The sequence below is a fragment of the Seonamhaeicola sediminis genome (assembly GCF_004358095.2).
GTDB lineage: Bacteria > Bacteroidota > Bacteroidia > Flavobacteriales > Flavobacteriaceae > Seonamhaeicola > Seonamhaeicola sediminis.
Map to the genome: position 1 here is coordinate 1 of NZ_SMZJ02000011.1, position 57,671 is coordinate 57,671.

General features: G+C 32.9%; 47 protein-coding genes, 1 tRNA gene and 1 pseudogene (1 of these 49 running past the window's edge). 26 read left to right on the top strand and 23 right to left on the bottom strand.

Annotated features, from left to right (window positions below):
* Nucleotides 1–128, top strand: a pseudogene (locus E1J38_RS13290) (IS982 family transposase); the annotation flags it as partial.
* A gap of 127 nt (nucleotides 129–255) precedes the next feature.
* Here E1J38_RS13290 and E1J38_RS13295 read toward each other — a convergent pair.
* Nucleotides 256–3,192: an FAD-binding and (Fe-S)-binding domain-containing protein gene (locus tag E1J38_RS13295; RefSeq protein ID WP_133357332.1), complete on the bottom strand. Its 2,937-nt coding sequence runs from the start codon at nucleotides 3,190–3,192 to the stop codon at nucleotides 256–258.
* 171 nt (nucleotides 3,193–3,363) lie between these two features.
* Nucleotides 3,364–3,738: a JAB domain-containing protein gene (locus E1J38_RS15280; RefSeq protein WP_133357333.1), complete on the bottom strand. Its 375-nt coding sequence runs from the start codon at nucleotides 3,736–3,738 to the stop codon at nucleotides 3,364–3,366.
* Nucleotides 3,739–3,821: 83 nt separating this feature from the next.
* Here E1J38_RS15280 and E1J38_RS13305 point away from each other — a divergent pair, with 83 nt between their 5' ends.
* The 6 genes from E1J38_RS13305 to E1J38_RS13330 are packed head-to-tail and all read left to right on the top strand — an operon-like array spanning nucleotide 3,822 to nucleotide 11,957.
* Nucleotides 3,822–6,038 (top strand): DEAD/DEAH box helicase family protein, encoded by a 2,217-nt coding sequence (locus tag E1J38_RS13305; protein ID WP_133357334.1) that lies wholly within the window; start codon nucleotides 3,822–3,824, stop codon nucleotides 6,036–6,038.
* Between the two features lie 11 nt (nucleotides 6,039–6,049).
* A complete protein-coding gene (locus E1J38_RS13310) occupies nucleotides 6,050–6,265 on the top strand; it encodes a hypothetical protein (RefSeq protein ID WP_133357335.1) in 216 nt (71 codons plus the stop codon).
* Nucleotide 6,266: 1 nt separating this feature from the next.
* Nucleotides 6,267–8,456, top strand: coding sequence for an AAA family ATPase (locus E1J38_RS13315; RefSeq protein WP_133357336.1), 2,190 nt, complete (start codon nucleotides 6,267–6,269; stop codon nucleotides 8,454–8,456).
* Nucleotides 8,456–8,941: a DNA phosphorothioation-associated 4-like protein gene (locus tag E1J38_RS13320; RefSeq protein WP_133357337.1), complete on the top strand. Its 486-nt coding sequence runs from the start codon at nucleotides 8,456–8,458 to the stop codon at nucleotides 8,939–8,941. Before E1J38_RS13315 ends, E1J38_RS13320 begins: the two co-directional genes overlap by 1 nt.
* A 6-nt stretch (nucleotides 8,942–8,947) precedes the next feature.
* The gene (locus E1J38_RS13325; RefSeq protein ID WP_133357338.1) at nucleotides 8,948–11,179 is read left to right on the top strand and encodes a DNA sulfur modification protein DndB; all 2,232 of its coding nucleotides are present in this window, start codon (nucleotides 8,948–8,950) and stop codon (nucleotides 11,177–11,179) included.
* Nucleotides 11,166–11,957 carry a DUF2971 domain-containing protein gene (locus E1J38_RS13330; RefSeq protein WP_133357339.1) on the top strand — a complete coding sequence of 264 codons (792 nt, stop codon included), beginning with the start codon at nucleotides 11,166–11,168 and terminating at the stop codon, nucleotides 11,955–11,957. Before E1J38_RS13325 ends, E1J38_RS13330 begins: the two co-directional genes overlap by 14 nt.
* Nucleotides 11,958–11,991: 34 nt before the next feature.
* On the opposite strand, the gene E1J38_RS13335 is transcribed toward E1J38_RS13330, so the two are convergent.
* The 3 genes from E1J38_RS13335 to dndC are packed head-to-tail and all read right to left on the bottom strand — an operon-like array spanning nucleotide 11,992 to nucleotide 15,816.
* Nucleotides 11,992–12,384, bottom strand: coding sequence for a DndE family protein (locus E1J38_RS13335; RefSeq protein WP_133357340.1), 393 nt, complete (start codon nucleotides 12,382–12,384; stop codon nucleotides 11,992–11,994).
* On the bottom strand, nucleotides 12,368–14,455 hold the full coding sequence (gene dndD, locus E1J38_RS13340) for a DNA sulfur modification protein DndD (protein ID WP_133357341.1): 2,088 nt from the start codon (nucleotides 14,453–14,455) through the stop codon (nucleotides 12,368–12,370). Before dndD ends, E1J38_RS13335 begins: the two co-directional genes overlap by 17 nt.
* On the bottom strand, nucleotides 14,452–15,816 hold the full coding sequence (gene dndC / locus E1J38_RS13345) for a DNA phosphorothioation system sulfurtransferase DndC (RefSeq protein ID WP_186525871.1): 1,365 nt from the start codon (nucleotides 15,814–15,816) through the stop codon (nucleotides 14,452–14,454). The genes dndD and dndC overlap by 4 nt, the downstream gene beginning before the upstream one ends.
* Before the next feature lie 157 nt (nucleotides 15,817–15,973).
* Between dndC and E1J38_RS15120 the strand changes: the two genes are divergently transcribed.
* A complete protein-coding gene (locus E1J38_RS15120) occupies nucleotides 15,974–16,144 on the top strand; it encodes a hypothetical protein (RefSeq protein ID WP_186525872.1) in 171 nt (56 codons plus the stop codon).
* Nucleotides 16,145–16,176: 32 nt separating this feature from the next.
* Here E1J38_RS15120 and E1J38_RS13350 read toward each other — a convergent pair whose 3' ends face one another.
* The 9 genes from E1J38_RS13350 to E1J38_RS13390 form a co-directional block, all read right to left on the bottom strand.
* On the bottom strand, nucleotides 16,177–16,824 hold the full coding sequence (locus E1J38_RS13350) for an NUMOD1 domain-containing DNA-binding protein (RefSeq protein WP_133357342.1): 648 nt from the start codon (nucleotides 16,822–16,824) through the stop codon (nucleotides 16,177–16,179).
* 105 nt (nucleotides 16,825–16,929) lie between these two features.
* A complete protein-coding gene (locus E1J38_RS13355; RefSeq protein WP_133357343.1) occupies nucleotides 16,930–18,201 on the bottom strand; it encodes a YonV family putative phage-derived protein in 1,272 nt (423 codons plus the stop codon).
* A 775-nt stretch (nucleotides 18,202–18,976) separates the two neighbouring features.
* Nucleotides 18,977–19,228 carry a hypothetical protein gene (locus E1J38_RS13360; RefSeq protein WP_186525873.1) on the bottom strand — a complete coding sequence of 84 codons (252 nt, stop codon included), beginning with the start codon at nucleotides 19,226–19,228 and terminating at the stop codon, nucleotides 18,977–18,979.
* 26 nt (nucleotides 19,229–19,254) lie between these two features.
* Nucleotides 19,255–20,235, bottom strand: coding sequence for a DUF3871 family protein (locus E1J38_RS13365; protein ID WP_133357344.1), 981 nt, complete (start codon nucleotides 20,233–20,235; stop codon nucleotides 19,255–19,257).
* The gene (locus E1J38_RS13370; RefSeq protein WP_133357345.1) at nucleotides 20,216–21,109 is read right to left on the bottom strand and encodes an AAA family ATPase; all 894 of its coding nucleotides are present in this window, start codon (nucleotides 21,107–21,109) and stop codon (nucleotides 20,216–20,218) included. The genes E1J38_RS13365 and E1J38_RS13370 overlap by 20 nt, the downstream gene beginning before the upstream one ends.
* A gap of 98 nt (nucleotides 21,110–21,207) precedes the next feature.
* The gene (locus E1J38_RS13375) at nucleotides 21,208–21,627 is read right to left on the bottom strand and encodes a hypothetical protein (protein WP_133357346.1); all 420 of its coding nucleotides are present in this window, start codon (nucleotides 21,625–21,627) and stop codon (nucleotides 21,208–21,210) included.
* Nucleotides 21,628–21,787: 160 nt separating this feature from the next.
* Complete coding sequence (locus tag E1J38_RS13380) at nucleotides 21,788–21,997, bottom strand: hypothetical protein (protein ID WP_145774443.1); 210 nt, start codon at nucleotides 21,995–21,997, stop codon at nucleotides 21,788–21,790.
* Nucleotides 21,998–22,024: 27 nt separating this feature from the next.
* On the bottom strand, nucleotides 22,025–22,387 hold the full coding sequence (locus E1J38_RS13385) for a hypothetical protein (protein WP_133357348.1): 363 nt from the start codon (nucleotides 22,385–22,387) through the stop codon (nucleotides 22,025–22,027).
* Nucleotides 22,388–22,453: 66 nt separating this feature from the next.
* On the bottom strand, nucleotides 22,454–22,900 hold the full coding sequence (locus E1J38_RS13390; protein ID WP_133357349.1) for a hypothetical protein: 447 nt from the start codon (nucleotides 22,898–22,900) through the stop codon (nucleotides 22,454–22,456).
* Nucleotides 22,901–23,242: 342 nt separating this feature from the next.
* Between E1J38_RS13390 and E1J38_RS13395 the strand changes: the two genes are divergently transcribed.
* Nucleotides 23,243–23,536 carry a hypothetical protein gene (locus E1J38_RS13395; protein ID WP_133357350.1) on the top strand — a complete coding sequence of 98 codons (294 nt, stop codon included), beginning with the start codon at nucleotides 23,243–23,245 and terminating at the stop codon, nucleotides 23,534–23,536.
* A gap of 17 nt (nucleotides 23,537–23,553) precedes the next feature.
* Nucleotides 23,554–23,913 (top strand): hypothetical protein, encoded by a 360-nt coding sequence (locus E1J38_RS13400; RefSeq protein ID WP_133357351.1) that lies wholly within the window; start codon nucleotides 23,554–23,556, stop codon nucleotides 23,911–23,913.
* Nucleotides 23,914–23,937: 24 nt separating this feature from the next.
* Here the strand turns inward: E1J38_RS13400 and E1J38_RS13405 are convergent, their stop codons facing one another.
* From E1J38_RS13405 to mce, 5 genes are all read right to left on the bottom strand, one after another.
* Nucleotides 23,938–24,834, bottom strand: a complete 897-nt coding sequence (locus E1J38_RS13405) for a hypothetical protein (protein ID WP_133357352.1) — start codon at nucleotides 24,832–24,834, stop codon at nucleotides 23,938–23,940.
* Nucleotides 24,835–24,924: 90 nt separating this feature from the next.
* Nucleotides 24,925–26,127: a site-specific integrase gene (locus E1J38_RS13410; RefSeq protein ID WP_133357353.1), complete on the bottom strand. Its 1,203-nt coding sequence runs from the start codon at nucleotides 26,125–26,127 to the stop codon at nucleotides 24,925–24,927.
* A 94-nt stretch (nucleotides 26,128–26,221) separates the two neighbouring features.
* Nucleotides 26,222–27,004: a Swt1 family HEPN domain-containing protein gene (locus E1J38_RS13415; RefSeq protein ID WP_133357354.1), complete on the bottom strand. Its 783-nt coding sequence runs from the start codon at nucleotides 27,002–27,004 to the stop codon at nucleotides 26,222–26,224.
* A 204-nt stretch (nucleotides 27,005–27,208) separates the two neighbouring features.
* Nucleotides 27,209–27,285, bottom strand: a tRNA-Ile gene (locus E1J38_RS13420).
* A 76-nt stretch (nucleotides 27,286–27,361) separates the two neighbouring features.
* Nucleotides 27,362–27,766: a methylmalonyl-CoA epimerase gene (gene mce / locus E1J38_RS13425; RefSeq protein ID WP_133357355.1), complete on the bottom strand. Its 405-nt coding sequence runs from the start codon at nucleotides 27,764–27,766 to the stop codon at nucleotides 27,362–27,364.
* Nucleotides 27,767–27,875: 109 nt separating this feature from the next.
* Between mce and rbfA the strand changes: the two genes are divergently transcribed.
* Complete coding sequence (gene rbfA / locus E1J38_RS13430; RefSeq protein WP_133357356.1) at nucleotides 27,876–28,271, top strand: 30S ribosome-binding factor RbfA; 396 nt, start codon at nucleotides 27,876–27,878, stop codon at nucleotides 28,269–28,271.
* Nucleotides 28,272–29,486: an ABC transporter permease gene (locus tag E1J38_RS13435; RefSeq protein WP_133357357.1), complete on the top strand. Its 1,215-nt coding sequence runs from the start codon at nucleotides 28,272–28,274 to the stop codon at nucleotides 29,484–29,486. It abuts the gene before it with no gap.
* A gap of 188 nt (nucleotides 29,487–29,674) precedes the next feature.
* Here the strand turns inward: E1J38_RS13435 and dusB are convergent, their stop codons facing one another.
* From dusB to E1J38_RS13450, 3 genes are all read right to left on the bottom strand, one after another.
* The gene (gene dusB / locus E1J38_RS13440) at nucleotides 29,675–30,670 is read right to left on the bottom strand and encodes a tRNA dihydrouridine synthase DusB (RefSeq protein WP_133357358.1); all 996 of its coding nucleotides are present in this window, start codon (nucleotides 30,668–30,670) and stop codon (nucleotides 29,675–29,677) included.
* Nucleotides 30,671–30,731: 61 nt separating this feature from the next.
* A complete protein-coding gene (locus E1J38_RS13445) occupies nucleotides 30,732–31,493 on the bottom strand; it encodes a LytR/AlgR family response regulator transcription factor (protein ID WP_133357359.1) in 762 nt (253 codons plus the stop codon).
* Between the two features lies 1 nt (nucleotide 31,494).
* Complete coding sequence (locus E1J38_RS13450) at nucleotides 31,495–33,381, bottom strand: sensor histidine kinase (RefSeq protein WP_133357360.1); 1,887 nt, start codon at nucleotides 33,379–33,381, stop codon at nucleotides 31,495–31,497.
* 179 nt (nucleotides 33,382–33,560) lie between these two features.
* On the opposite strand from E1J38_RS13450, the gene lepA reads away from it, so the two are divergent.
* From lepA to E1J38_RS13485, 7 genes are all read left to right on the top strand, one after another.
* Nucleotides 33,561–35,357 carry a translation elongation factor 4 gene (lepA, locus tag E1J38_RS13455; RefSeq protein WP_133357361.1) on the top strand — a complete coding sequence of 599 codons (1,797 nt, stop codon included), beginning with the start codon at nucleotides 33,561–33,563 and terminating at the stop codon, nucleotides 35,355–35,357.
* A 506-nt stretch (nucleotides 35,358–35,863) separates the two neighbouring features.
* On the top strand, nucleotides 35,864–37,066 hold the full coding sequence (gene glgA, locus E1J38_RS13460) for a glycogen synthase (protein WP_133357362.1): 1,203 nt from the start codon (nucleotides 35,864–35,866) through the stop codon (nucleotides 37,064–37,066).
* Between the two features lie 37 nt (nucleotides 37,067–37,103).
* A complete protein-coding gene (locus E1J38_RS13465; RefSeq protein WP_133357363.1) occupies nucleotides 37,104–38,372 on the top strand; it encodes a glucose-1-phosphate adenylyltransferase in 1,269 nt (422 codons plus the stop codon).
* 107 nt (nucleotides 38,373–38,479) lie between these two features.
* Nucleotides 38,480–40,417 carry an alpha-1,4-glucan--maltose-1-phosphate maltosyltransferase gene (locus tag E1J38_RS13470; protein ID WP_133357364.1) on the top strand — a complete coding sequence of 646 codons (1,938 nt, stop codon included), beginning with the start codon at nucleotides 38,480–38,482 and terminating at the stop codon, nucleotides 40,415–40,417.
* A 3-nt stretch (nucleotides 40,418–40,420) separates the two neighbouring features.
* The gene (locus E1J38_RS13475) at nucleotides 40,421–42,049 is read left to right on the top strand and encodes a trehalose synthase (RefSeq protein ID WP_133357365.1); all 1,629 of its coding nucleotides are present in this window, start codon (nucleotides 40,421–40,423) and stop codon (nucleotides 42,047–42,049) included.
* Between the two features lie 13 nt (nucleotides 42,050–42,062).
* Entirely contained in the window at nucleotides 42,063–43,970 is a 1,908-nt protein-coding gene (glgB, locus tag E1J38_RS13480; protein ID WP_133357366.1) for a 1,4-alpha-glucan branching protein GlgB, read from the top strand.
* A gap of 143 nt (nucleotides 43,971–44,113) precedes the next feature.
* Nucleotides 44,114–46,513: a glycoside hydrolase family 31 protein gene (locus E1J38_RS13485; protein WP_133357367.1), complete on the top strand. Its 2,400-nt coding sequence runs from the start codon at nucleotides 44,114–44,116 to the stop codon at nucleotides 46,511–46,513.
* A gap of 15 nt (nucleotides 46,514–46,528) precedes the next feature.
* Here E1J38_RS13485 and E1J38_RS13490 read toward each other — a convergent pair whose 3' ends face one another.
* The gene (locus E1J38_RS13490) at nucleotides 46,529–48,352 is read right to left on the bottom strand and encodes a cation:proton antiporter (protein ID WP_133357368.1); all 1,824 of its coding nucleotides are present in this window, start codon (nucleotides 48,350–48,352) and stop codon (nucleotides 46,529–46,531) included.
* 107 nt (nucleotides 48,353–48,459) lie between these two features.
* On the opposite strand from E1J38_RS13490, the gene E1J38_RS13495 reads away from it, so the two are divergent.
* From E1J38_RS13495 to E1J38_RS13525, 7 genes are all read left to right on the top strand, one after another.
* The gene (locus E1J38_RS13495; protein ID WP_133357369.1) at nucleotides 48,460–49,308 is read left to right on the top strand and encodes a universal stress protein; all 849 of its coding nucleotides are present in this window, start codon (nucleotides 48,460–48,462) and stop codon (nucleotides 49,306–49,308) included.
* On the top strand, nucleotides 49,305–51,509 hold the full coding sequence (locus tag E1J38_RS13500) for a SulP family inorganic anion transporter (protein WP_133357370.1): 2,205 nt from the start codon (nucleotides 49,305–49,307) through the stop codon (nucleotides 51,507–51,509). The genes E1J38_RS13495 and E1J38_RS13500 overlap by 4 nt, the downstream gene beginning before the upstream one ends.
* 223 nt (nucleotides 51,510–51,732) lie before the next feature.
* Nucleotides 51,733–52,596, top strand: a complete 864-nt coding sequence (locus E1J38_RS13505; RefSeq protein WP_133357371.1) for an MBL fold metallo-hydrolase — start codon at nucleotides 51,733–51,735, stop codon at nucleotides 52,594–52,596.
* Between the two features lie 12 nt (nucleotides 52,597–52,608).
* Entirely contained in the window at nucleotides 52,609–54,219 is a 1,611-nt protein-coding gene (locus E1J38_RS13510; protein ID WP_133357372.1) for a S8 family peptidase, read from the top strand.
* A gap of 120 nt (nucleotides 54,220–54,339) precedes the next feature.
* Nucleotides 54,340–56,196, top strand: a complete 1,857-nt coding sequence (locus tag E1J38_RS13515) for a M1 family metallopeptidase (protein ID WP_133357373.1) — start codon at nucleotides 54,340–54,342, stop codon at nucleotides 56,194–56,196.
* Between the two features lie 65 nt (nucleotides 56,197–56,261).
* Nucleotides 56,262–57,437: a tyrosine-type recombinase/integrase gene (locus E1J38_RS13520; RefSeq protein ID WP_133357374.1), complete on the top strand. Its 1,176-nt coding sequence runs from the start codon at nucleotides 56,262–56,264 to the stop codon at nucleotides 57,435–57,437.
* Between the two features lie 134 nt (nucleotides 57,438–57,571).
* Nucleotides 57,572–57,671: the 5' portion of a hypothetical protein gene (locus E1J38_RS13525; RefSeq protein WP_186525874.1), read on the top strand. It continues 602 nt past the right edge of the window; 100 of the gene's 702 nt are visible here — the first part of the coding sequence; its start codon is at nucleotides 57,572–57,574; its stop codon lies off the right edge, out of view.

Below are 57,671 nucleotides of genomic sequence, written 5' to 3' on the forward strand. Positions count from 1 at the left end.
ACGCAAAGTCATTTGAAGGGTTTAAGACTAGGATTCTGTCTAAGATAACGGCATTGACTGTTATTCAATATATCAATAAATTTATCTTTGACCGAAATATTAATAATATTAAAATTAGCATTATTTAAAATGCACAACGGGTTGATTAAAGTAATATGGTACATGTGTTATTAGTAAAGAAAAAAGTTTGTTAAGTAAACCATTTTCTACAGAAAAGAAGCGTGTACTTCCAACAAATTAGATAGTGACTATTTACTACAAATCATTATCTGTATTTAATGCAGCTTTTAGAATACTTATAGGGTGCATTGAGTTTCTGTTAACAGCATCTTTTATTTGATGACGACAACTGGTTCCAGGTGCCGCAATGATCACATCATCTTTATAATTCCTGATTTTTGGAAACAAACTGTCTTCTCCTACTTGCATACTAACCTTGTAATGTTCTTTTTCATAACCAAAAGACCCAGCCATCCCACAACAACCAGAATTAATAATACTTACAGAATAACGCTTTGGAAGATTTAGCATTGAAAACGTAGATTCAATACTACTTAATGCCTTTTGATGACAATGCCCATGAATTTTCACAACACGTTCCTGATCTGTAAATTGATTTTCAGAAATATTTCCTTTTAATCGCTCATTATTAATAAACTCCTCTATGGTGAATGTGTTTTTTGAAATCTTTATAGCAGCTTCTTTGTTTTCAGCCAATCTGAAGTATTCATCTCTAAACGATAAAATTGCCGAGGGCTCCAAACCTACCAAAGGAATCTTTTCAGAAACCAAACCCAAAAATATGGATACGTTTTTATCAACTATTTTTTTAGCTTCATCTAAAAACCCTTTTGAAATAAAACTTCTCCCACTTTCTTCGTGCTCAATTACACGTACTTTATAACCTAGTTTTGAGAGTAATTCTAAAGCATCTTTACCTACCTCAATATCGTAAAAATTAGTAAACTCATCAATAAACAAATAGAGTTCTCCCTTATCAAACATGACATTATCATATTTGAATTTATTCTTAATGTACCACTTTTTAAATGTCGTTGGTGCCAATTTAGGAATACTTCTTTTAGTAGCAATTCCAAGAGCCATTTTCAACAACGTTGTATTTAAAATAGCATTCGTCAGATGAGGAAAAACACTACCCATCTTGCTATACTTAACATTATGCGCAATTATTCGTGTTCTAAATGTGGGCGGGTTTTCCTTATGATATTGGTATAAAAACTCTGTCTTAAAACTAGCAACATCCACATTACTAGGACATTCACTAGCACAAGCTTTACAACTTAAACACAAGTCAAAAACCTGCTTTAATTCTTCATGGTTAAATCTATTCTTCTTATTTGAATTGGTCAAAAACTCTCTTAAAGCATTTGCCCTTGCCCTAGTGGTATCCTTTTCGTTTTTTGTTGCCCTATAACTAGGACACATGGTGCCTCCTGCTGAAACGGGTTTTCTACAGTCTCCAGAACCGTTACATTTTTCCGTAGCTTTTAGTAGTCCTTCAGAATCTGAAAAATCAAATAAAGTTTCAATTACTGGTTCTTTTCTATCAACTTCATAGCGCAACGACTCATCCATGGGAAAAGCATCTACAATTTTACCATTATTAAAAATATTATTAGGGTCAAAAATCTTTTTAATCTCCTTTAATAGTTGATAATTTTTATCACCAATCATGAGCGATAAAAACTCAGCGCGAACAATCCCATCTCCATGTTCCCCACTAAAAGAACCTTTATATTTTTTTACCAGTTTGGCTGTATTAGCGGTTATTTCTCTAAAGAGTTTCACATCCTCAGAGTCTTTTAAATTCAAAATTGGTCGTAAATGAATTTCACCAGCACCTGCATGAGCGTAATACACTGCTTTTTGATTATAGCCATCCATCATTTTAGTAAATTCAGCAATATAATTTGGCAAGTCCTTTAAATCTACAGCCGTGTCTTCTATACATGCTACTGCTTTAGCATCTCCAATAATATTACCAAGTAACCCTAAACCAGCCTTTCTTAAATCTAACGCCTTTTTTATATCCTCTCCATAAAGTTCAGCAACCGCATATCCAAAATTTGAGTCTTTTAAATCTTGAATTAATTTCTGGGCTTTTTCCTTTAAAACTTGCTTTGAATCAGCCCTTAATTCTAACATTAACACAGCTTTTGGATCTCCTTCAATAAAAAATCTATTCTTCAACTGTTCTCGGTTATTCTTTGTACAATCAAGAATAGTTTTATCTAATAACTCACAGGCATATAAACTATGTTTCATGGCAACCACAGTGGCTTCTAAACTTTCTTGAACACTTGCAAAATGTGGGACAATCAGCACTTCTTTTTTAGGAGGCAAACTGTCTAATTGTAAAGTAATTGAAGTAGTAAATGCCAAGGTTCCTTCACTTCCACAAAGCAATTTTGAAATATTTATATCTTCAAATAATCCGTCTTCTGAATTACTATCTAAAAAAGCATCAACTGCATAACCTGTATTTCTTCTGTGAATGGTTTTACTAGGAAATTCCTTATGAATTTCAGCCTGAATTTTAGAATTTGAAAGTTTTTCAAAAAGAGATTTGTAGATTTTACTTTCTAAACTTTTGCCTTCTGCTTTCTTAGCAATAGTTTCTTTTTTTATAGTTTTGAAAACAGCTTCAGAACCATCAGATAATATAGTTTCAAGTTCTAAAACTTTATCTCTTGTAACACCATATTTTATAGAAGTTGAACCAGAGGAATTGTTCCCAACCATACCTCCAATCATACAACGGTTACTTGTGGATGTATTTGGTGAAAAAAACAATCCGTAAGGTTTAAGAAACAAATTAAGATCATCCCTTATAATTCCGGGTTCAACGGTAATAGTTTTGTCCTTCTCGTTAAGTTCTAAAATTTTCGTAAAATGCTTAGAGACATCAACTACAATACCATCACCTACGCATTGACCAGCTAAAGAGGTCCCTGCTGTTCTTGGAATTAAAGTCGTGTGATTTTCATGAGCAAACGCAATAAGTTTTTTTATGTCGTCTTTGTCCTTTGGAAATGCTACGGCTAAAGGTAGTTTACGATACACTGAAGCATCAGTAGCGTAAATGCTTTTATACAAATCATCAAAAAAGAACTCTCCTTTCAACTCTTCTGAAAGTGTTTTTAACCTTTTATTGCTATTTGATTCCTGCACTTAATGTTTTAAGCGAATATAATTATTTAAACAAAAAAAGCCCAAACTACATTTGTAATTTAGGCTTTTACGTGGTCCCACCTGGGCTCGAACCAGGGCATATATTGTACTAATATTCAATAAGTTAATTATTTAAATACTTTTAAGCACCCTTAAATTAAGCCTAATAACCTAGATTTCGTTCGTGGTTTTGTCATGAAACACCAGCATATAATCACATACTTTAATATTAAACAAATCGGTCATTTGAATTAGTTTTTTAAAAAATTTCAGCTTCCCCTTAAAGGAATAATAATCATTAAAACTTATCCTTTCTATAAGGTATATTGACCGTCCACTGGCTTTTATAATCAAGGAAGTCATATATTTAAAATTAAAATAATTTTCATTAAAACTTCTTGGAGACAAATTGTTCAATTCAATAACATTATTATTTGTATCCAATATCAACATCAAAAACTTATTATCTGACTTGTCGTTTTTCAAACAGTATTTAAATGCTTCAATTGAGGACAAAACCTGTGTATTGCTTTTTATTTTATTCATTGTTTATCTATTTTATTTTAAAATTGATGGCGTAGAACATCCTGTTTTTACTTATATTTGGTAGGAAAACTTCCCAACTATTAATGAGTCCTTCTAAATTCAAAGAAATCAACTTCCCCCCGACCTATAAGTACAGTTCGGATTCTGAACATATACCTCTAGAGTTTTACGAAGAAGCATTTCCGATAGCCAATAGGATTGATTTATTATTAGGCTATTTTAGCTCTAATGCAATTAAAGTACTCTCAAGAGCTTTTGCGGAGTTTATTTATAATGGAGGTGAAATGAGGTTAGTGACAAATCATATTTTCACTTTCAATGATTATGAAAACCTTATTAATAACACTGCTCTGAACAATGAAGATAAAATCATTGATATTTTTTCTGATATTTCATCTATTCAAGAAAACCTGAGTATGGAAGGGGAGCATTTTTTTGACTGTTTAAAATACCTTCTTAAGCAAGGAAAACTTAACATTATCCCAGTAAAATTCAATAATGTAGATTTAGCCCATTGTAAAAAAATGATTCTATTCGATGGAGTCGATTATATTTTAACTGATGGCAGTATTAATTTTACTTTACCTGCCTTAATTAAAAACTCCGAAAGCTTTCAAGTAGACGCCCCCTGGAATGGAGAAGTTAGCGTTAAAAGAATTGAAGATGAAAGAAATAATTTTGAAAAAATTTACAATAAGGAACATCCTAGTTATAGATATATTGATGAGAAAGAAATTGAGGTAGTAATAGATGCAATAGGGAGAGACAAAAACATTGAAGATTTATTAGATGACTCTTTAAAGTTTAATAACAAAAGTTACGGCGAAAGGATAAAAAAACTCTTAGAAAAAAAGAAGTTAAAGTTCAAGGAGTTAATAGAAAAAATTCACAATACTCCTCATTTTCCAAAATTCAATGGAAAAATTTCCGAACCAAGAGAATACCAAAAAGAAGCTTATAACGAATGGGTAAGTAATAATTTCTCTGGCGTATTTGCTATGGCCACAGGAACAGGCAAAACAATTACATCATTGAACTGTTTGCTTAACAGATATAAAGAAGATGGATTTTACAGAGCTATAATTTTAGTCCCTTCAATAGCCTTACTCAACCAATGGGAAGAAGAAGTTGAATCCTTTAATTTTAAAATTATTTTAAAAGTAGGTGGTGGCAATAAATGGGAAAAAGATTTTGCTAACTATGTAAGCAATTACTCATGGGGTATTAAAAAAGATTTAATAATTATTACAACGTACGGTAGTTTTGTACTTGACAGATTCCAAAGCCTATTTAAAAGAGTCCAAGAAGACTTTCTACTTATAGCAGATGAGGCTCATAATATGGGGGCTAGTGGCATTAAATCTATTATGCCAAACATCAATTCAAAAATGAGAATTGGTTTATCTGCAACACCCAAAAGAATATATGACCCAGAGGGAACTTTAGCAATTGATAGTTTCTTTAATGATTCACCACCTTACACATATAACTTCAGTATGGAAAGAGCTTTAAATGAAGGCTTTTTGACTGAATATAAGTATTATCCAATTATTGTCGAGCTTACAGAATTTGAATTTGAAGAATATACAGAAATATCTAAAAGACTGTTAAGGTATTTTGATTTTGAAAATGGCAAATTCAAAGATGACCCAATTGTAGAAATGCTTTTATTAAAGAGAAAGAACATCATACATAAAGCCTCTAATAAGCTATTCACATTCAACTCAATTCTTGAAGATTTAAAAAAGCATGATAAACACAAATATATATTTGCTTATATCCCAGAAGGTTACTCTGAAAATAACGAAGGAGAAAGTGAAAAGATTTTAAATCAATTTTTAAAGAGTTCTCATAAAAAATATCCAGAATTAAAAATGAACTCTTACACATCAGAAGACCAAAATTTAAAAGAAATATTAAGGGGTTTTTCAGAAGGTAAGATAGATTTACTTTTTGCTATGAAAATGTTAGATGAAGGAGTTGATGTACCAAGAGCTGAAATTGGGGTTTTTGCCAGTAGTACAGGTAATCCAAGGCAATTTATACAAAGGAGAGGTAGGCTTTTGAGGAAACACAAAGACAAAACCTATTCTACAATATATGACATGATAGTCATCCCCAGGTTAGATGGTTTATCAGATGAATTTTTTAATATAGAAAGAAACCTAGTCAATAACGAACTAAATAGAGTTGCCTATTTTGCCAGTTTATCAATGAACTATTATGATTCAAAAGACATGTTAGATGCTGTTTGTAAAAAATATGAACTCGACTTGGACACTATAATCAATGAACTATAAAATCTAAATTTATGGAAAGAAACGAAATTTTAAGAGAGATACTTTCAGACCCTGCTATTATTGAAAAATATGGGTTGAAAGAATCTCATATTAAAGAGTTAAAGGCAAACCCACCATATCATCAAAAAATAACTGAAGTTCTTTCTGTCATTATAAATGAAAATGACAATCACTTAAACAGTTCTATGATATATAAAAAAATTAAAAAAGTACATAATATAGGATAATATGGCTTCAATTATAAACAGTATCTCGTTCAAAAATTTTTTCAATTATTATGGGGATTATGATGACACTAGATATGAATTTGAGGAAGGTGTAAACATTATTGTTGCCGATAATGGTGCTGGAAAATCAAAATTCTTCAATGCTTTTTTGTGGCTGTTTTATGACCAAGTATTAGACTCGGATGATAAGCAAAAGAAAAATGTAAAAGATTTTGCAGTTAAAATAATATCTGACAAAGCGAAACAAGAAACTTCTATTGGTGACCAAGTAGAAACAGGTATAAAGATAGAGTATTCTACAGGCAGATATAAATATCAAATTATTAAATCTTTTACAGCTACAAGAATAAGTGAAAAAATTACAGATTTTGACAGTTGGCAAGTAACAATCAATGACATAGAAATAGATAAGACAGACCATATTTTACCTAAATATAAGCCTGTTTATGATGCTGAAGAAAAAGACACAATAGTTAAACAACTTATACTTCCTACCTTGAGACAATACTCCTTTTTCCAAGGCGAAGAGGTTGATAAAATGATAGATTTTAGCAAAAAATCAAGTATTGAGGAAGCTGTTAGAACACTAACCAACATAAGCAAATATGAAGAGATTTCTAAGTTAGTAAAAGAGATAGCTGAAAAGGCTGAGAAAGACTTAAACAAACAAACTAAAGCTACCAGTGAACATAACGACAGGTTAGACAAGGCCATTGAAGAAAAAGAAGCCTTAGAACTAAAACTAGAACAGGAGTCTGAAAAGCTTGGTGAATTTAAGAAATTATATGAGGATGCTGAACAAGAAAAAAACAACTTAGAACAAAACTTTGCTAATGCTGAAAAAAGAAAAGACTTAGACGATAAAATTTCAGATAAGAGTAGAATATTAAGAGGGGTTAAAGATGACTATGACAACTTTCTAGATGGTATTAACAAAAGATTTTTTGATGGGAATTTCTCATGGATTTCTCTAGGTTTTGAAAACTCTATTGAAGAATTTAAGACAAAGATTAAAGAATTTAGACAAGTTAGGTATGAAAAACAAGCTTTACTAAATGCTTCTGAAAACCCAAATGACTTTTTTACATTTCTTCCTGTAAATTCACCTGATGCAGTATCACTTGATAGTATGATTGAAAAAGAACATTGTTTTGTTTGTAATAGAGAAGCAAAAGAAGGTTCAGAACCATATAATCATTTTATAAAGCTTAAGGAAAGACCAAAAAACAAAAACCCTAAGTCATTTGTAAAAAATGACCTAGAAGACTTCTTTGGCAACTTACAGATAAATGCCACACCTTTCTACAACAAGTTTGATACAATACAGACCAGTGTTCTTAGAACAAGAGAAAGGGAAATTGAATTAAAGGAAAGGCTAGATAAACTTAACTCTGAATTAAAGTCGTTAAAGTCTCAAAGAAAAGATATTTTAATTGCAGGTACCGATAGTGAGCATATAGATAATGCCACAACCATAATAAACAATTATAAAGGGGCAATTAGAAGAATGGAGCAAGCTTTTACCAGAATTGAAAGGTTAGAGGATTCTATTAAGTCTATTAAAGCAGATATAAAAAATACAGAAAAGGAAATTACAAACTTGCGCCCCAAAGATATACCAGAAGGTTATACTATTAACTACGAAATAAGTAAAGACCTAGTGGAAGCTTCATATAATGCAAAAGAGCGTGTTTTTGATAAAATGGTAAGCCTCTTAGAGAGTCACGCTAATAAACACTTCCAAAACCTAATTAAATACAATGATATTAAAGGAGGTGTATTAAAGTTTGAAAAAACTCCTTCTGGAGGCATATCTCTGGATTATATAGATGAGTTGGGGAATGAAGTATCTGGTGCTTCTGAAGGTTTTCAAAGAATGAAAAAGTTTGCTGTAGTAATGGCTATTATATCTGCAAATACTTCTCATTACAATTATCCACTTTTAGCTGATGCACCATTATCTGCATTTGGCAAAGCCTTTAATAAAGGTTTCTTTGAAGCAATTCCAGATGTATTCCCTCAAAGTATCATTTTAGTTAAAGACCTTTATGATAAAGATGTACCTGAGAAGCTAACAGATTTAGGCCTAAAACTTCTTAAAAGTGATTTCATCAAAACTTTCCATATAAATGAAGTAGATGAAGAACTAGCTCAAATAGAAAGAACTACTAATATTGAAAGAAGAAAGTAATGACTGCACAAGAATTTAAATCAAATATAACCACCAAAAGACCTAGATATGCTGATAGTAGAATACCTCTATTAGAAGCATTCTCTGAAAAAGGTAGTAGAAATGCAGATTATAGCAGATTTGGACCGATATATGAATTGTACATTTATGCTATGATGTTGGGTATTAAAAGAAAAACACGCTTACCACTACCACCAAGAAACCTTACTTCAGATTTTTTAGAATTAGGTAAATGGAAAAGAGATTCTTCACTAGTTGATTTTTTGTTGATGATTATATTTACTCAAACAGAAGATTTAAGCTTTGACTGGAATGAACTAGAAGATATGGAAGAGGAACAATTAAATAAAGTTGTAAGTGAAGTCATTACTCTTATTGAAGAGTATGCCAATGGTGGTTTAGAATACCTAGAAACACTATGGCAAAAAGGAGAATTAGATACTTCTCACTATATGTTTATTGATTTGTATAAAAATTTAAATTAATATTTAATGAATAAAATAAAGCCTGTCAGAATAACAAACACAGATTTATCTACAGAATACCAATGTATACATTCAATTCAAAAATTAAATTCTGAATTTGATACTAATGTTTTTGCTGCAACAATTCCTATTGGTGCTTTATTCAAAAACAGAGACATTCTATTAGTTAATGACTTAAGGGGAGATGCTAGATGGGGTATGAATAAAATTATTCAACGTAATATCTCAAACAAAAGAGTTCTAGAAATAAAAAACGAATATCTAGAATCAAGCAACAGATTAATTAAGTTTTTTCCAGCTATAACAGTTGTATTACTCCCCAAGTCAGAAGGGGAACCAAGACAAAATTACAACTCAAGTGAAGAGGGTTTTGACAATATTGATTTTATAAAAGTTGAAAAACATTATGAAGATGATAGCTACTTAATGAATCTTCCCGTATCTATATCTTGGGATAAAAATAAAATTTCTGCATTGGTAATTGACGGACAACATCGAGTAAGTGCAATAAGAGAGTTTTACAATCAAAAAAATGAAACAACTTATAACAATATAAGCATCCCTGTTTCTTTTGTAATATTCAAAAATATAACAGATATTGACTTAATTCAAGCAACAAGAGCATTATTTATAGATGTTAATAACACACCAAGGTTAGTTTCAGAAGAAAAATTAATTTTCATTGATGATAGAAATATTCAAAGAAGAATTACAGCTAAAATTCTTGGAGCAAATGACCCAGGCAACCAAGAAGAGGATATCTATCAAAAAATGCTTAATGATGAAAATTTCTGCTTAGATAAAAATGATTTTATAAACCGCTATCTTTTAGAAGAATCTGGAAAGGATGATGAAGAACATAGAGGTTTTTTATCAAATCATAGAACACTGTTTCCTTGGGAAATTTCAAACATAATGACAGTACACCGAAATATATTAGCTAATATATTGCTAAAATATATGGATGCTGACAAGACAAGGGATATAAGAAGTATTGCCAAACAACTAAACTCAACAATTCTTGAAGAGATAGAATTAACTGAATCTGTAGAAGAATTGTCTGAAAGCAAAATACAGAAAATAAAAGATAGATTAATATCAAATGGTCTTTCAGATAGTGAACTTGAAGTTTTTGACAACTTGCTAATTTTAAGAACTAGACACCTTGAAGAATTACAGCAAGCTCAAAGAGATTTTATGACAGGAAGTGTAGCAGACTCTGAAGAAGAAGCTGACCTTGAAGAATTTAAACGTATCCTTAATAATATATATAATCAAGACTGCTCAAAAGATTCTGCATTTGAAATTAACTCAACTAAAATCACAGAGCTATTACAAGAAACTTGTTCTATTTATGTTATTTTTATAGTTAACGCATACAACTCTTTATGGTTTACTAAAGAAATTAAAAAATCTATAATTAACCTTTCTGATGATGATAAACAGTTAATATTCAATTTTATTTTATCAACTCATGAAAGGCTAAAAATAAATAACAATATAAGATTAAGAACAGACAAAGTTGATAGAGCCATAGCTAACTTTTTGAATGAATATGACCAAATACCTAATGACAAGAAAGAAGTTTTAAAAAATTGGGCAAATAAACTATCCATCTCACAAGAACCTATTCTTTTAAAAAAAATAGTAGGTCAAGAAATGTTATTTATTTATTTAACTGAATTACATTCTAAATTATCTTCAGTTGATTTATCAGAAGAACTTAAATTCATTAACTCTTTAGGTTTAAATTCTTTCTTTAATTCTGAATATGGTTTAGAATTAAACTTTTTTGAAAAAGATGATTTTAAAATTGAAAATTTCAATATATGGTCTGAAATAATTCTAAAGAAAAAAAGCATGAAACCTGGCTTCATAAATGCTAAAAAAGGAGCTGATTTAATCTTATTTATTCGTAATTCTTGGTGCACTAGAAATAATGCAATTAGTCAACTTAGAAAATTAGATAAGCTACAAAAATCTTATGGAATTGAAGTAACTTCTGCAATTTCAAATAATGACCCAAATGTTATATATGAGATGTATAAGGCTACTAATAATTTTCAAAATTTTGAAGATTATCTTACCCCAAATGAAATAGAAACAATCAAAGAAAAGTTTGATTCTCCTGAAGCTTTATCTCAAAGAGTTATTGGTGTAACTAGTAAATTATATGGAGGTTTAGCTTTAGAACAGGTTATCAATCACATCAACAACAAATTAAATGAAACTGTATAAATATAGAGGATTCAGAAAAAATTCTTCTGAAAAAAAATGGACAAAGAAAATAATTACTGAACAAGAGTTGTTTTTTAGTGGAATAGAAGCATTTAATGACCCTTTTGATGGCAGAGTTAAATTAAGGTCTAATGGAAAACTTAATGAAATAAAAGCCGCTCAAGTTAGGGTTCAATACACCAATAAGTTGGTGAAAGAAGAAAAATATGAAGGCATAACACTTAATCAAGCCTTTGATTTAGTCAATGAAAGAATTAGCGAAGAACTTATATCTAACGATGAATATAAAAAAGAATTGCAGACTAAAGTACAAAAGATTCATAACGAAAAAGGTGTTTTATCATTAAGTTCAATACCTGATAATATTTTAATGTGGTCTCATTATTCTGATAATCATACAGGCATATGTTTTGGGTTTGATTGGAATAAGGATGATGAAGTCTTTGGCAATTACAAAAAAATAAGATATCAAACTCATTATGATGATATCTGGTCTTGGCTTCATACAGATAATGAAATTGTTGAAAGTATAATCTATAATAAATCTATTGATTGGCATTATGAAAAAGAATATAGAATTATATTAGATAGTATAAGTGCTAGAAAGTTTAATAAGGAAAATCTCAAAGAAATAATTTTTGGCTGCAAAACCAGTGAAGAAGATATAAATGAGATAATAGAATTGGTCAAAGATAACAACTTAAAAGTCAACTTTAAAAAAGCTGAAATAGATGTTAACAGATATGCATTAAACATTAGCAAATACAAAAGTAGCTAGAATAAAATTTCTAGCTACTTGATTCAATTAGCTGTTAAAAATTTTTGAGGTTATTTTCAATTTTACTAGATAAAAAATCAAAGCCATCTAAATTGGATTTTGAATTTACTTCTTCATTTAATAGCTCTAACCCATCATCAATATGCATCTTTACATATTTAGCCAAGTCTTTATCAGATATGTGCAGGTTGTAGTGTAAAGCCACCATTCCCGCATAGTAATCCATATATTCACCAAAAAGGACCTTGCTGGAATATTCCTTACCACTAGAATTTTGAATATTGGTTATATCCATTTTTCTGTCCAATGATAAGGAATATGTTAATGCTATTCTTGAAATAATATTTTCTGTTCCCAGATTTAGTTTCCTGGTTAATTGAGCAACTACATCTCTGTTCTCTTTACTTGTCCTAATATGCGTAAACATCTTTTTCTTTTTTAAATTCACTAAATAATTCGCCCACAGGTAAAGATTTTAAACTAGATGCACCCTCTTCATTATGAATTAAAAATGCCTTATTTAGATTAGGCCTCAATAGTTCATATTCATTCTCAGAAAGTTCTTTTTCCAAAAGTGGGAACAAAACTACCTGTTCAGAGATAGTTGGGTAAAACTCCTGAATAATATTCTTAGAATGGTACTTATCAAATTTCTGCAATGGACTATCAATAAAGACAGGGAAACGGATTCCTGATTCATCAACCAATGCTTTTAAAAGTGCTGTTGCATAAAGCTGTTGTTCACCCTTTGAAAGTGAATCTTTATCAATAACATTATTGTTCTTATCCAACAAGTCAATATCCATAACATCATCTACAATATTTACTCTTACATTCGCAATAAAATCTTTTTTATGCATCAACCTTTTTAATCCTAATGAAATTGACTTTTGTAAAGAATATTTTTTCTCCTGTTTTATCTTGAGTATAAGTTGGTTTATTTTTTCAAGTAATTTTAATGTAACATCATATTTCTTCTTATCCGTTTCAATAAGATTAAATTCCTTTTCATACTCAACTCTCACTTTTTTCTGATTTGCGTGTTTATGTCTTAAAATCCCAAGCTCTTCTATTAACTGGTTTTTGGACTCGTTGAGTTTCAAAATTTCAGAATCAGCTTGAAGTTTTTCTTCTCTGAATTGCTTAGCTAAGTGATTATCTTTTCTTGCCTCGGCTTGTTTTATTTTGTTAAGAGTTCTACTCAATACAGCTCTATTGACTCTTTCACTTTGAACTATATCATTAAATTGGCTTAAAAATGTAGTTTTGATATTGTTATAGATGGCTTGGAACTCTCTATATTTCTCTTCTGCAAATTCAAGATAAATTTTACCAGTAACTTTACTTTTACTCTCAGCATTAAGTTTACTAACTAGCTGAATTTTAATATTCTTCTCGACTTCAGACCATGTTTTATCGTCTAGGTTTAAAGCACTTAAACTGACTAAAATATTTTCTGAAAAGTCTTTTAATTCTTTTTCAATTAGCTTTTCATCAATTGCACCATAGAGTAAATTACTTTCAAGTTTTAATTGCTCTTTTAACCTTTTCAAATGCTTCCCAGCTAAAACGAGAGGGGCTAAGTCCAATAACTTTTTAAGTCCATTTTTAATAGCTTTAGCTTCTTCTTTCAACTCATCCCTTTTGGACTTTAACTCTTTCAATTCTTCTAAAGTAATTGAGTTGCCTTCTCGAATTAGCTTTTCCTGAAGATTATCACTCTTTTGTTTAAGAATTGATGCTTGAGCATCTATTTCAGCTTGTTTATCGGAATTATGATTAATCCTCTTTTCTAAAACCCTTTCTTCAGAGATTAATGCTTCAAGCTTAGTTTGTTGTAACTCATTAACTCCTCTTCGCCTCAAATTGGTTAATAACGATTCTAAATTTTTCTTTAGTTCTTCGTATTTTTTAATACCTAAAACTTCAGAATATGCCTTGCTCAAACTTTTTAACTCACTTTTAGATTTTGCTTCCGCTAGTGATACAATTTTTTCTGCATCAAAGAAGAAGAATTTTGCAATTTCTCTAGGTAATATGAAGTCATTAATAAACACTTCATAACCTACTGATTTAGTTAACTCATTCTCATCCCCATCAATCAAAATCTCTATAGACTCTTCTTGTAATCTAAAATTATAACTTCTTTTAATGCTTACCGTTCTACAAGGAATTGATGGTATTAACAAGTCTTCTAATTCTATTTCAACAGAAAGAATATTTGATAACTCCTTTTCCTTGACATCCCTATTCATTAAAGACTTAACATAAGGCTCATACCCTCCTGAGTTCTTAATATCAATTTTGTACTTGTCTTCAACCTGAGCCATTAATTTTCCATAAAAACACCATATTAAGGAGGTTAGAAATGTTGTTTTCCCAAATCCATTTTTACCTGCAATTACACTAATGTTCTTAGAGTTTTTAGAATTAAAGTCAACTGTATTATGACCTTTATAAATTCTAAAATTTTCTAATTTTATTTTGTCAATTTTCATTCTTCTAGTTCTTTAACAAATGATTCAATTCGGTTCTCCACATCATTGTGAAGCCCATACTTTGATATCATTAAAGTCTTTGTTTCTTGAAGTGTAAGTAGATTATCGATTAAATTATAATAGGACATATCACCTCCACATACGTCTTTCAATATCCTTCTCTCAGTGTCATCCAAAGACTTGATATTGTTAGTGCTAATCTCTTTGTTGAATACTTTTTTATAGATGTCTCCAACATTAAAATCAAATATCATTTCTCTACTCCAAATTACTTGAATAGCTATCAACTCTTGATTCGTTATGAGGTTAACATGTGGCTTTTCCTTTTGTACCTCCTTTTGAATCTCTAATAATTCTCTTAGTTTTTCAGCTCTATACCAATCCCAATAAGGACCATAATTTCTTCCGTCCTCAGAAACTGCGTCCTGTCCATTTTTTCTTTCTGGCATTCTATGCTCATGTACATTCCTTTCATCCTGAAGGCTATTTCTAAAACCCAATAATGGTTGCATCCAATTTTGGCCATTGTCAATCAATGCAGACATAGATTTGTCTTTTTTAACTACGGTACATGTCCAACAACCAAATCTACTTTGACCGCATGATGAATGCTCTTTGTTAGTCACAACTGTTGGGCATTCATAATCATCTGCACTTGCATCAGCATAAATTTGAAATAAAATTGAATTATCAAATCCCCAAGGTGATGGCACTGAATTTATGATATACCAGACCTCTTCAAGCATCAATTCTTTAATAGGCGCATAAACATAAGTATTGGCTGTAGTGTTATGTTTAGAAAGCCTTTTACCTTCAACTTCATGTTTGCGCATTGACCTCTCTCTTGTTGCACTCTCATCATATCTAGTACCCAATAGTACAATAGCTTCTCCCGCCTCATCTATTTGTTCTAATAGGAAACTTGAGGTTGGTCTTATTTTAAGTTTGTCTGTGCACCATCTAAAGGTATTATTTGGCACAGGGTATCCCTTCCCTAAAACATTAATCCAGAAAGACTCATCTAATCGAGGGGTTGTTTTCTTTACTATAATTGGAAGTCCTTCATTTCTTGCCGCTTCAGTAATTTTAGCTAATACATCTTCCATATAACTCGCAATAATTGGATTCTCAACCATTGTATCGTTACAAACCACATAAACAGGCCTTCTTAACTGATGAGGGTAAGGGCTTTGGTTTTTAAATCTTTGCAAGGCAATCCAAACCAATGTAAGTAAAACTGTAGAGTCTTTTCCACCACTAAACCCAATAATCCATGGTCTTTCAGAGGTGTCCGCATAAGCATATTGGTCTATAATTTCAGAAATTATTTTTTCAGCTTTTTTACTTCTAATTTTTATCATAACTGTTTGTAATCTTTCAAAAATAACTTAATTGGTTTTGCCAGTCAACAACCCTATTATATATTAATTATTTAATTATTAACATAGCCCATATCGCCCATTTATGTAATTTCAAGATTAATCCTCCGACTCTATTTAATGTAATAATTAGACGGATATGTCAAAAGAAAAAAAATGGCTTTCCAGCAAGGAAACACAAAGAGCTGCAAAAATAAAAGGATGTGATTTAATGCACTACAGAATTCAGGGTAAACTTGATTTTGAAAAAAGAGGGAATGCATATTTTTATACTGAAGAAAGTGTTAAGGGATTAAAAAAAACCCAATAGCTAAATTACTATTGGGTTTTAAAAATTAGGCCCTAATTATATTTCCATACAAACCCACCACTTTGTCTGCGTTCACCCCTGCATACTCTTGCAATACAAGTTTTAGATGACCCTGTTTTTCTAGAGGCATCTGCCACAGAAATAAATTCCGCTATTTTCTCCCCATCTAAAGAGTATTGAACCACACGTTTCCTTCTTTTATCTTTAAAAGGACAGAAAGGTTCCTTCAACTCATAGCTCCAAAAGTAGCCTCCGTAAATATTATTGACAGATAAACAAGCCCTAGATATATGCTGTTTGGTTGAATTGATGGAGCTTGCTGCATCATCTAAACAATCGAATGTATCTAATAGCCTACCATTATCCAAGTCAAATTTATACACCGTTTTTTTAAACTCACCACCTATTGAGCTATTATATCCTTCTTCTTTAGAGTTATATTCTAAGACGTATTGTTGTTCTTTATGAGCTAACTCATCCATTGAACTTGCTGAATCTATTTGCTCCCACCTAAAAGCATCAACACCATGCGTACTGATAGCGTCATAAAATTTGTTCTCTTCATTTCTATTCGCTCTTTCAACATGGTCCAATTTGCGTTGAAGCATGGAATGGGTTGTGGCACCAATATAGATTAAACCATTTTCTTTATTCTCAACTTTATAAATAATTCCTTTCATTTTTTTCTAATTTTTCTTTTTAGGGAAGACCACTTAAAACCCCTATAAACAAAGGATTTATAAGCTAAATGACTCCCTGAAAAGAAGTCATGCATTAAAGTTTAATTAACCAATTTTTTTAAGTGAAGTACTTTCAATTAAATATTTACCATCCAACCAATCAATTAAAAGCTTTCTCATTCTGTGATTAGGAATGAATAAATTCATTTTTTCTTGATTTCTTATACACCCTCTCCATATCCATTGAATAAGTTCAGACAAAGCCCACAAATCCTCATTTAAATCAATACCTCTTTCCCTAAAAAAATTCAGCGTCTGAGGGTCAAAATATCTGTTCCCCAAGTAAGCCATTGACTTTTTATGACTAAAATTATTTGAAGCTCTAGCATTTATTGCAATAAATCCCTTTGTATAACACTTACCAGCAAGTTTAGCCCTATGGGGTTTAAAAGTAGTATATGCGTTTTCATCTGACTTAGTATTAAAAACTCTCCTAAAAACATTTGATGTAGTGAATGTCAGTTTTTTAGCATTGCTTTTACTTAGATTATCAATCCAAGTTTTACTAAATGAATTATTTCCCAAAACATTATTTGCCTTACCTAAATAAATATGCAACAGACTTTTATAATTATCCAATTCTTTACAAGAATCATTTTTAATTATTCCATAATCAATCTCATACATCTTAAAATAGGGTGCTAAAAGGCTTCCCTCAAATAAATATGTTAAAATCTGAACTTCTTTAAATTGCTTAAAAATCTCAATTGGAAACACCCACACAAAAAAGTATTTGTCTAAATAAAAGACTGTACTATTATTACATATTTTCTTTACTTGCCTAAAACCTGGGTCATCATATTCATCATCAATAAACCGTACTTGGTTATTATCATCTATAACTATTAGCCCTTGCTCTTTTAATATATTTATATCACGCGCACCTATTTTATGGGTTTTTAGAGGAGTTACAACTTCATCTAAAATCAAAATATAGTCACGGAATATCTCATAGTCCTCACGTTTTAATCCTAAAAATAAAGCATGTGTTGAAATTACATTCTTGCCCTCAGATACCATCTTCAAAAACTGAGTTCTCTTGTTATTATATTTATAGATTGTACTTGAATTTAAATCCCATGTTCCATCCTCATTAACCAAATCCAACTCACCCTCATATGCTCCAGTTTCATCTGGGTCTAAAGGAGCGAACGCATTGTTACTATCCAGTGCAATAAGTACTCGCTTAATTTCATCCTTAAAAGGTGTTATGTAAATAAACTTCTTACCGTCTTTTAAATAGTGTTTCATTCTCTCAATTGCATCATAGGTTTTACCGCTACCCATGATAGCATCATAAACTGTAATTTTACTCATAATCAATAATCATTTATATCCAGTTAAGGATATGTCCAACTTAGTTAACAACTATCAAGCTAACCTTAATTTATTCAAAGAAAATAGGGAATAGTTACTTAGAAAGAAGAAGAAAACAAATGTCTAAATAACATAAAATGCGACTGTCTTTTTAGGTTTTTCATTATCACTTTCATCTTCCTTCTAACCCAATTTCACATATTACAAATATACGAAAAATTTATGACATTTCCAAATTTTTTTTGCATTATTTTCAATATATTTTCTATTTAGATGTATTATTCTCATTTTTTATGTTATTATTAAACATTTTTTTGAATATTATTTAATATTTTAACAATTTTAAGCGTCTCTAAGGATGTTTTGATGAGCCAGATAGGGATTTATACTGCTATCTTTTAAAAATTGCTTAGAATCGTTCTAAATAATCTTAAATTTGATTTTAAGTAGCCATCGAATCTTGGCAAGTATTGAAACACATTCTTTCTAAATAAAAAGTGCCTTTATTTACCAACAAAGAAAGTAGAGCAAAGAAAGAAATAGTTTCTTTTTGTATATATATTTATATATATATTTTTATATAGTAATATACTGCTAGTAAAAACTATATTTGGAAGAGTTTCAGAGAAACCTTTGTTACTGAAATTTAAAGGAGGCTAAACGCCCCCTTTTTTATTGCAATCACATTTTCAGTGGTTTTAGGATTATAGAGCCAAAACCTTCTCAAAACTTATCCTAATGAATGGATAATGAAAATACAGCATAATGCTCTGTTCTAATCTATGAGAATATTAAAATGGTGGTAATGGTAAAATTTCCCTTTAATCAAGTAAACAGTCTTTAATTCCATAGTAACCTTTACTTCTTCAACGAGTACAATTTCACCCGTCTTCAATTCACCGATATCATGAATTACAGCAACCCTAAACGGACAAAAAAGTTGTTTCAGAAGATTGTTCCAAGTCACTACAAAAAGCTCCCTAGGATTGCTGTATTTAAGTAATTCTTGCAACTGCTTTTTATTCATAAAAGAACGTTTTAGCTATATAATAATTAAGGCAAGAAGTAATCCTTAGTCTTAAATTCAATTGAATTACCCAGTTTATTGATGAACTCATACGCATTGACATTCCGCTCAAAGTTGGAATCGATGTACGAGCTTTTATTGGCTTCTGTCAAAATATTGTACAGATTATAAAGGTTGATGGAGCCATCTTCATTTCTACTGAAATTAGGACATCTATAATAATCCTTCACCACTTGATTTACTTGGCTATCATTTAAACCAAAAGGAAATATCCCATTCCTCTCTTCTTTAGGAAGGTTCTGGTACATCCTTAATTTTCCTATTAGATGGGCAAATTGGTTTTCAAGAAGTTGGTACTTCGACATTTTCTCCAGCATACCTAAATGCCTTTCTTTATTATAGTTAGAAAGCAACAGTTTTATGTGCTGCTCTAAATCCCCTATCGTTCCAATTCTAATGCTATCCATATAACCATCTGTACTAATACACAGATTTAGGCAAACCATATTTTTAAAGCCTATAAATACCTTGAACTTCTCTAAGCTCTTTTTACTGTAAAGATTCTGCTCTGAGTAAGAACGCACACCTCCAACTGTAAGTGATAAGGAATTTCTATTGACATTCTCCGTTAAGGAAGGTATCTCAATGATAAATGCCATCCGTTCATAGTAGATGGTCTTTTGGTGTTCCTTTAATTCTTTGGCTGGTATGCCAATGGCATCTGGTGTTCTGCCCTTGATAATATGTGACACCCTAATCTCGGGTCTGTTTATAATCTCATTGGGAAACTGTTGCTTTATAAGGTCATTTACTGCATCTATAAATTCAAAATGACTAATGGTGGACTCGTTATCCTTGGCAAATACAGGTATTGTGCAATCCTTCCTTAAATGGTTCAAGCTAATTGATTTAGTATTGGCTTCAATAAAGTTAGTACCGCTTTTAGACACTATTTCCGATGTATCTAAAATCATCTGTTGTGGATTCCTATTGGCTATCAGTTCCATGGCTCTTATTTGATTTATTTTCAATTATTTCATTCTTGTCTACCAGTTGACCGTTTAAAGCATCCAGTTCTACTTTACGTTGTAGTATCATTGGATGTATCTGCTTTTGATAGGTTTTATACTTACTGTAGATATGCCTTAATCCTTCTACATTTGAACATTGTTCTATTTCCTTTTTGACCATCTCCAGTGATGTACCCATATTGCACCATTGGATTAATTTCTTCCCTGTTGCTGCATTTATCACAAACTCTGGCTTATCCATAAACAAACCTGTCCTGTCTTTACTTGCCTTAGCCAAATGCTTATCATTGATAAGTTCAAAATTGGCGGTAAGTTCGTATTCAAAGCCCTCTCTGGTGATTTCCTTAGTTCCATGCTTAATAACTCTTGTTCTTCCATTGCTATTCATATCCAATGAATAATCAATCTTTCTTCTAACCGTAGTGATGATATGGCAACTGGATTGTAGAATAGCATCTAAAAAAGCTTGATGTCTGGGCGAAACCTTACTCCAGTCTTGAAAACGCCCTCCAAGACTTTCATGGATTTGAAGGCAACCTCCTTTTCCAGACCATTCATGGGTGATGCTGTCAATGATTATCACTTCCTGACTATAGCCTTCACAGGCTTTGATAGCTTCTATATATCTCTCTGGTGAAAATGGCTCCTCTAAAGTCAAGACATTATATTCTCCTAGATGGGAATACAAGCTAGCTGAGTTATTCTCTGTATCAATGATAGCTATCTTTGACCAATCTTCTGTAATACCATATGCCAACAATAAGGCACTGTAGGTTTTACCAAATCCTGAAGCTCCAGACAAACCTAATCTAAGTTTTACCTGACTTCTTTTTGCTTGTTGTAATTTCATAATGTGTTAAAATGTTAATTGTTATACATTCTAAATTTTAAGACATAAAAAAAGGGCTCCATTTCTGAAACCCTTGATTCATTGTCTTTTGATTTAATTTAAGCGACCAATTCCTTATTGACCACTTGGTTCTCCACTGAAGTTTCTGCCAATAAATGACTCCATGCATCAACATCGATACGTTTAGCTGCTACCAGTTGTGCTTTTGCTAATCCCTTGCCTTCACCTTCTGTTTGCACCATAATTTCAATTTGGCTGCCTGGTGTAAAATGCTCTGGATAAAGCTGGTAGGATTGCTCAAATAATTGGGCTGTTTGTTCTACCAAGCCCAATGTTGGGTGATTGACCGTTACTGATATCAATCGCCATTTCGTGCCATTGGAGTTCTGTCTGATTTGCTGAGGAACTGCTTTGACTTCTGCTGGAATCAAAATCACCTTTGTTTCAATCATTTCGCCATCCATTGTGGCATAAGTAACTTCCTCCACTCTAGGAGGTCTTTCTAAGTGTAAATTCATAACCTTAGTTTTTAAGAATTAATAATTATTTGAAATCGACCATACGGGGGTATAGTCAAAACCAAAAAAGAGTGGGGGCTGATTATTTAGATGGGCTTGCGCTCTTGTTGAAAATTGATTTCAAAAATTTTTCAAAAAATTTTTTTTCCTAACAGGTTTCTTAGGAATGATTAGAAGATTTTAGATCTAGATAGCTTTCAAAAGCTTCACGCGCCATATCAACAAATTTATCAGGTATAAAAGCAGTGTCCGAATTGTTGAATTTATTCCAAGCCATTTTAAAATATATAACGGCCTGTTCTGTGTCCTGTTCTTTTAGGGCTTGTTTGCCTTTGAGGTAATAGTGTTCTATATCCATTAAATCATGCATGGTATATTTATAGGTTTATATTGTTAATTAAAATGGAAATCCATCTTCCCTATCTGGAATAGGTTTATTTTTACACTGCTCTACCCTGTAGAATTTATCTCTTTCTTTGAAAATAACGTAACGGATTATCAATTCATCTGTCTGAGGGTGATGGAAACCAAATGCTGCTTTATCAGGATAACAATATTTGCACTTAGCGTCTTTAACTTTCAACTGCGATATACCTTTTGATTTAATGCCGTCAAATAATTGCTTTAACTCCTCAATCAATTCTTCTTTGTTGTTATATGAATAGGTGAGCTCAGCATCTATTTCTTTTAGAGAGGCTATGCTAAGTTTGCAAAATGCCTTTATTATTGAATCTACGGTTGTAATTTCTTTTGATTGCATTTAATTCTTCTCTATGACAGTCATATTCTTAAAAAATTAAAAATAGTGTACTGCCTTAAACCAAAGTCAAGGAAACAAAATGTTCATTAGCATAGAAAAATCATCTTTATTATAATTTTCATCAAAAAGACCCATGCATAATTCATTATTTGAATAGCCCATATCATTCATAACTTCATCATGTCCTTTTATTATCAATTTATAAACTAACACTCTATTTCTGATTAAAGCCTCTAACTTTTTTTCATCATTTCTAATTGATTGAATATATATACATAAAACCAACATCGGCAAATTTTCTTCAAAAAGAAATAACAACTCTTCCATTTGATTTTCATTCAGAAAGTTGTTGTTTGAAAAAATCCTTTGGGCTGCGTTGAAAAAGGATTCTACTACTTCTTGGTCACCTAAGTAAACTTCTTTATCATAAAAAGTTTTTGTTAATGATTTGACCATAAGATATGGTGAACCCTTTTCAGTAGAATAGATAAACTTCACGAATGAATCTGTCATTTAATCAAGATTTAAATTCTAAAAAAGATGATTTTTGCATACTAAATATACGATTTTTCCTTACAACGGTATAATGTCAATTAAAAGGAGTATTGATTAAAGTATAAAGTTAAATAATAGTTTTTGAACTCTTTAAACAGCATGTCTTCTGGGTAAAAATGAGCCTTGTATGAGTAAATATTGTTATAGTTTTCAATACTTCATTCCTCGCTGAACCATTGGTTAATAACAACAAAATTTAAGCTTTCTTTGCTTTCAAAAGTTAATTTATGCTCTCTGTTAAACAAAAACTTAAACATATTTTCTTACATTTGGATTAATGGAATTATATATTATTAATTTATGAAAGACACTCAAACAATTACTTTTCTTGAAGATAAGTTCTCAAATCATCAAAATTGTTTCAATGGATGGAGCGAAGATTATGCCCAAGTAATTATTAAAGCGGCTTTAAAGGAAATGAGTTACAATGGAGATACTGATAAAGTAGTTTTTGGCAAATATATTTGTAAAGCAATGGATGAGAATAATGAACTTACTCAAGTTTGTTATGTAGAAACAGAACAACCAGGTTTTTTCTATATTATGAGAGATATGGTTGACCACATCAATGTAGTTTATAACAGATGGGATTAATGTTAATATAGTTTAATATGCCTCAACACTACACCAGGACTATTACTATTACAGTACGGACCGTCTATGAAAATGGCATGGGGTTAGCTGACCAATATTGGTATGATGATAAATTGACTCTTTCCCCAAATGGAACCATGGATTATGCAGATGAAGATTGGTATCAGGGCATTGTTCATTGTGACGATGAAAAAACTATTATTACCTTGTCAGGAAAGGATATTCCTCCTGATTGGGATGGAAAAAAGGGGCATCACATGGAAATAAATTTATATGAAATTGGAATTGATGACATCGAAATAAATACCTTACATGAGAATGTAAAGTTAATTGATAGCTCCTTCACATTTACTTATGTGGCTTCAAAACTAAATTGATTAGTGATTTTTTGATTTAACTAACTATAAAATCTCGAAACCAAAGCCAAACCCAAGCCAAGGTTTCCCTCTAAAGTTCCAATCCTTCCCATTGCTTGATAGGGGAGCATCAATTCCAAATGCCCCAAAAATCGAGAATATCTTGTAATGCCACCCCAAACTAATTCCAAAAGAAGAGGTTAAGAGGTTTCCTTGAAATGAATTTACGTCTAATGTATTCTTATCATCAATAGTTAATTTATTTATCCCTGCAAAGGCATTTATAGACCATCCATATTCGTAAATTCTATATTCCTTTTCAGAAGGTAATTTCAGATATCTTCTTGTTCCAAATAATGAACCAAGATATAAACCTATCCCAGCATCAGTTTCAACATTATTGGAATTATCAGAATTTCTTGATGATAAATATACTTTAAAAGGCATTGTCATCACACCCGCATGAAATCTACTATAATCAAAGCCCAAATTCTGTCCTGGACTTAATTTAATTTGAAATTTATTTTTGCTTAAGAACTTATTGGCTTTCATAAGTCTTTTTTTCTTGTCATTATCAAAACCATCCTCGATAACGAAAGGGTAAAAGTAAACCTCTAAGTAACCATCTTTTGGACCTAATTCTCCAAAAAGAGTAAAATCACGAATGCCATTTTGCTTAGCTTTGATACTATCAAGAAGGATTGGGTTCTTCCAGTCTATAAATTCCTGGTTTTGATACGATAAAGTATCACCCTTTTTATCAAAAACAACATTATATTTTTTAGTTTTCTTTGCTGAGGGCACATAAACAACTGGGAAATTCTTATTAGCTTTATGGGCTATATTAATTACCGTTTTTTCTTTGAATTTTAACTTTTGAGCATTTGATTGATTAGGAACTATGTGTCCCATAAATATTAAAAACAATAGAAGCTTTCTCATGAAAAAAGTGATTAAATTAACTATGTAATAAGTAGTATTAATATTTCATTATAAGTAAGTAATATATAAAAATAATTAGTGTGGAAATACTTATTTCAGGTCTTTATTTAAATTTTCCATTTCCATACTAATTCGTTTCTCTACAACTTTACCATAACTATCTTGAGTAACTTTAATACTGGAATGACCCAATAACTCACTGACAATCTCCATCGGCACATTATTATAAAGTAATATTGTTGAAGCAAAAGTTCTCCTTGCCATATGTGTTGTAAACTTTTTATCAATTCCTGTAATAGCTCCAATCTCCTTTAAATATGAGTTATACTTCTGGTTAGTGATTCTAGGAAATACAAAACCCTCTTGATTATAGCGTTCCATAATTTCTAAAGCTTTTGGTAACAATGGTATTGATAATGGCTTAGAAGTTTTCATTCTGTATATCTTAATCCACAAATTACCGTCAAAACCTTTTATAATATGTTTAGATTCCAACCTCATTAACTCATTATATGGTAATCCTGTATAACAACAGAAAATAAATAAGTCCTTTACAAACTTTAACCTAGGTTGTGAGAACTCATGATTTTCAAGTTTATTCAGCTCTTCTGGAGATAGAAATACAATACTGTTTTTAGTTCTTTTAGCCTTATATAACATAAAAGGGTCTTTATCCAAATTACCTTCTGCTACAGCTATCCTTATAGGCTTTCTAAAGCGTTGTATCATCTTATTTATAGTAGCTTGACCTAATCCTTTCTCAGTCTTTAAATAATACTCAAAATCAGCTAAAAACTGTAGTTTTAGTTTATTTAATGGATAATCATTACGCTTAAATTTATGCTTGATAAAAGCTTTTACGTGTTTATATGCATAATCAAATTTTATCCACGTAGCTCTTTGTATATCAATGCCTATAAGCTTTTTTAAGGACTCTAGATAACGTTTGAAAGCTTCAAGAGTTCCTTGTTCTTTCTGAGCTTTTTCTCCCTTATATTGAAGATATATATCTTCTACTGTAAAACTTTCTTCTTTAACTTGGAGCATTAAAAAAGCCTGACTAAGTTTAGTTTTAATCAGGCTTAATTGTGTATTTATGAGTTCTGCATCAGGTTCTGGTGGCTTGACCAGTTGTTGTTTACTGTTCCAATGGTCTGGATTAATAAATTTACCCGTTGCAAATTGCTTTCTTTTTTTTAAATATGTCAATCTACACATTAGTGAAGCTCTTTTGTCTTTTCTTATTCTACTGCTAGATATAACAAATCGTATATTAAGTTTATTTGTGTTCATTATATTATATTTTAAACTAAAAACCCCACAGGTAGTGGGTTTTAAAAAGGTTAATTGACTAAAAATAATTAAGGTAAAAAAAAGATAGTTGCAATCATTTAAGCAACCGAAACCAATCTTTTAATGCTAAATTTAGTCTTAATATTTCATCTTGAGGAAGTAATACAGAGTGGGCTATTGAATTTCTAAGAACATTTAAATCTTTAGTGATTTTATTAAAATCCTCAATGTTCTTGAGTATATCGGAAAAAAGATTCCAATTAGACTTAACTATAATTCTTAATTCTCCAAAAGTTGTATAATCTATTTTATTTAAAGATTTTTTTGAGTAAATCCCTGAGTTTTCTTTATCTATTTTGGTTTTAACATTACTCTGGATATTGGTACTTATCCTTAAATTCCACCAATCATTCCCAAACGACTCCCGCATCTTTGTCTGAATCAAATTCCTTATGGATTTTTCTAAACAGTAAATTAGCTTGTAATAATCTGCCATTTGCTCTGCCTCAATTGTTAAGTCTTTAGGAAAATCAAATTCAGTGAGGTCAATATTGTTACTATCGTTGACCTTAATTTTCTTATGAACACTATGAATCTTTGGAGATTTTGAGAAATATCTTTGGTATGCCTTAATGGCATTTCTGTAAGTTCCATGACCAATATTTCCAAATTCAGAATATTTACCTTTTAGGTCGTACAGATTAGCAAACTGTTTTAAAAGATATCCGTTATCAAGCTCATATAAATCAATCTTTTGGGGTTTAACGGAAGATAGATGTTCAGATAATTTATGAATTGTTCTAGAATAAGTTTTGGCTGTAGTGGGGCTCTTGTTTTCAACTTCTATCAACCAATTCAAAAACTTTTCTTCTCTCATTACAATTAAATAATATGCAAATCAAAGATAATTAAAAACTGCAACCTTTTTAATTTAGATTGCAACCTCTTATGCAACCTTTTTCTATCAAAAAACTTGGCAAGTTGACTTTTAGAGGGAAAATGCACATAATGCACACAATGCAGTTATACCAAAGAATAAGGCACAAAAAAAGCCCAAACTACATTTGTAATTTAGGCTTTTTGGTGGTCCCACCTGGGCTCGAACCAGGGACTTTCTGATTATGAGTCAGATACTCTAACCAACTGAGTTATAGGACCTATTGCATATAAGCTGCAATCCTATTTAAATAAGAGTGTGCAATATTACTACATATTTTAAAATCCTACAAGATATTTATTGCTTTATCTCTTGGCATAACTCTATTAACACGCCATTGGTACTTTTAGGATGTAAAAAAGCTACCAACTTATTGTCTGCGCCCCTTTTTGGAGTTTCATTTAAAACTTTAAAACCTTCTTCTTTTAGCCGTTTAATTTCTGCTTCAATATCATCTACATCAAACGCAATATGATGAATGCCTTCGCCCTTTTTCTCAATAAATTTAGCTATTGGACTATCCGCTTTGGTGGCCTCTAATAGTTCAATTTTATTTACACCAACTTTAAAAAATGATGTTTTTACTCCTTCACTTTCAACTGTTTCGGTTTTATAACTCGCTTTGCCAAATAGCTTAGAAAACAACTCGTTAGAAGATGTTATATCTTTAACGGCTATTCCTATATGTTCAATTTTGTTCATGATGTTTCTTTCACAGAAAGGTACAAAGTAATTGTGAACAATCTTAATCTATAACTAATAACGTATAATAAAAGATGATATTCTTTAAAATATCCTTTATTTTTGCACTATGGAAGAAACTCAAAGACAGAAAAAAATAGCATCGGTTTTACAACGAGATTTGGTTGATGTACTTCAAAGAGCAGCAACTGATGGTGGATTGAAAGGTATCCTTATTTCTGTTACTAAAGTTAAGGTAACAGTAGACTTGTCTGTTGCTAAAGTTTATTTAAGTATTTTTCCTAATAATAAAGCCAAAGAACTTCTTGAAGGTATTAGGGCAAATACAACTTCCATACGCCATGAGTTGGCACAACGCACTAAAAATCAACTTAGACGCATGCCTTCTCTTGAGTTTTTTATTGATGATTCCCTTGAATATATTGATAATATTGAGCGTTCTTTAAAAGGATTAGATAATCCTATTAACAACCCCGATTTATTAGATAAAAGAAAAAAGTCTTAGTTGAATGTTGCATTATATATAGCCAAACGTTATCTGCGCTCCAAGAGCTCTAACAACGCTATAAATTTCATTACCTATTTTGCGCTTTTTGGCGTTATTATTGGGTCTGCTTCTTTGTTTATTGTGCTGTCTGGTTTTGCCGGTTTAAAAGATTTTACTTTAGAATTTTCAAATATTGTAGACCCAGATTTAACCGCAAAAGCCGCCTCTGGAAAATCATACTATCTTTCTGATGATGACCTCTTAAAACTTAATAATTTAGAAGAAGTAGCCCTCTTTTCTAAGATTATTGAAGAGCGCGTTTTAATTACTTCTGATGAAAAAACAAGTTTAGCCTTTATAAAAGGGGTTGATGCCAATTACCAAAAGGTGGTTAACATTGAATCTAAAATAGACTATGGCAGTTGGCTAGACCAAAAATCGAATCAAATGGTTGCTGGTTGGGGTATTGCAAATAATTTATCTATTGGGGTTTTAGACTTCACAAAATCTCTAAATATTTATGTGCCTAAACCAGGTAAGAAGCAGATTACCTCTACTAAAAATGCCTTTAATAATGTGAGAGCCATTAATGTTGGGGTGTTTTACATCAATGAAAAACTTAATGATAATTATGTTTACACCTCCATTGATTTGGCACAAAAACTTTTAAACTATGAATCCAACCAAGTGTCTGCTTTAGAGTTTAAGTTAAATGAAAATGCAGATGAAGCCATAGCCAAACAAAAACTGCAACAAATTTTAGGCAACAAAGTTATTATAAAAAACAGAGCCCAGTTAAATGATGCGCTTTACAAAATGTTAAACACCGAATATCTTGCAGTCTATCTCATTTTTACCTTGGTTTTAATCATAGCCTTTTTTAACATCATTGGTTCTTTAATTATGATGATGCTCGATAAAAAACAAAGCTTAAATACTTTGTTCAATCTTGGTGTTCATATAAAAGATATTCGTAAAATTTTCTTTTTACAAGGTAGTTTAATGAGTATTATTGGAGGCTTTATAGGTATCCTATTAGGTTTACTGCTTATTGTTAACCAACTTTACGGTCCTAATTTTTTAAAGGTTTATATCACACCAACCTTGGCGTACCCCACAAAAATTAAAATAGTAAACCTGTTTTTGGTTTTTATTACCATATCCGTTTTAGGTATTGTAGCTTCAAAAATAGCCTCGGCCAGAATTACAAGGGCTTTGGTGAAGAATAATTAGTTGGGCAAGTTGCCATTTTAATGGCAAACAGGCTTTTGGTAGTCGCTTCACAATAAATTGTGAGAGCTCCAACAATACCGCAATCCTTCTTGCAAAAGCGATAGCAGTGTTAGCTTTTGTAAAATTTTAATCTATGATTTTACAAAACTTAAACGAATAGCGCGGTGGCTTGCCATTTGCCAAAAAAATTAATGTGTAAACTGGTAATCGGCAAACTTATCCAATACCTCATCAAAAGTAGCAAACACATCTTCGGGTTTATCGCTAGTTACCATTTTGGTGCGGTACTCTTTAAAGTGCGGAATACCTTTAAAGTAGTTGGTATAATGACGACGCGTTTCAAAAACACCTAAAACAGGTCCTTTCCAATCTATTGCCATTTGTAAATGCCTTCTAGCTGCTTCTACACGCTCTTCTAAAGAAATTGGTGCTAAATGCTCTCCTGTTTCAAAATAATGCTTAACCTGTTTAAAGAACCAAGGATTTCCAATACTGGCTCGACCAATCATAGCCCCATCTAGCCCAAACTTATCACGCATTAAAGCTGCTTTTTCAGGCGTATCAACATCGCCGTTTCCAAACACGGGAATGTGCATTCTTGGGTTATTTTTTACCGCAGCAATCAGTTTCCAATCGGCACTTCCCTTGTACATCTGCGCGCGGGTTCTACCGTGAATAGAAATAGCTTTACAGCCTACATCTTGCAAGCGCTCAGCCACCTCAACAATTCTTATAGAATCATGATCCCAACCCAAACGGGTTTTAACAGTAATGGGCAAATTGGTACGCTTCACCATTTCTGCCGTGAGCTTTTCCATTAAACAAACATCCTTTAAAATGCCTGCACCAGCACCTTTACTCACTACCTTTTTTACGGGACACCCAAAGTTAATATCAATGATATCTGGATTCGATTTTTCAACAATATCAATGGTTTGTAACATGCTATCTAAATTGGCTCCAAAAATTTGAATGCCTACAGGGCGCTCTTTTTCATAAATATCTAACTTCATAACGCTCTTAGCAGCGTTACGTATTAAACCCTCACTAGACACAAATTCGGTATACACCACATCAGCACCTTGCTCTTTACATAAAGCACGAAACGGCGGATCACTCACGTCTTCCATAGGTGCTAAAAGCAACGGAAAATCGGGCAATTCTATGTTGTCTATTTTTACCACAGCATGATTTTGGTTTGCAAAATTACTGTTTTTTATTCTACTTGATAAAAGATAATAAAATTTACATTCCCATCCATTGCTTAATAGTTTCGTTATAACTACGCCCAGATGTAATACTTATTGCGCTCTTATTATTTAGCGTAATAATAAATCTACTATTAAAATACGTTTGAATATCTTTTACATGGTCCTTGTTGATAATAATACCTCTATGAATGCGTAAAAAATTATCAGGTAATTTCTGCTCTAACCCCGAAATTGTTTCTGTACTCAAATGATTTTGGAAGTCGCAATGTATGGTTACATAATTGTCATTGGCTTCAAAATAAAGTACATCTTCAAGTTTTATAAAAATGAGTTTATCTCTTTTCTTAACCGTTATAGAGGTCATTTTTTTAGGGGCTTTTTTATTTGAAATTTCCTTTAAAACATTAAGTATTTCATCTGTTGATTTACTTTTACTAAAGGTTTTTAGTTTTTCTACCGTTTTTTTAAGACGTTCCTGTTTTACCGGTTTTATCAAATAATCAATGCTATTGGTCTCAAAGGCTTGTAGGGCATATTCGTCGTAAGCTGTACAGAACACTACCATGGGTATGGTTTGTAAATTTGCTAACAAATCAAAACCTGTTTGTCCGGGCATTTCAATATCTAAAAAGATAATATCTGGTGTTTGCCGTTCTATTTTTTCTTTGGCTTGGGTAACATTTTCGGCGGTGCCTATAACTTGAAACGTTTCAGGGAATGCTTTAAGCATATTTTTCAAACCTAATCTGGCAGGCGCTTCATCGTCTATTATTATAGTGGTGTACGGTGTATTCATATTATACAATTTCGGGTAGGGTTATCGTAATTACTTTCTTTGGCGTATTTATCCAATTTAGTGAAGCCTTATTGCCATAACTTAGCTTTAGCAAATCATAAACGGTTTGCAAGCCATGGCCACTTACCAAACCTTCTGGGAAATTGGGCCCATTATCGCTAACGGAAATCAACAACTTACTATCCTTTTTTTCAATTTTTAAATTAATTTTTCCTTCCTCTTCATTTTTAGAAATGCCATGTTTTACAGCATTTTCTACCAGTGGTTGAATCAAAAACAAGGGTATCTCGTGATTTAAAAGGCTTTCATCAACTTGAATACGAAACTGTAAACGCTCTCCAAAACGTATTTTTTCAATATCTAAATACGACGTTACCATATCTATTTCGTCTTTAACCGTACTCATTTTTTTGCCTTGTCGATTTATGGAATACTTAAATAATTCGGATAGTGAATGTGCCATTTTTTGGGTTTTACTTGCATCTATTGGTGCTAAACTAGCTATGGAGTTTAAAGAGTTATATAAAAAATGAGGGTTGATTTGGGATTGCAACAATTTAGTTTCTGCTTGGGCATGTAAAGTTTTTAAGTTGTTAATTTCAACGTCCTTTTCATTCACTAGCGACTGTGAATAATGGTTTAGGTAAATTAGAATTCCGCGACCAATTGATAAAAACCCATATAATAAAAACCCTGACCAATGATATGATAATGTTGAAAGGGAACTGTCGTCTATAATAATTAATAAATAAGGCCAATAGAAAATTATAAACGTAAGTAATATTTTGAAGCCCAAACTTACACTAAACCCCCAGGATTTCTTAATTATACGTTTTTCAAAAAACCAAAGCAGTAATGCTCCTAATGATGAAAAAATAATTGATGACAATATATCATCACTTATGTAATCCATCCATTTTACGAACAAGCTGAAAGAAGTAAAATACTTATAAACCCTACTCAAACAAGCAAAGCAAATCATAATTAATAAAATTGGGAGAAAATAATTTAGATACTCATATTTGAACTTCTTATAATGAAAAACACTGAATAGTAGAATAAAAAACAGAAGTCCTATGCCGCATATAATCAACCAAACTTTTTTCAAATAGTTGTCTTTATCTAAGAAATGATTGGCATATCTCCAGCCATAAACAACTTTCATGTATGCTTTTAAATCTTGTTCAAAATTTGGACTGTAGAATTTCTGCATGACAAGTTCGTCAGATAGACTAACATTTTGATTTATATAATCATCCGAGATATGAAAACTATTAGCAGATAAGATTTTAAAAATGACGTTTTTAAATATCTGGGCTCTTTCTTCAACATTAATTAATTCCAAAAAACTAAAATTCGTTTTAGAATTTAAATACCCTGCTAATTTAAATGGATAAGTTTGTGATTGGAATGTATTAAAAGTTTCATTGTCATCTACTCCAAGCATTGTTTCTATAGTAAACGGTCCTTTCTTATCAATTTGAGTTATTTTAAATTTGATAATATAAGGTTTCAAAAAATTAATTGAATAACCATTTACTATACTGTCCTTATCTATTTCATTGCGCTTTATATAACTTGAAAAATAATCTATTTCTAAATGGGGCAACAAGCCTTTAAAATATTGTAAAGTCTTGTCAAAGGCTAAACTATCTTTATCTACTGCGCCACTAAGTTTAAACAGAATAGGACCTTTATACTTTAAAAGTGTTTTTGATTTTGATATACCTCTACCATAAACCTGTGTTATAATACGTTCCCAAGTAGGGTCTTTCTGTTCGTTTAATTCATTTTTAAAAATCTTTTCATTGATTGATTCAGAATTAGAAGAAACAATTGTAACATCAATTAATATCAATACAAGAACTAAAAAAAATAGGTTTTTCATCACAGTAAATTTAAAATTTATACCTCAAAAGAACCGAGATAAAAATCTTTTTAAAACCACTTTCTTGTAAACTGCAAATTTGGTTTGCAAACTGCATAATAAGGTTATTTGTAGTTTACAATTCACAAACATATTTAACTATCTTTGCAGTCGCTGTTTTAAACAGCAACATTTGGACTATGAAGAACATCAGGAATTTTTGCATTATTGCCCATATTGATCACGGTAAAAGCACCCTTGCAGACCGTTTATTGGATCACACAGGCTCGGTTACCGCCAGAGAAAAGCAAGACCAGCTATTAGATAATATGGATTTAGAGCGCGAACGTGGTATTACCATTAAAAGTCACGCCATACAAATGGATTATGAATACAACGGCGAAAAATATATATTAAATCTCATTGACACCCCTGGACATGTAGATTTCTCTTATGAAGTATCTCGTTCTATTGCTGCTTGTGAAGGCGCTCTATTAATTGTAGATGCCGCTCAAAGCATACAAGCTCAAACCATTTCTAATTTGTACTTAGCTTTAGAAAATGACTTAGAAATTATTCCTATTTTAAACAAAGTAGATTTACCTAGTGCCAACCCTGATGAGGTTACTGATGATATTGTAGATTTATTGGGTTGCGACCCAGAAGAAGTCATTCATGCTAGTGGTAAAACTGGCTTTGGGGTGGATAATGTTTTGGCTGCTATTATAGAGCGTATTCCAGCGCCAAAAGGCGATCCAAATGCGCCATTACAAGCCTTAATTTTCGATTCGGTTTATAACACCTTTCGTGGTATTGAAACCTATTTTAGAGTGTTTAATGGTGAAATTAAAAAAGGACAACACATTAAGTTTGTTGCTACTAATAAAGATTATTATGCTGATGAAGTAGGTACTTTAAAATTGACCCAAGTTGCCAAACAAAGTGTAAAAACGGGTGATGTTGGCTATTTAATCACAGGAATTAAAACAGCTAAAGAAGTAAAAGTTGGTGATACCATTACCGATTTTGCAAAACCTACACAAAATATAGTTGAAGGGTTTGAAGATGTAAAACCTATGGTATTTGCAGGTATTTACCCAGTTGATACTGAAGACTACGAAGATTTAAGAGCCTCTATGGAAAAGCTTCAGCTTAATGATGCTTCTCTAGTATTTCAACCAGAAAGTTCTGCTGCTTTAGGCTTTGGGTTTCGTTGTGGATTTTTGGGGATGCTTCACATGGAAATTATCCAAGAACGTTTGGAACGTGAGTTTGATATGACGGTGATCACTACAGTTCCTAACGTATCCTATCACGCATACACCAATAAAGAACCAGACGAAGCCATTATTGTAAATAATCCGTCTGATTTACCCGAACCTTCCACTTTAAATCGTGTTGAAGAACCTTATATAAAAGCCACTATCATCACAAAAGCAGATTTTGTGGGCAATGTCATGTCGTTGTGTATTGAAAAACGTGGTATCATCAACAATCAAACGTATTTAACTACAGAACGCGTTGAGTTAATTTTTGAAATGCCATTGGCAGAAATAGTGTTTGATTTTTATGATCGGTTAAAAACGGTATCAAAAGGGTATGCCTCTTTTGATTACCATCCTATTGGCATGAAACCCTCTAAATTAGTTCGGTTAGATATATTACTAAACGCACAACCTGTTGATGCGCTTTCGGCACTAATTCATACCGATAATGCACAGCACATAGGTAAAAAAATGTGTGAGAAGCTAAAAGAACTCATTCCACGCCAACAGTTTGATATTCCTATTCAAGCAGCCATTGGTGCTAAGATTATTTCTAGAGAAACTGTAAAAGCATTACGTAAAGATGTAACTGCCAAATGTTATGGTGGTGATATTTCTCGTAAACGCAAACTACTTGAAAAACAGAAAAAAGGTAAAAAACGTATGCGTCAGGTGGGTAATGTTGAGATTCCGCAACAAGCGTTTATGGCCGTTTTAAAACTAAACGATTAAGGATAAACTATCTATCAAAATTGGAAACAAAAGTTTGAAGGCTCTGAGTTTAAAAACAACTTTACAGTAGGACTTATTAACAAACAAAACATTTTACAATGTCTTTGGTTTGGACTGTAGTAATCGCCAGAAATCGATAAAACTTTATTTGAATTAAATCTAAAAACCTTCATTGAAAAACATGAGGGTTTTGTTTCGCCTACCAAGTATCTTGCAGGAACTATAAGGCCATTATTGAACAACTTTAAAAAAACCTACTAGTGCCTACCAGAACACGGTCTTAATTTTTATAGAATATTACCACCAAAATTCAGTATTTGTTGAATTTCTTTAACTAAAATTTCAATAATCCTCAATAATCTTTTTTTTTTCTCAAAAATGAGATTTCAACAAAGTTATTAACAATATTTTTGTATGTTTATAAACCAACCTCTCTCCCCTTTTTTGGTTTCGAGGTATTTTAAGAACTAGAATTATTAACTACCAAACCTTTTGAAAAATCGTTTATGAAAGCTCTTTTTTTTACTAGAGAATTTCCACCTTATGTTTATGGTGGTGCTGGAGTTCATGTTGAATATCTGGCTGCAGAATTAGCAAAATTAATGAAGATTGATGTTAGATGTTTTGGAGATCAAAATGAAGAAAACAATAATCTTACAGTAAAAGGCTTTCCTTATGATAATGCGCTTTTCAATGACTCAAATAGTAAGCTTAAATCTGTTTTTCAAACCTTAAGTACAGGCATTCACATGAATGCGGAAGAGATTGATGCTGATGTTGTTCACTGCCATACTTGGTATGCGCATTTTGCAGGTATCGTAGCCAAATTGTGTTACGGCATTCCGCTAGTAATAACCACGCACTCTCTAGAGCCCTTAAGACCTTGGAAAAGAGAACAATTAGGAAGAGGATATGATGCTTCTTCTTGGGTTGAAAAAACAGCTATAGAAATGGCCGATGCGCTAATTGCAGTTTCCGAGGAGACCAAAGAAGATGTTATCAAACATTTTAACGTTGATGAAAGCAAAATCCATGTAATTTATAACGGCATAGATTTGCAACAATATCAGGTCACCGCTGCAACTAACACTTTAGATACCTATGGTGTTGACAAATCTAAACCTTATGTGCTTTTTGTTGGTAGAATAACACGCCAAAAAGGAATCATACATTTAGTGAATGCCATAAAATATATAGATTCAGAAACACAAATAGTATTGTGTGCAGGCGCTCCAGACACGCCTGAAATTGGTAAAGAAATGGAGGATGCTGTTAACGAAGTTAAGAAAACCAGAGCTAATGTGATTTGGATTGATAAAATGGTGACCAAAGAGGAAATTATTCAACTGTATTCACATGCCAGTGTTTTTTGTTGCCCATCTATATATGAGCCTTTCGGAATTATAAATATCGAAGCCATGGCTTGCAATACAGCTGTTGTAGCCAGTGCTGTAGGCGGCATTAAAGAAGTTGTAGTTCATGGAGAAACAGGATTATTAATACCGTTAGAACAACAAAATGTGGCACCTTTTGAGCCTGTGAACCCCGATAAATTCTCTAGAGATTTAGCCAATGGCATCAATAAAGTCATTGCCGATAAAGAGCTAAGAAACGCTATGGCAAAAAAAGGAAGAAAGCGTGTAGAAGATTACTTTGATTGGATAGCTATTGCTAAGCAAACCGAAGAACTCTATAAGTCATTGCTATAACATTTACAACAACTATCACTAAATAAAAATAACTATTATGATAAATGACAAGGTTTTATCGATTATTTTAGGAGGAGGGCAAGGTTCAAGATTATATCCCTTAACAGAAAAACGTTCAAAACCAGCAGTTCCTATAGCTGGGAAATATCGATTGGTAGACATTCCTATTTCTAACTGTATTAATGCAGATATAAAACGTATTTATGTATTAACCCAATTTAACTCTGCGGGTTTAAATAAACATATTAAAAACACCTATCAATTTAGTTTTTTTAGTAGTGCTTTTGTTGATGTATTGGCTGCAGAACAAACACCTGAAAATAAGACTTGGTTTCAAGGAACGGCTGATGCGGTAAGACAATGTATGCCTCATTTTTTAGGGAATGATTTTGAATATGCCTTAATTTTATCAGGTGACCAATTATATCAGATGGATTATGATAAAATGATTGAAGCGCATGAAGCAGCAGGTGCAGAAATTTCTATAGCTACCATTCCTGTTAATGCTAAAGATGCTACTGGTTTTGGTATTCTTAAGGCAAACAACGAAAATATTATTACATCTTTTATTGAAAAACCAGATGCCAGCTTATTACCAGATTGGACATCAGAGGTAAGTGATGATATGAAAAACGAAGGGCGTCATTATTTAGCATCTATGGGTATTTATATCTTTAATAAAGATTTGTTGGTTACATTGATGGACAATCAAGACACTATGGATTTTGGTAAAGAAATCATTCCACAATCTATTGGTTCTCATAAAACCCTAAGCTATCAATATGAAGGGTATTGGACAGATATAGGAACCGTAGAATCCTTTTTTGAAGCTAATTTAGGGTTAACTGACAGCATACCACAGTTTGATCTCTACGACAATAATAGACGTATTTACACCCATGCTAGAATGTTGCCAACTACAAAGGTTGCAGGAACTCTTTTAGAAAAAGCAGTAATTTCTGAAGGTTGTATAATAGCCGCTACTAAAATTGAAAAATCAGTGATTGGAATTCGTTCCAGAATAGGAAAAGAAACTACTATAATCAACACCTATATGATGGGTAATGATTATTTTGAAACACTTAAGGAGATGGAATCCAATAAAATTGAAATCCTTATGGGAATTGGCGAACGTTGTTTTATTAAAAATTGTATTATTGATAAAAACTGTCGAATTGGTGACGATGTTAAAATTGTTGGTAGCAAGCTTCTTGAGGACACAGAAACAGACACCTACTGTGTAAGGGATGGTATTGTTATTATCAAAAAAGATGCTATAATTCAAAAAAATACAATCATAGAATAATATTAATTCTTAACAATCAATCGTTTTCGCGGGGTTTAGGTTGTTTTCATCATTTTGAAAATCACTTTATTTATTAATTTTGCGTACTTCAAAACCAACAAGATAACATGCAAAATCAGAAAAGAGTTGTAATAGATTATGTAGCACCAAAAGTTAATGGTGGTCAATTTTTTATAAAAAGAATAGTTAACGAAATAGTAAATGTTGAAGCTCATATTCTTGCAGACGGACATGACGTTTTAGGAGCATCGGTTCTTTATAAACACGAAACAGACAACCATTGGAAAGAGACTCGCATGCATTTAGATGTAAATAACGAGTGGAAAGGAGCTTTCACGGTTGGAAAACAGGGTTTCTATACCTACAAAGTAGAGGCTTGGGTTGATTATGCCCTTAACTGGCAACATGGTATTGAAAGAAAGATTGAAGACAATCAGTATGTAAAGTCAGAACTACTGGAAGGCATTGAGTATCTTAAAGCCATCAAAGATGGTTTAGAACAAAATGATTCATTTTACTTAGACCATCTCATCAATATTTTTGGTAATGAACAGCATTATGATGAAGCCATTGCTGAAGCACAAAGCGATAGGTTACATTATATATTTTTCAACAACCCTCAAAAAATATTAGCAAATACCTCTGCTGAATATCAAGTTTACGTAGATAGAAAAAAGGCTAGATTTAGCACATGGTATGAATTTTTTCCTCGTTCTGCCTCAGAACACAAGGGGGTTCATGGAACGCTTAAAGACTGTGAGCGTTTATTACCTCGCGTTCAAAAAATGGGTTTTGACACCCTATATTTACCCCCTATTCATCCTATAGGAGAGGTGAATAGAAAAGGAAAAAACAACACCACAGAAGCTTTTGAGGGCGATGTAGGCTCTACTTGGGGAATTGGGTCACAATATGGCGGACACAAAGATATTCATCCTCAACTAGGAACTTTAGACGATTTTAAATCTTTAATACATAAGGCAAAAGAACACGGTATTGAAATAGCCATGGACTATGCGTTGCAAGCAGCTCCAGACCACCCATGGGTAAAAGAACACCCGCAATGGTTTAAATGGCGACCAGACGGCACCGTACAATATGCTGAAAATCCGCCAAAAAAATATCAGGATATATTACCAATTTATTGGGAAAGCAAAGACTATAAAGCCCTGTGGCAAGAATGCTTAGATATTTTATTGTATTGGATTGATTGCGGTATTAACGTATTTAGAGTAGATAATCCACATACCAAGCCCTTCTATTTCTGGCATTGGATTATTGAAAATGTAAAAGCAAAACATCCTGATGTTATCTTTTTGGCTGAGGCCTTTACAGCGCCTAAAGTCATGCAGCAATTGGCAAAACAAGGCTACACACAATCTTATACCTACTTTACATGGAGAAACTCTAAACATGAACTCATAGAGTACGTTGAAGAGTTAACCCAAAGTAATTCGCGGGAATATATGCAGCCAAATTTTTGGCCTAATACCCCAGATATAAACCCTTACCATTTACAAGGAGCTAATGAGTCTAAGCACATTCAGCGCTATGTGCTAGCAGCAACGTTAAGTTCCAGTATTGGTATTTACGGTCCGGTTTACGAATATATGTTAAGCGATGCTTTATTGGGGCGTGAGGAGTACAATAACTCTGAAAAGTTTCAAATTACACACTACGATTGGTCTATTGAAAATAAATTAACTATAGTTATCTCTAAAATCAACCATTTAAGACATCAAAATGAGGCGCTTCAACAAACAAATAACATCAAGTTCTGTTATGTTGAAAACGATAAATTAATGGCTTTTTACAAATGGAACGATGCTAAAACTAACGAACTGTTAATTGTTATTAGTTTAGATGACCATGGTATGCAACAAGGCTCTGTACAAGTGCCTCTAAATGATTTGGGCATGGATAACAACCATTCATTTCAAGTTAAAGATTTAATTACCAATAGCAGCTACAACTGGAGAGGAGCATGGAACTTTGTAGAATTACACCCAACATTACCATTCCATATTTTTGAAATAAAGAAATAGCCTATGACCAAAATGGCAGGAGAGATAACTGTTGAGCAAACCTTCAATTTTGATACCAATTGGGAGGTATTATTGGAAAATGAAGCGTTTGTAAAAGCATTCCTGTCTGATGTTTTAGGTGATTACATGCTAAAACAGCGTTGGTATGGTGGTAAAGCCAGTAATATTAAGTACATTGAACTTGCAGAATATTTTAAAATTCAGCAAGATGGCGAAGTGTATTTTGGATTAATTCTAGAAGTTAATTTCGTTGAAGCTTTTTACCAGCATTACTTTTTACCTATAGCCTTTGTAACCGATGAGAATTTTGCAAAGAAAGACAGGATTCTTTCCATTAGCATTAAAAATCAAAAAGGACATATTATTGATGCTGTAAATCTGGAGTCTTTTAGGAAATTAGTGTTTGAACGTATTCTTACAGCACTTCCAAAAGATACTACCAAAGTTCAGTATCATAAAAGTCATTTATTAGATGGTGTAGTTTACGAATCATCTAGATTTATGGGACTTGAACAAAGTAACACCTCTATTGTTTACAATGAAAACTATGTTCTAAAATTCTTTAGACGTATTTATGCCGATAAAAATCCAGACTATGAGATGTCTCGTTTCTTATCGGAAAAGAAAGAATTTAAAAATACCCCACCTTATTTGGGTAGTATCAATGTTCTTGACTCTGAAGAAAACAATATTACCATTGCACTCATGCAACAAATGATTCCTAATGAAGGGGATGCTTGGGAATATATGTTGAAAGAGTTTCATACCGTATTTGAAAATATTGGGCAAAAAAAAATTGACATCAACACATTGCCCAATACCGAATTATATCAGCGACTTTCAGTTAACGATATACCGCCCCAAATAATTGATTGGGTTGGGTTAGATCTATTTTTAAAAATTCAAAAACTAGCAAAACGTACTGCAGAAATGCACATTGCTCTTGGTTCTGAGTTTGAAGAAACCGCCTTTACACCCGCCAACTTTAATGGAGATTACACCGTTTGGTTAAAGAACCGTATGTTATATCAATTTCAAAACAGATTGAATATTATTGAAAATAATCTTCATAATTTAGAAGGGCTTTCATTGCAGCTTGCCAAAGAATTTTTAGATAAAAAAAATCAAATAAGAAAACGCTTTTTGTCTTTTGATTGGACGAAGCTTAAAAGTGAACGCATTAGGATTCATGGTGATTATCATTTAGGACAAATTTTGGTACATGACAATGATTTCTATATTCTTGATTTTGAAGGCGAACCCGAAAGCACCATCAGAGACCGTAAAGTAAAGCAACCTGCTTTAAAAGATGTTGCGGGCTTATTTAGGTCGTTTCATTATGCTATTTATGGAACTATTTTTAATAATTTTAAGACCTATAATATCTCTCAAGACAATTTATTTAAAGCTGGAGAGTTATGCTACCGCTACTTAACTGGTTTGTTTTTAGGTACTTATGTTGCCGAAATACAAGAAGCCAACTTAAATCTAGGATATAACCAAGAACGCATATTTATTTTAAAATACTGTTTACTTGAAAAAGCAGTTTATGAGTTGGGTTATGAACTCAATTCGCGCCCACAATGGGCAGTCATCCCTTTAAAGGGTATTTCTAATATTATAAACCATTAACTGACAACTGACTATGGCACACGTAAAACCTTATAGTTTATTTACAGATTTCGATATTGACTTATTTAAAAGCGGAAAGCACTATCGCCTATACGAAAAGTTTGGGTCGCATATTGTTACCGTAGACGGTATAGATGGCACCTATTTTGCCGTTTGGGCTCCAAGTGCCAAAGCCGTTTCTGTAGTAGGCGATTTTAACTACTGGATTGAAGGTGAACACCAATTAAATGTACGTTGGGATTCCAGTGGTATCTGGGAAGGCTTTATACCCATGGTTGGTAAAGGAAATCTTTACAAGTACAAAATTCAGAGTCATAATAACGATGTAAAAACGGAGAAGGCAGATCCATATGCCAGACGATGTGAGCATCCACCTAGTACGGCTTCCATTGTTTGGGATGATAATTACAAGTGGAAAGATAAAGACTGGATGAAAAAGCGCAAAAAAAACAATGCTATTGATGCGCCTTATTCTGTTTATGAAGTGCACTTAGGATCTTGGAAAAAGCATGTTGAAGAAGATAGATTCATGTCATATTATGAGTTGGCCGATGATTTGGTAAACTACGTAAAAGAAATGAACTTTACCCATGTAGAGCTAATGCCTATCATGGAATACCCATTTGATCCGTCTTGGGGTTATCAATTAACTGGTTATTTTGCACCAACATCGCGCTTTGGTTACCCTGAAGAATTTAAATATTTAGTAGATAAATTACATCAAAACGATATAGGCATCATTCTAGATTGGGTACCATCGCATTTTCCTGAAGACGCCCATGGTTTAGGCTTTTTTGATGGCTCACATTTATATGAACACCCAGATAGACGTAAGGGCTATCACCCAGATTGGAAAAGTTTAATTTTCAACTATGAAAGAAATGAAGTAAGATCGTTCCTTATTAGTAATGCCTTGTTCTGGTTAGAGCAATACCATGCTGATGGGTTGCGTGTAGATGCCGTAGCTTCTATGTTATTCTTAGACTACTCGCGTGAAGATGGCGAATGGGAGCCAAACATCTATGGCGGTAGAGAGAATTTATCAGTTATCAGTTTCTTAAAAGAACTCAATGAAGAAGTTTATAAATCATTCCCTGATGTTCAAACCATTGCCGAAGAGTCTACAGCATTTCCTATGGTATCTAAACCAACCTTTCTTGGCGGTTTAGGCTTTGGTATGAAATGGATGATGGGCTGGATGCATGATACCTTGGAGTATTTTAGTAAAGATCCTGTGTATAGAAAATACCATCAAAACGATATCACGTTTAGTTTGGCTTATGCTTTTACCGAAAACTTTATGCTGCCTTTATCTCATGATGAAGTCGTTTATGGAAAAAACTCCATATTAGGAAGAATGCCTGGTGATGAATGGCAACGTTTTGCTAACCTAAGGTTATTGTACGGTTATATGTTTACTCACCCGGGGACTAAACTCTTGTTCATGGGTGGTGAATTTGGACAATATAACGAATGGAATTTCCAAGAAAGTTTAGACTGGAATTTGTTAGAATTTAAACCACATAAAGACACGCAAACGTATTTTAAAGAACTAAACACCCTTTATAAAAACACGCCGGCTTTATATGAAAAAGCCTTTAGTAGCGAAGGTTTTGAGTGGATTAGTTTTGATGACCATGACAATTGTGTGATATCATACATGAGAAAAGGGTATCAAGAAGAAAATAACGTTATTGTGGTTTGTAATTTAACCCCAACTATTAGAGAAAATTATAAGATTGGTATTCCAACAAAATCAAAAATTAAAGAAATCTTTAATAGTGATGCTAAAAAATTTGGAGGTAGTGGAGTAGGAAACCCAAGGCAAATAATAGCCAAAAAAGATCCTTGGAATGGTAAAGAGTATTCGGCGGAAATAACACTCCCTCCATTATCGGTTACAGTTTATGAGTTAAAATAATTTTTCTTTTTATAAATATAAAATATTTAGTGCCTGTACATTGCATTTTACTTAATGAACGGGCATTATTTTTAATAAATAGTAGCCTAAATTATTTTCCAATTTTAGTATTTTGGTCGTTTCAATAATTGACTCTCAGAATTATGATTTTAAACACGGAATTAGAGTATAAAGGTGATTTATTCCCTTCCAGCATAATTAACTACAAGAAAGATGTTGATGTATTACATTTTACAACATCAAATAATGTAAAACTACAACTTACTGTTTTAAGAGACAGCGTTTTAAGGTTTAGATATTCCACGGTTGGAAAGTTTAATAAAGACTTCTCTTATGCCATAGACCAAAACGCTAGCAGAGGCTATAATCATCTTGAAATTTCGGATGATGCCGAAAAATATATTGTTACTACAGCTAAGTTAATTTGTCATATCTATAAAGTTGACTTAAGAATATCCATTCTTGATGCAAAAGATCAAACGGTTATTTGTCAAGATGAATTAGGGTTTCACTGGGAAGAAAGCTATGAATTGGGTGGAGACATAGTGAAAATGAGTAAAGTGGCTCAAAACGGTGAAAGTTATTACGGTTTAGGTGATAAACCAGAGCACATCAATTTAAAAGGTCGTCGTTTTGAAAACTGGGCAACAGATTCTTATGCTTACGGTAAAAATACCGATCCTATATACAAAGCCATTCCTTTTTACACAGGGCTTCACAATGGAAAATCTTATGGTATTTTCTTTGATAATAGCTTTAGAACGTATTTTGATTTCTGTCAAGAACGTCGTAATGTAACCAGTTTTTGGGCTGCTGGTGGTGAAATGAATTACTATTTCTTCTATGGTCCTAAAATGGAAGATGTTGTAGTGAGTTATACCGATTTAACTGGAACGCCTGAGTTACCGCCTTTATGGGCCTTAGGATACCATCAGTGTAAATGGAGTTACTATCCAGAGTCAACCGTAAAAGAAATCACCAAAAAGTTTAGAGATCTAAAAATTCCATGTGATGCTATTTATTTAGATATTGACTATATGGAAGGGTTTCGATGCTTTACATGGAGTAAAGAATATTTCCCAGAGCCAAAACGCATGGTTAAGGAATTAGCCGATGACGGTTTTAAAACCGTAGTAATTATAGACCCGGGAATAAAGATTGATATGGAATACGACGTATTTCGTGAAGGTTTGGAAAAAGACTATTTCTGTAAACGCGCCGATGGACCTTACATGAAAGGCAAAGTATGGCCTGGGGAGTGTTATTTCCCAGATTTTACAAGACCTGAAGTGCGCGAATGGTGGGCAGGTTTATTTAAAGAATTAATTGAAGACATTGGTGTTAAAGGGGTTTGGAATGATATGAATGAGCCAGCAGTTATGGATGTTCCCGGTAAATCATTCCCTCCAGATGTGCGTCATGATTATGATGGCAACCCGTGTTCTCACCAAAAAGCACATAACATTTATGGTATGCAAATGGCTAGAGCCACCTACCATGGTCTAAAACGATTTAACTACCCTAAGCGTCCGTTTGTTATTACACGTTCGGCTTATTCTGGCACCCAGCGCTATACCTCAACGTGGATGGGAGATAACGTAGCTACCTGGGAGCACCTACAAATTGCTAATATCCAAGCGCAACGTCTAGCATTATCAGGATTCTCTTTTGCAGGATCTGACATTGGTGGATTTGCAGAACAACCCAATGGTGAACTTTATGCGCGTTGGATTCAATTAGGTGTATTTCACCCATTCTGCAGAACACACTCATCAGGTGACCATGGCGATCAAGAACCTTGGGCATTTGATGATGAGATTACTGACATTGTTAGAAAATTTATTGAAATAAGATATGAATTGTTGCCGTATTTATATACAACCTTTTATCAGTATCATAGCGATAATGTACCAATGCTAAAATCATTGGTATTATTTGATCAAGAAGATACCCAAACACACTACAGAACTGATGAGTTTATATGTGGTAACCAAATTTTAGTGTGCCCCATAAACGAGCCTAACTCTAAGGGAAGGCGTATGTACATTCCAAAAGGCGAGTGGTATAATTACTGGACTAAAGAAGTTGTTATTGGAGGCAAAGAAACATGGGTAGATGCAGACCTAGACAGTATGCCTTTGTTTGTTAAAGCAGGAGCTATTATTCCTAAATTCCCAGTACAACAATATGTTGGAGAAAAGGAGATTACCCAGTTAACGCTAGACGTTTATTACAAAGATGGTAAAGAAGATTCTGAATTATATGAAGATGCTAATGATGGTTACGATTACACAAAGGGGCGTTACAGTTTAAAGAAATTTAATTTTGCTGGTAACGATGATAAAATGATTATCAGAATTCATAAACGCGGTCAATTCAATACCGCTTATGATACCTTTAAAATTAATATTCATGGCTTACCATTTAAGGTGAAATCTATTAAAGTAGATAATGAATATGTAGATTTGAAAGATGTTAAGTTTAAAAATAACTCGTTAGTGGTTACAAAACTGTTTACAAATTTACAGTTAAAAGCAGACTAGCAATAAATCATATTTTTAATCATCAAAAGGCTTTCCTAGGTAAACTAGTTGAAAGCCTTTTTCTATTTTCATAGACTTGCTATAAGAAGATATAATTTCAAGAATACCTTTATTATCCTTTACCAGTAAAGGAATTATGTCCTCGTCATTATTGGTGATTTCAATCAATGCTTCGTAGTGTTTTCTATCTTTAAGTTCTATTTCGTGTATTACTGGGTATTTTAAAGCCACCTCAGTTAATGAATTAAAATCATCGGTATGCGAAAAGAGTCCTTCTTTAGGGGTGCTATCGGGCTTACTCATTTCATCAGCTGTTAATAATCTAAACGACCCATTTTCTCCAAACTGTTCGCTAAATTTATTAATGGCATAATTATTTATATCGGCACTTCCTGTAAGTGCCATTAAAAACCCAACATCATTCAACTCTATGTTATCTTCAAGTTTTACAGAATAAATATCGGTATTAATAGCTTCCAGCCCCATATCTTGAGCTTCTTTTACATTGTATTGGTTACTATCAATAAGTACCACATGCCTATTATTATCAACTAAATACTTTGCAATAATTCTAGCCACAGGAGAAGCTCCTACAATTAAAACACCATATGAATGCTTTAAAAACACCCCAATCCATTTGGCAAAATAGCGTGCCGTAGTGGCGTTTAAAAGCACAGTTCCAAGCACTACCATAAAGACAAGTGGTGTTATATATTCTGCTCCAGGAACGCCTTGGTTTGCAAGTTTACCGCCAAATAACGAGGCTATACCCGCAGCTACAATACCACGAGGCCCTACCCAACTAATAAATAGTTTATCGTTTATTTTTAGTGTAGATTGGGTAGTACAGATAAAAACGGCTAAGGGTCTAATTATAAATACAATAGCTGCAAAAAGTATGACGGTATTCCAGTTGTAAAGCAGTAATAAATCTTCCATATTCATATTGGCTGCCAACAAGATAAATAGGATAGAAATAAGCAACACACTAAGTGATTCTTTGAAATATAAAATTTCCTTAATATTTTCCAATTTACCATTACCCAAAACCATTCCCATAACTACAACAGCTAGTAAACCAGACTCATGGGCAAAAATTTCAGACTCTACAAAAACCAATAGTACCGTAGATAAAGACACCACATTGAGTAAATAATGCGGAATTAATTTCTTATTGATTACAAAAGCCAAGGCATGCGCAAATGTAAATCCAAAGGTCGTACCAAAAAGCAAAATTTTACCAAATTCAATAAGTGCGGTTTTTGTAAAACCACCCTCACCACCAACGCTAATAAATTCAAACACCAATACAGCTACCAAAGCCCCAATAGGGTCAATTAAAATACCTTCCCATTTTAGAACCGTAGAAATATCCTTTTTTAACGGAATATTTCTTAAAATGGGTGTAATAACGGTTGGGCCTGTAACAATAACTAAAGCTGAAAACAGAAATGATAACTCCCAATTTAGATGGAAAACAAAGTGGGCTAATACACCTGCCCCAAAAAAAGTGATGGCAGAACCCACTGTAATTAATTTTGTAATTACGGGCCCCAAACTTTTAATTTCTGCCCTTTTTAAGGTTAAGCCACCTTCAAAAAGAATAACACTTATAGCTAAAGAAACAAAGTAATATAAACCTTCACCTGGAAATAAACCTTTTTCACCATTCCATACGGGCTCAATCCATTTTTGACCATCATCACTTAGGTACTCTGCAGCTATAGGGCCTACAAACAGCCCAATTAATATTAACGGTAAAATAGCTGGAATCTTAAATTTCCATGCAAACCATTGCGCTAAAATTCCAAGAATTATTATTCCGGCAAGTTCTAACATATAAACGTTTGTTTTATGAAGTCACTAATTTAAGTAAATCCAATCAATTTTGTCCTTTTTAAAAAAATACTATCTTTCAACTTTATAAAAACTAACTACTAACAATTTTGTCCTTAAAACCATTCAAAACCATTGGTATGGGTGCTGCTTTTTCTCCCAATTTAAAAGCAAACCTTTATGAAGCTGCTCGTTTATCGCTTTTTTTTAATTGTAAATTGGTTTTAATTCATGTGGGCGAAGCTTCCGAAGACAAAACAAAAACACTTAAAGTTTTTTTGAATGCTTTTAAAAAAGACCATTTAAATTATGAAGTTGTTTTTAAACCTGGTGATCCGGTAGCGTCTATTTTATCTGCTACTAAAGAAAAACATATAGATCTTTTGATTCTTGGGGCAGTTCAAAGGGAGCGTTTTATCACATATTATGTAGGATCTATAGCCCGAAAAATTAGCAGAAAAGCTCAATGCTCAATATTACTACTAATAAAACCTTCGGTTGAAAGAGTGCCTTGTCAACATATTGTGGTTAACGGACTTAAAGACCCCAAAACAGAACAAACTATTACAACCGCTTTTTATGTTGGCAAACAACTAGAGACTGAAAAGATAACCATTGTTGAAGAGATTGAACAAGATCAAATACCTGTAAAGGTTGATGATGACAAATCATTAAGGAGAGCCAACATAATGAAAGAACGAATTAAACTACGTGAAAACTCTAGAATTAAAGAGATCATTGAGCATATTCCAGAAAAGTACACCAAAGATGTAACAATAAAATTGCAAGCTATTTTTGGAAAACAGGGCTACTCCATTGGTCATTATGCCCAAGTATCCAGAGCAGATTTATTGGTAATGAATGCCCCTAGTAAAATGACGTTTTGGGATAGACTTTTTCCGCATGATATAGAACATATTTTAACCGAACTCCCAACCGATGTCCTAATTCTTCAATGAGTCCGAAAAAAAATAACATAAAAGAATTTTTTAAGGCCTTACCCAAAAATATATTTTCGGGCTTTGTGGTTAGTCTTATTGCTTTACCTCTTGGGCTGGGTTTAGCTATGGCTAGTGATGCACCCCCAATAGCCGGTATTATTGCAGCTATTGTTGGAGGTATTGTGGTCTCTATTGTTGGAGGGAGTCATATTACCATTACGGGTCCGGGTAATGGTTTGGTAGGCGTACTTTTAGTGGCTATTACAACTTTGGGCTTAGATAGTGCTTATGTAGCTATTGCCTGTTCAGGCGGGTTAATAATGCTACTAGGGTTTTTTAGAATGGGTAAACTGGCCGATTTCTTTCCCTCTTCGGCCATTCAAGGTATGCTAGCTGCCATAGGACTCATCATTCTTGGAAAACAGTTTCATATTATGTTAGCTCATAAAATAAAACGAGAAGACACCTTAGATTATCTTATTGAGATTCCGTTCACAATAAATGATGCTGTTCATTATGAAAATAAAGCCCTCATATATGCTGCTTTAGCAGGTATTTTAAGTTTGGCTATTATGCTATTTTATGCCAAACTTAGAAACAAGTTTTTTCAACTAATTCCCGCACCCATGTGGATTGTTATTTTATCTGTAGGGTTTAGTTATTACTTTGAGTTAGTCTTGCACGAAGACAATCCTATTTCGCGCCAATATATGATTTCTGGCATTCCAGAAATTCAGGAAATTATTGCAGATATCCATATGCCAGTGTTTTCAAAAATTGGAACAACTACCTTTTGGACCAGTGTTTTTGCTATTACTTTAATTGCCAGTATTGAATCCCTTTTAAGCATTAAAGCAGTTGATAAACTAGACCCCGAAAAGCGTCGTTCCAATGTGAATAGAGATTTAAAAGCTCTAGGTTTAGCAACTATAGGGAGTGGTTTTTTAGGCGGGTTAAATGTGGTAACCGTAATAGCGCGCAGTTCTGTAAACGTAAATAATGGGGCAACAAATAGATCCTCTAATTTTGCACACGCCTCCTTTTTGGTGCTATTTATTGTACTATTTAGTACACAATTAACTCGTATTCCGTTACCAGCACTTATGGCTATTTTGGTTTACACGGGTTACAAACTAGCCTCGCCAAATGTTATCAAGAAAATTTTCTCAATAGGAAAAGAGCAACTCGTTATTTTTTTTGTAACCCTTTTTGTTACCCTTAAAGTGGGCCTTATTACGGGTATTTTTGCTGGGGTTTTAACCACCTTTATCATTCACATCATCCTTAATAAAGGCATATTGTTGTTTGTAAGAAATGTTTTAAAACCCAATGTATTAATGTATCAGGAGGCTGAAGGAGATCACAGCTTTTATGTAAGTGTTAAGCATTTTTGTAGCTTCTTAAATTATTACAAACTAAAAGACAAACTAGATAACATCCCCGAAGACCATGACGTTATTGTGGATTTCTCACTTTGTGGTTTTGTAGATCATACTGTTATGGAAAATATGCATGACTATCAGGAACTGTTTAAAAAAAGAGGCGGGCATTTTGATGTAATTGGTTTAGATATGCACGATACCGATTCTAAGCACCCTTTTGCTTTAAGACGATTGCTTCCCGTGCCAAACATTATTAAAAATAATTTAACCAGACGGCAAACCAGTATGGAAGAGCTGGCTAACAATTATGGCTTAAAATACCACTCTGAAAAACAAAAAGAAGTAGACCATTTAAACAGTTTCTTATTTTTTAACACCAAGCATATAGATCATATATATAACCAATTAACCTTTGAAAAAGGAGGTATCAATCTATTTGATATTGAATTTTCTGAAGGTGAATTTATAGCCAAAGAGGTTATCAGGTCTACCATGTTATATATAAAACTTGATGTTTTTATTCCAGAGTTTACATTAGACAGAGAAGGCTTTTTAGAACGTGTTTATGCTTTTGCTGGCTTTAAGGATATTCCTATCCAAGACCACTCTGATTTTTCTAGAAGATTCTTCCTCTTAGGTGATAATGAAGCAGCCATTAAAAAACTTTTTAATGACGATTTAATTCATTTTTTTGAAAGTAATCCGTATTATCATGTTGAGTCTAACAGATCTGCTTTATTAATATTTGGTAAAGAACGATTGGCCAGCATTAAAGAAATTAAAGGGCTTTTTGATTTTGGAAAACGCCTTAGAGACGTTATTTGCACTATGCTATAAAAAAATATAGGTTTTTGTCAAAAAAAAAACTGACTTTTTACCGAAATACAGACTGTTTTTGCTTTAAAATTTCTTAATAAATTCTTAACTTTTCTTAGGAATCGTTTAAGATTTCTTAATTTTACTCGCTAAGTGAAAGTTTATTGCTCCATGAGCTATTTTAACATTAAAAACACCTTCAAAAATAAGTGTTTATAACTACTTTTCGCTGAGAAAAAATACTATGACGCTGTATCCAATAAATGCTGGAAATTTTAAATTAGATGGTGGCGCTATGTTTGGCGTGGTTCCTAAATCATTGTGGCAAAAAACAAATCCTGCCGATGCCAATAATATGATTGATATTACAGCACGCTGTTTGCTTATTGAAGACGGTGACAGATTGATTTTGATAGACAATGGTATGGGCCATAAGCAATCAGATAAATTTTTTGGATATTACCACCTTTGGGGAGATGATTCTCTAGATGGGTCTTTAAAAAAATACGGTTTCCATAGAGATGATGTTACCGATGTGTTTATGACCCACTTGCATTTTGACCATTGCGGAGGAAGCATTCAATGGAACAAAGACCAAACGGGTTATGAGCCCGCTTTTAAAAATGCTCATTATTGGAGTAATAAAGACCATTGGCAATGGGCTACCCAACCAAACCGTAGAGAAAAAGCCTCGTTTTTAAAGGAAAATATTCTGCCTATGGAAGCCAGTGGCCAGCTTAAATTCACTGCAATTCCTAATAGTGATACGCTAAAAAATTCCGCATTGGGCTTTGATATCCTTTTTGTTGATGGCCATACTGACAAACAAATGTTGCCCATGATACAATATCAAGGTAAAACCATTGTATTTATGGCAGATTTAATACCCACAGTAGGACACTTACCGCTTCCATATGTTATGAGTTATGATACCAGACCTCTGTTAACATTAAACGAAAAAGAAAAATTTTTAAATAATGCAGCAAATAATGGGTATTACCTGTTTTTAGAACACGATGCCCACAACCAAATAATAACCTTAAAACACACAGAAAAAGGGGTAAAACTTAATAACGTTTTTAGCACCCAAGATATATTTCAAAATTAAACAAAGCACACTATGAGAACATTAAAAGTGTTAAGCATTTCGGCATTTTTAGCCATTATTATTTTAAGCTGTGGATCAGCCAATATCATTTCAACACCTATTGAAAATGTTGATAAAAATCCATTAAAAGTTTCAGAATTAACGAAGGCCGAAAAAGAAAATTGGGGGCATTTAGATTTAATTAAAGATACCATCCCCGGTATGAGTGTTGATAAGGCTTACGCCGAAATTATCAAAAATAGAAAAGGAAAAAAAGTTATTGTAGCCGTTATAGATTCTGGTATAGATATAGACCATGAAGATTTAGACGATGTTATTTGGGTAAACAAAGATGAAAAACCCGGTAATGGCATTGATGACGACAATAACGGATACATTGATGATATTCACGGTTGGAATTTTTTAGGAGATGGCTATGATGAGCAATTAGAGTTTGTTAGAATTCTAGCTAGTGGTGAAACCAGTCATCCAGACTACGATAGAGCTCAAGCCGAATACAACAAAGAGCACGCCAAATGGAGTGAGCGTAAAATGCGCTACGAGCAAATACTTACCCAAGTTAAGAGTGCCCATGAAACTTTAACTGACCATTTTGGAAAGAAAGACTACACCAAAGAAGAGGTAAATGCCATTGAAACTGAGGATAAGGGGTTACAGCAGTCTGTACAGTTAGCAAAATATATGTATAGCAATGAATTAGAATCATTAGAAGCAGCTGTTAAAGAGCTAGAAGATGGTTTAGTAAGTATTAACGATCGTTTAAACTACAACTTAAATAAAACATTTAATGGACGCGTTAATGGCGATGACCCCAATGATTTTACAACCAAATACTACGGCAATGGCAACGTAAAACCCGTAAAAAAAGACGAAAGTCATGGCACACATGTAGCAGGTATTATTGCGGCAGAACGCAACAATGGTTTAGGGGCAAATGGCGTTGCAAATAACGTAGAAATTATGTGTGTTAGAACCGTACCCAATGGTGACGAGTATGATAAAGATGTTGCTTTATCTATACGTTATGCGGTAGATAATGGTGCCAAAGTAATTAACGGTAGTTTTGGTAAAAGTTTTTCACCCCACAGTGCTTATGTGAGAGAGGCAATTGCCTATGCCAGTGATAATGATGTGGTATTTGTACATGCTGCCGGAAATGACAGTAAAAATGTTGATACAGAGCCTAATTTTCCTGATGACAATGTAGATTATGTTGAGGTTTCAAACACCTATATTAGAGTAGGTGCTTTAGCGCCCAAATATGGTTCTAACATGTTAGCTAGTTTCTCAAACTACGGTAAGAAAAATGTCGATATTTTTGCTCCGGGAGCTTCGGTTTATTCTACCACGCCAGAGAATGAATATATGACTAAAGGCGGTACCTCAATGGCAGCTCCTGCAGTTGCTGGTATTGCAGCCTTAATTCGTTCGTATTATCCTAATTTAAGTGCTGCTCAGGTAAAGCAAATTATTATGGATTCTGGTTTGCCCATTAATACTCGAGTTATTGTTGGTGGTAATAGTGATGATATTAAACCTTTTTCAGAGGTTGTAAAATCTGGTAAAATAGCCAATGCCTACAATGCCTTAATTATGGCATCAAAGGTTTCACAAGCTAATTAAAATTAATTCTGTAACCCAAAACTGTCAGACTAAGCGCAGTTTGAGTCTTGTTTCAGGGCCTCATAATTCATGTTTGAGATGCTGAATTAAGTTCAGCATGGCATAAAATAGTATTTATAAATGAATCGTTTTCTTTTCGCGTTTTTAGGTGTATTTTTAATCTGGTCTTGTAGTAGTTCTAAGGAAACTGTGGAAACTGCTCCAACGGTACCTACCCCGCCACAAACCCCTTCTACTTCTAAATTGGTTTCTACGTATTGGCAACAACATGTTGATTATAAGATGGTTATTGATATGGATGTAAACACGTATCAGTATAAAGGCACCCAAACTTTGGTTTATACCAATAATTCACCCGATGTTTTAAATAAGGTATTTTATCATTTATACTTTAATGCCTTTCAACCAGGAAGCGAAATGGATGTGCGTTCTCGCACCATAGCAGATCCAGATGGCAGAGTAAAAGACCGTATTAGCAAGCTACAACCCGATGAGATTGGCTATATAAATGTGCTTTCGTTAAATCAAAACGGTACAGCTTTAACCTATAAAACGGTAGGCACCATTTTAGAAGTTGATTTAGCAAGACCAATTCAACCGGGAGAAAAAGTTACTTTTAATATGGTTTTTGATGCTCAGGTGCCCGTTCAGATTCGTCGTTCGGGGCGTAACAATAATGAAGGTGTAGCCTTATCAATGGCACAATGGTATCCTAAATTGGCAGAGTATGATTTTGAAGGTTGGCATGCAGACCCCTATATAGGTAGAGAATTTCATGGTGTTTGGGGTAATTTTGATGTAAAACTTTCTTTAGATAAAACCTATGTAGTTGGTGGTACTGGATATTTACAAAACCCTAACCAAGTGGGCCATGGTTATGAAACAGCAGTGGTAACACCTACTAACGGAAACAAATTAACTTGGCACTTTGTAGCACCCAATGTTCACGATTTTACTTGGGCGGCAGATCCAGATTATATACATGATACAAAGCAGGTTCCTGGAGGGCCGTTGTTGCATTTTTTTTACAAAAAAACCATGCCCCAAGCAAAATTGAATAACTGGAAAAAATTACAACCCAAAGCGGTAGAACTCATGCAGTTTTACAGTAATCATATTGGCTCCTATCCTTACAAACAGTATTCCATTATTCAAGGGGGTGATGGTGGTATGGAATATGGTATGTGCACACTAATAGCTGGTGAAGGCGAATTTAATGGTTTGTTTGGTGTTACGGCTCATGAAATGGCGCATTCTTGGTTTCAGTTTTTATTGGCTACCAATGAGCTTACAAATTATTGGATGGATGAAGGTTTTACAGAGTATTTTGGTGAACTTGCTGAATGTTATATTTTTAATAAGCCGTTTGAAAAACCTACCCAAAGGGTTTATGATATTTATTATTATTATGTAGATTCTGGACATGAACAACCACAAACTACACATGCCGATAGGTTTAATTACAATCAATCTTCGGCTATTTCGGCCTATTATAAGGGGTATGTATTCTTAAATCAGTTAGATTATGTTATTGGCCATGAAAATTTTGAAAAAACTATAAAATCCTATTTTAATGAGTGGGCGTTTAAACACCCTACACCCAATGATTTTATTAGAATAGCAGAAAAGAATTCTGGTTTAGAACTAGATTGGTATTTAAATGATTGGACCCGAACCATAAACACCATTGATTATGGCGTAAAATATGTAGAAGGCAATACCATTACCTTAGAGCGCATTGGCCTTATACCTATGCCTATAGATTTAACTGTTACTTATACTGATGGCACTACTCAAGATTTTTATATTCCATTACAAATGATGCGTGGCGAAAAACCAACCACTGCAACCATTATTCCAGATTGGGCTTGGGCGTACCCAACATATACCTTTAAAACATCAAAAGCGGTTCAAAGCATCATCATTGACCCAAAAGATATGTTGGCCGATGTAAACAAAAGCAACAATAAAAAGTAGACTCTTATCATAATATTTAAAAAACTATAGTAGTTATTTTGTATTATTTTACATATATTTATTATATGTATAATAATAAGCCTGCTGTAGTTCTTGAAAACAAGTTGCATAGAAATGCTGAGCAAATATTAATTAAGTTTGCTTATAATGAATCGCTTATAGCTATTGTTAAAGCCATTCCTGGCGCTCTATGGAGTACCCGATTAAAGAGTTGGTATACCCCGCTTTCAGCAAAAAATCTTAACCATATAAAAGCAGCCTTACAACCAGTAGCATTGGTAAAAGATCAGGTTGTATTTACCCAATTGAATAGTAGCAGACATCAAAAACGAAAGCGTGTTCTTAACGAAAGTTCTAGAAAAATATTATTGGGGTATATGCAATATTTAAAAGGCAAACGCTACAGTGATAGTACTGTAAGAACCTATTTAACTTTAACAGCAGATCTTATTGAGTTTTATAATGATGTTGATATTATAAATTTAAACAACCGTAGTGTAGAGGTGTTTATAGAACAAGTTATGGTGCCAAAACAATATGCTATTAGCACACATAGGCAATTTATAAGTTCATTAAGGCATTTTAAAGCCTACTACCCCGAATGCCAGATAGATGAATTACAATTAGAGCTTCCTAAAAAAGACAAGTTGCTTCCAACGGTACTCTCAAAAGAAGAGGTTATAGATTTAATTAGAACTACTGCCAACTTAAAACACCGCTGCATTATTGCTTTACTTTACGCCTGCGGACTGCGCATTGGCGAATTAATTAACTTAGAACTAAACCATATTGATATAGACAGAAAACAGTTATTTATTAAAAAAGCAAAAGGCAGAAAAGACCGTTATGTAATTCTTGCCGATTCGTTTTTACCATTATTAAGTAATTATTTAAGTACCTATATGCCATCTTTTTATTTATTTGAAGGACAAGGTAAAAATAAATATAGTGCCGAAAGTATCCGCTCATTTTTAAAGCGTAGTTGTAAAACAGCGCGTATAAAAAAACGTGTTACACCGCATACATTACGGCATAGTTATGCCACCCATCTTTTAGAAAATGGTATAGACATTAGGTATATTCAAGAACTTTTAGGACATGCTAGACCCGAGACCACTATGGTATATACTCATGTTACCAAAAAAGATTTACTAGATATTAAAAGCCCATTAGATATTGCTGTAAAAAGCTTAAAACTTAGCAATGATAATGCCCCTTTATTGAAAAGTAGAAATTTGTAAATTTTTTATGACAAAGACGAAAATAAATTTATATTTTTAACTTATAAATCCAATATGAAAGTTTGTTTATACCGCACAATTTCACAGAATAAACAAACCTTTTGATTGGATATAACACGTTGGCTGTAATTGAAATGAAACAAACTTTATACTTTATAATACTAACCGGACTTTTAAGCTGTCAGAACTCTGAAAAGAAAGTTGAACTGAAAAGTAAAGACTGTAATAACACAA

Coding starts and splice junctions, on each gene's coding strand:
- E1J38_RS13505 (WP_133357371.1), top strand. CDS start 51,733: ATGACGCTGTATCCAATAAATGCTGGAAATTTTAAATTAGATGGTGGC.
- E1J38_RS13405 (WP_133357352.1), bottom strand. CDS start 24,834: ATGAGAAAGCTTCTATTGTTTTTAATATTTATGGGACACATAGTTCCT.
- E1J38_RS13410 (WP_133357353.1), bottom strand. CDS start 26,127: ATGAACACAAATAAACTTAATATACGATTTGTTATATCTAGCAGTAGA.
- E1J38_RS13395 (WP_133357350.1), top strand. CDS start 23,243: ATGAAAGACACTCAAACAATTACTTTTCTTGAAGATAAGTTCTCAAAT.
- E1J38_RS13390 (WP_133357349.1), bottom strand. CDS start 22,900: ATGACAGATTCATTCGTGAAGTTTATCTATTCTACTGAAAAGGGTTCA.
- E1J38_RS13415 (WP_133357354.1), bottom strand. CDS start 27,004: ATGAGAGAAGAAAAGTTTTTGAATTGGTTGATAGAAGTTGAAAACAAG.
- glgB (WP_133357366.1), top strand. CDS start 42,063: ATGGCACACGTAAAACCTTATAGTTTATTTACAGATTTCGATATTGAC.
- E1J38_RS13305 (WP_133357334.1), top strand. CDS start 3,822: ATGAGTCCTTCTAAATTCAAAGAAATCAACTTCCCCCCGACCTATAAG.
- E1J38_RS13335 (WP_133357340.1), bottom strand. CDS start 12,384: ATGTTTACGCATATTAGGACAAGTAAAGAGAACAGAGATGTAGTTGCT.
- E1J38_RS13355 (WP_133357343.1), bottom strand. CDS start 18,201: ATGAGTAAAATTACAGTTTATGATGCTATCATGGGTAGCGGTAAAACC.
- E1J38_RS13365 (WP_133357344.1), bottom strand. CDS start 20,235: ATGGAACTGATAGCCAATAGGAATCCACAACAGATGATTTTAGATACA.
- E1J38_RS13315 (WP_133357336.1), top strand. CDS start 6,267: ATGGCTTCAATTATAAACAGTATCTCGTTCAAAAATTTTTTCAATTAT.
- E1J38_RS13475 (WP_133357365.1), top strand. CDS start 40,421: ATGACCAAAATGGCAGGAGAGATAACTGTTGAGCAAACCTTCAATTTT.
- E1J38_RS13485 (WP_133357367.1), top strand. CDS start 44,114: ATGATTTTAAACACGGAATTAGAGTATAAAGGTGATTTATTCCCTTCC.
- dndC (WP_186525871.1), bottom strand. CDS start 15,816: ATGATAAAAATTAGAAGTAAAAAAGCTGAAAAAATAATTTCTGAAATT.
- E1J38_RS13470 (WP_133357364.1), top strand. CDS start 38,480: ATGCAAAATCAGAAAAGAGTTGTAATAGATTATGTAGCACCAAAAGTT.
- E1J38_RS13380 (WP_145774443.1), bottom strand. CDS start 21,997: ATGCATGATTTAATGGATATAGAACACTATTACCTCAAAGGCAAACAA.
- E1J38_RS13385 (WP_133357348.1), bottom strand. CDS start 22,387: ATGCAATCAAAAGAAATTACAACCGTAGATTCAATAATAAAGGCATTT.
- E1J38_RS13520 (WP_133357374.1), top strand. CDS start 56,262: ATGTATAATAATAAGCCTGCTGTAGTTCTTGAAAACAAGTTGCATAGA.
- mce (WP_133357355.1), bottom strand. CDS start 27,766: ATGAACAAAATTGAACATATAGGAATAGCCGTTAAAGATATAACATCT.
- E1J38_RS13360 (WP_186525873.1), bottom strand. CDS start 19,228: ATGAATAAAAAGCAGTTGCAAGAATTACTTAAATACAGCAATCCTAGG.
- E1J38_RS15120 (WP_186525872.1), top strand. CDS start 15,974: ATGTCAAAAGAAAAAAAATGGCTTTCCAGCAAGGAAACACAAAGAGCT.
- E1J38_RS13445 (WP_133357359.1), bottom strand. CDS start 31,493: ATGAATACACCGTACACCACTATAATAATAGACGATGAAGCGCCTGCC.
- rbfA (WP_133357356.1), top strand. CDS start 27,876: ATGGAAGAAACTCAAAGACAGAAAAAAATAGCATCGGTTTTACAACGA.
- E1J38_RS13510 (WP_133357372.1), top strand. CDS start 52,609: ATGAGAACATTAAAAGTGTTAAGCATTTCGGCATTTTTAGCCATTATT.
- E1J38_RS13465 (WP_133357363.1), top strand. CDS start 37,104: ATGATAAATGACAAGGTTTTATCGATTATTTTAGGAGGAGGGCAAGGT.
- E1J38_RS13320 (WP_133357337.1), top strand. CDS start 8,456: ATGACTGCACAAGAATTTAAATCAAATATAACCACCAAAAGACCTAGA.
- E1J38_RS13500 (WP_133357370.1), top strand. CDS start 49,305: ATGAGTCCGAAAAAAAATAACATAAAAGAATTTTTTAAGGCCTTACCC.
- E1J38_RS13370 (WP_133357345.1), bottom strand. CDS start 21,109: ATGAAATTACAACAAGCAAAAAGAAGTCAGGTAAAACTTAGATTAGGT.
- glgA (WP_133357362.1), top strand. CDS start 35,864: ATGAAAGCTCTTTTTTTTACTAGAGAATTTCCACCTTATGTTTATGGT.
- E1J38_RS13330 (WP_133357339.1), top strand. CDS start 11,166: ATGAAACTGTATAAATATAGAGGATTCAGAAAAAATTCTTCTGAAAAA.
- E1J38_RS15280 (WP_133357333.1), bottom strand. CDS start 3,738: ATGAATAAAATAAAAAGCAATACACAGGTTTTGTCCTCAATTGAAGCA.
- dndD (WP_133357341.1), bottom strand. CDS start 14,455: ATGAAAATTGACAAAATAAAATTAGAAAATTTTAGAATTTATAAAGGT.
- E1J38_RS13400 (WP_133357351.1), top strand. CDS start 23,554: ATGCCTCAACACTACACCAGGACTATTACTATTACAGTACGGACCGTC.
- E1J38_RS13350 (WP_133357342.1), bottom strand. CDS start 16,824: ATGAAAGGAATTATTTATAAAGTTGAGAATAAAGAAAATGGTTTAATC.
- E1J38_RS13325 (WP_133357338.1), top strand. CDS start 8,948: ATGAATAAAATAAAGCCTGTCAGAATAACAAACACAGATTTATCTACA.
- E1J38_RS13450 (WP_133357360.1), bottom strand. CDS start 33,381: ATGAAAAACCTATTTTTTTTAGTTCTTGTATTGATATTAATTGATGTT.
- E1J38_RS13490 (WP_133357368.1), bottom strand. CDS start 48,352: ATGTTAGAACTTGCCGGAATAATAATTCTTGGAATTTTAGCGCAATGG.
- E1J38_RS13310 (WP_133357335.1), top strand. CDS start 6,050: ATGGAAAGAAACGAAATTTTAAGAGAGATACTTTCAGACCCTGCTATT.
- lepA (WP_133357361.1), top strand. CDS start 33,561: ATGAAGAACATCAGGAATTTTTGCATTATTGCCCATATTGATCACGGT.
- E1J38_RS13375 (WP_133357346.1), bottom strand. CDS start 21,627: ATGAATTTACACTTAGAAAGACCTCCTAGAGTGGAGGAAGTTACTTAT.
- E1J38_RS13515 (WP_133357373.1), top strand. CDS start 54,340: ATGAATCGTTTTCTTTTCGCGTTTTTAGGTGTATTTTTAATCTGGTCT.